This is a genomic window from Micromonospora sp. WMMD723, assembly GCF_049863385.1.
Classification (GTDB): domain Bacteria; phylum Actinomycetota; class Actinomycetes; order Mycobacteriales; family Micromonosporaceae; genus Micromonospora; species Micromonospora wenchangensis.
In genome coordinates this window covers 5,794,926-5,850,774 of sequence record NZ_JBMKNR010000001.1, presented here as the reverse complement: position 1 = coordinate 5,850,774, position 55,849 = coordinate 5,794,926, and the positions used below count along the sequence as shown (strand labels likewise).

56 protein-coding genes, 1 tRNA gene and 1 riboswitch (2 of these 58 only partly in view) are annotated in these 55,849 nt (G+C 73.9%); of the genes, 40 read left to right on the top strand and 17 right to left on the bottom strand.

The features are described 5' to 3' along the window. Positions 1-220 carry the 3' portion of an MFS transporter gene (locus tag ACN261_RS25405; RefSeq protein ID WP_425852516.1) on the top strand. 1,046 nt of this gene lie to the left of the window's left edge, so only the last 220 of its 1,266 coding nucleotides appear in the window; its start codon lies off the left edge, out of view; the stop codon is at positions 218-220. Positions 221-246: 26 nt separating this feature from the next. Here ACN261_RS25405 and ACN261_RS25400 read toward each other — a convergent pair whose 3' ends face one another. Both ACN261_RS25400 and ACN261_RS25395 read right to left on the bottom strand, forming a co-directional pair. Then, positions 247-1,317, bottom strand: coding sequence for a Gfo/Idh/MocA family oxidoreductase (locus ACN261_RS25400; RefSeq protein WP_425852515.1), 1,071 nt, complete (start codon positions 1,315-1,317; stop codon positions 247-249). A 74-nt stretch (positions 1,318-1,391) separates the two neighbouring features. Next, positions 1,392-2,489, bottom strand: coding sequence for a serpin family protein (locus tag ACN261_RS25395; RefSeq protein ID WP_425852513.1), 1,098 nt, complete (start codon positions 2,487-2,489; stop codon positions 1,392-1,394). A 145-nt stretch (positions 2,490-2,634) separates the two neighbouring features. Between ACN261_RS25395 and ACN261_RS25390 the strand changes: the two genes are divergently transcribed. Beyond that, positions 2,635-3,813: a lycopene cyclase family protein gene (locus tag ACN261_RS25390; protein WP_425852511.1), complete on the top strand. Its 1,179-nt coding sequence runs from the start codon at positions 2,635-2,637 to the stop codon at positions 3,811-3,813. Between the two features lie 13 nt (positions 3,814-3,826). Here the strand turns inward: ACN261_RS25390 and ACN261_RS25385 are convergent, their stop codons facing one another. Then, a complete protein-coding gene (locus ACN261_RS25385) occupies positions 3,827-4,933 on the bottom strand; it encodes a serine hydrolase domain-containing protein (RefSeq protein WP_425852509.1) in 1,107 nt (368 codons plus the stop codon). Positions 4,934-5,048: 115 nt separating this feature from the next. Between ACN261_RS25385 and rnhA the strand changes: the two genes are divergently transcribed. Beyond that, positions 5,049-5,513 carry a ribonuclease HI gene (gene rnhA, locus ACN261_RS25380; RefSeq protein WP_377682251.1) on the top strand — a complete coding sequence of 155 codons (465 nt, stop codon included), beginning with the start codon at positions 5,049-5,051 and terminating at the stop codon, positions 5,511-5,513. A gap of 68 nt (positions 5,514-5,581) precedes the next feature. Here rnhA and ACN261_RS25375 read toward each other — a convergent pair whose 3' ends face one another. Continuing rightward, the gene (locus tag ACN261_RS25375) at positions 5,582-5,833 is read right to left on the bottom strand and encodes a hypothetical protein (protein ID WP_425852506.1); all 252 of its coding nucleotides are present in this window, start codon (positions 5,831-5,833) and stop codon (positions 5,582-5,584) included. An 84-nt stretch (positions 5,834-5,917) separates the two neighbouring features. Further along, positions 5,918-6,766 (bottom strand): pentapeptide repeat-containing protein, encoded by an 849-nt coding sequence (locus ACN261_RS25370; protein WP_425852505.1) that lies wholly within the window; start codon positions 6,764-6,766, stop codon positions 5,918-5,920. A gap of 235 nt (positions 6,767-7,001) precedes the next feature. On the opposite strand from ACN261_RS25370, the gene ACN261_RS25365 reads away from it, so the two are divergent. Next, entirely contained in the window at positions 7,002-8,477 is a 1,476-nt protein-coding gene (locus ACN261_RS25365; protein ID WP_425852503.1) for a flavin-containing monooxygenase, read from the top strand. 48 nt (positions 8,478-8,525) lie between these two features. Then, a complete protein-coding gene (locus ACN261_RS25360) occupies positions 8,526-9,434 on the top strand; it encodes an SDR family NAD(P)-dependent oxidoreductase (RefSeq protein ID WP_425852501.1) in 909 nt (302 codons plus the stop codon). Between the two features lie 65 nt (positions 9,435-9,499). Here ACN261_RS25360 and ACN261_RS25355 read toward each other — a convergent pair whose 3' ends face one another. Then, a complete protein-coding gene (locus ACN261_RS25355) occupies positions 9,500-10,948 on the bottom strand; it encodes a cryptochrome/photolyase family protein (RefSeq protein WP_425852499.1) in 1,449 nt (482 codons plus the stop codon). Positions 10,949-11,240: 292 nt separating this feature from the next. Here ACN261_RS25355 and ACN261_RS25350 point away from each other — a divergent pair, with 292 nt between their 5' ends. The 4 genes from ACN261_RS25350 to ACN261_RS25335 all read left to right on the top strand — a co-directional run bounded on the left by ACN261_RS25350 (position 11,241) and on the right by ACN261_RS25335 (position 15,400). After that, complete coding sequence (locus tag ACN261_RS25350; protein WP_421482157.1) at positions 11,241-12,629, top strand: MFS transporter; 1,389 nt, start codon at positions 11,241-11,243, stop codon at positions 12,627-12,629. A gap of 67 nt (positions 12,630-12,696) precedes the next feature. Further along, on the top strand, positions 12,697-13,785 hold the full coding sequence (locus tag ACN261_RS25345; protein WP_425852497.1) for an S-(hydroxymethyl)mycothiol dehydrogenase: 1,089 nt from the start codon (positions 12,697-12,699) through the stop codon (positions 13,783-13,785). After that, positions 13,782-14,411: an MBL fold metallo-hydrolase gene (locus tag ACN261_RS25340; protein WP_421482155.1), complete on the top strand. Its 630-nt coding sequence runs from the start codon at positions 13,782-13,784 to the stop codon at positions 14,409-14,411. Before ACN261_RS25345 ends, ACN261_RS25340 begins: the two co-directional genes overlap by 4 nt. Positions 14,412-14,680: 269 nt before the next feature. Next, positions 14,681-15,400, top strand: coding sequence for a hypothetical protein (locus ACN261_RS25335; RefSeq protein WP_425852495.1), 720 nt, complete (start codon positions 14,681-14,683; stop codon positions 15,398-15,400). Between the two features lie 54 nt (positions 15,401-15,454). Here ACN261_RS25335 and ACN261_RS25330 read toward each other — a convergent pair whose 3' ends face one another. The 3 genes from ACN261_RS25330 to ACN261_RS25320 form a co-directional block, all read right to left on the bottom strand. Continuing rightward, the gene (locus ACN261_RS25330; RefSeq protein WP_425852493.1) at positions 15,455-17,080 is read right to left on the bottom strand and encodes an alkaline phosphatase D family protein; all 1,626 of its coding nucleotides are present in this window, start codon (positions 17,078-17,080) and stop codon (positions 15,455-15,457) included. A 123-nt stretch (positions 17,081-17,203) separates the two neighbouring features. Next, positions 17,204-18,625, bottom strand: a complete 1,422-nt coding sequence (locus ACN261_RS25325) for an MFS transporter (protein WP_425853650.1) — start codon at positions 18,623-18,625, stop codon at positions 17,204-17,206. Positions 18,626-18,746: 121 nt separating this feature from the next. Continuing rightward, positions 18,747-18,983 (bottom strand): hypothetical protein, encoded by a 237-nt coding sequence (locus tag ACN261_RS25320; RefSeq protein ID WP_204928348.1) that lies wholly within the window; start codon positions 18,981-18,983, stop codon positions 18,747-18,749. A 140-nt stretch (positions 18,984-19,123) separates the two neighbouring features. Between ACN261_RS25320 and ACN261_RS25315 the strand changes: the two genes are divergently transcribed. Continuing rightward, the gene (locus ACN261_RS25315; RefSeq protein WP_421482152.1) at positions 19,124-20,281 is read left to right on the top strand and encodes a geranylgeranyl reductase family protein; all 1,158 of its coding nucleotides are present in this window, start codon (positions 19,124-19,126) and stop codon (positions 20,279-20,281) included. A 23-nt stretch (positions 20,282-20,304) separates the two neighbouring features. Here the strand turns inward: ACN261_RS25315 and ACN261_RS25310 are convergent, their stop codons facing one another. Further along, positions 20,305-21,339 carry an NAD(P)-dependent alcohol dehydrogenase gene (locus ACN261_RS25310; RefSeq protein ID WP_421482151.1) on the bottom strand — a complete coding sequence of 345 codons (1,035 nt, stop codon included), beginning with the start codon at positions 21,337-21,339 and terminating at the stop codon, positions 20,305-20,307. 79 nt (positions 21,340-21,418) lie between these two features. On the opposite strand from ACN261_RS25310, the gene ACN261_RS25305 reads away from it, so the two are divergent. Continuing rightward, positions 21,419-21,595, top strand: coding sequence for a hypothetical protein (locus ACN261_RS25305; protein WP_421482150.1), 177 nt, complete (start codon positions 21,419-21,421; stop codon positions 21,593-21,595). 70 nt (positions 21,596-21,665) lie between these two features. Here the strand turns inward: ACN261_RS25305 and ACN261_RS25300 are convergent, their stop codons facing one another. After that, the gene (locus ACN261_RS25300) at positions 21,666-23,468 is read right to left on the bottom strand and encodes a bifunctional metallophosphatase/5'-nucleotidase (RefSeq protein WP_421486821.1); all 1,803 of its coding nucleotides are present in this window, start codon (positions 23,466-23,468) and stop codon (positions 21,666-21,668) included. 234 nt (positions 23,469-23,702) lie between these two features. Here ACN261_RS25300 and ACN261_RS25295 point away from each other — a divergent pair, with 234 nt between their 5' ends. Continuing rightward, complete coding sequence (locus tag ACN261_RS25295) at positions 23,703-24,605, top strand: SDR family oxidoreductase (RefSeq protein ID WP_421482149.1); 903 nt, start codon at positions 23,703-23,705, stop codon at positions 24,603-24,605. A gap of 96 nt (positions 24,606-24,701) precedes the next feature. Here the strand turns inward: ACN261_RS25295 and ACN261_RS25290 are convergent, their stop codons facing one another. Then, a complete protein-coding gene (locus tag ACN261_RS25290) occupies positions 24,702-25,355 on the bottom strand; it encodes a nucleotidyl transferase AbiEii/AbiGii toxin family protein (RefSeq protein ID WP_421482148.1) in 654 nt (217 codons plus the stop codon). Further along, on the bottom strand, positions 25,352-25,684 hold the full coding sequence (locus tag ACN261_RS25285; RefSeq protein ID WP_421482147.1) for a hypothetical protein: 333 nt from the start codon (positions 25,682-25,684) through the stop codon (positions 25,352-25,354). The genes ACN261_RS25290 and ACN261_RS25285 overlap by 4 nt, the downstream gene beginning before the upstream one ends. A 376-nt stretch (positions 25,685-26,060) precedes the next feature. Here ACN261_RS25285 and fdh point away from each other — a divergent pair, with 376 nt between their 5' ends. The 8 genes from fdh (at position 26,061) to ACN261_RS25245 (ending at position 35,385) form a co-directional block, all read left to right on the top strand. Beyond that, positions 26,061-29,366 (top strand): formate dehydrogenase, encoded by a 3,306-nt coding sequence (gene fdh, locus ACN261_RS25280; RefSeq protein WP_425852488.1) that lies wholly within the window; start codon positions 26,061-26,063, stop codon positions 29,364-29,366. Further along, positions 29,359-30,426: a 4Fe-4S dicluster domain-containing protein gene (locus tag ACN261_RS25275; protein WP_425852487.1), complete on the top strand. Its 1,068-nt coding sequence runs from the start codon at positions 29,359-29,361 to the stop codon at positions 30,424-30,426. The genes fdh and ACN261_RS25275 overlap by 8 nt, the downstream gene beginning before the upstream one ends. Next, entirely contained in the window at positions 30,423-31,622 is a 1,200-nt protein-coding gene (gene nrfD / locus ACN261_RS25270) for an NrfD/PsrC family molybdoenzyme membrane anchor subunit (RefSeq protein ID WP_421482144.1), read from the top strand. Before ACN261_RS25275 ends, nrfD begins: the two co-directional genes overlap by 4 nt. 45 nt (positions 31,623-31,667) lie before the next feature. After that, positions 31,668-31,763 (top strand) — tRNA-Sec (locus ACN261_RS25265). 27 nt (positions 31,764-31,790) lie between these two features. Further along, a complete protein-coding gene (selA, locus tag ACN261_RS25260; protein ID WP_425852485.1) occupies positions 31,791-33,086 on the top strand; it encodes an L-seryl-tRNA(Sec) selenium transferase in 1,296 nt (431 codons plus the stop codon). Between the two features lies 1 nt (position 33,087). Continuing rightward, the gene (gene selB / locus ACN261_RS25255) at positions 33,088-34,845 is read left to right on the top strand and encodes a selenocysteine-specific translation elongation factor (RefSeq protein WP_425852484.1); all 1,758 of its coding nucleotides are present in this window, start codon (positions 33,088-33,090) and stop codon (positions 34,843-34,845) included. A gap of 73 nt (positions 34,846-34,918) precedes the next feature. Further along, complete coding sequence (locus tag ACN261_RS25250; protein ID WP_421482141.1) at positions 34,919-35,116, top strand: hypothetical protein; 198 nt, start codon at positions 34,919-34,921, stop codon at positions 35,114-35,116. Positions 35,117-35,220: 104 nt separating this feature from the next. Then, a complete protein-coding gene (locus ACN261_RS25245; protein ID WP_421486820.1) occupies positions 35,221-35,385 on the top strand; it encodes an amidophosphoribosyltransferase in 165 nt (54 codons plus the stop codon). Positions 35,386-35,397: 12 nt separating this feature from the next. On the opposite strand, the gene ACN261_RS25240 is transcribed toward ACN261_RS25245, so the two are convergent. Further along, entirely contained in the window at positions 35,398-36,048 is a 651-nt protein-coding gene (locus tag ACN261_RS25240) for a hypothetical protein (RefSeq protein WP_425852483.1), read from the bottom strand. 131 nt (positions 36,049-36,179) lie between these two features. Here ACN261_RS25240 and ACN261_RS25235 point away from each other — a divergent pair, with 131 nt between their 5' ends. Further along, the gene (locus ACN261_RS25235) at positions 36,180-36,380 is read left to right on the top strand and encodes a hypothetical protein (RefSeq protein WP_421482138.1); all 201 of its coding nucleotides are present in this window, start codon (positions 36,180-36,182) and stop codon (positions 36,378-36,380) included. Between the two features lie 78 nt (positions 36,381-36,458). Here the strand turns inward: ACN261_RS25235 and ACN261_RS25230 are convergent, their stop codons facing one another. Next, entirely contained in the window at positions 36,459-36,668 is a 210-nt protein-coding gene (locus ACN261_RS25230; protein WP_145919976.1) for a phosphatidylethanolamine-binding protein, read from the bottom strand. Positions 36,669-36,760: 92 nt separating this feature from the next. Then, the gene (locus ACN261_RS25225; protein WP_421482137.1) at positions 36,761-37,651 is read right to left on the bottom strand and encodes a universal stress protein; all 891 of its coding nucleotides are present in this window, start codon (positions 37,649-37,651) and stop codon (positions 36,761-36,763) included. A 159-nt stretch (positions 37,652-37,810) separates the two neighbouring features. Here ACN261_RS25225 and ACN261_RS25220 point away from each other — a divergent pair, with 159 nt between their 5' ends. The 16 genes from ACN261_RS25220 (at position 37,811) to gcvP (ending at position 53,387) form a co-directional block, all read left to right on the top strand. Further along, entirely contained in the window at positions 37,811-38,986 is a 1,176-nt protein-coding gene (locus ACN261_RS25220) for a PP2C family protein-serine/threonine phosphatase (protein ID WP_421482136.1), read from the top strand. Between the two features lie 47 nt (positions 38,987-39,033). Beyond that, positions 39,034-39,504, top strand: a complete 471-nt coding sequence (locus ACN261_RS25215; protein ID WP_421482135.1) for a MarR family transcriptional regulator — start codon at positions 39,034-39,036, stop codon at positions 39,502-39,504. A gap of 279 nt (positions 39,505-39,783) precedes the next feature. Continuing rightward, positions 39,784-40,410, top strand: a complete 627-nt coding sequence (locus ACN261_RS25210) for a CDP-alcohol phosphatidyltransferase family protein (protein WP_421482134.1) — start codon at positions 39,784-39,786, stop codon at positions 40,408-40,410. Continuing rightward, positions 40,407-41,360 carry a DUF881 domain-containing protein gene (locus ACN261_RS25205; RefSeq protein WP_425852479.1) on the top strand — a complete coding sequence of 318 codons (954 nt, stop codon included), beginning with the start codon at positions 40,407-40,409 and terminating at the stop codon, positions 41,358-41,360. The genes ACN261_RS25210 and ACN261_RS25205 overlap by 4 nt, the downstream gene beginning before the upstream one ends. Continuing rightward, complete coding sequence (locus tag ACN261_RS25200) at positions 41,357-41,689, top strand: small basic family protein (RefSeq protein WP_067311500.1); 333 nt, start codon at positions 41,357-41,359, stop codon at positions 41,687-41,689. Before ACN261_RS25205 ends, ACN261_RS25200 begins: the two co-directional genes overlap by 4 nt. 9 nt (positions 41,690-41,698) lie before the next feature. Further along, complete coding sequence (locus ACN261_RS25195) at positions 41,699-42,655, top strand: DUF881 domain-containing protein (protein ID WP_421482132.1); 957 nt, start codon at positions 41,699-41,701, stop codon at positions 42,653-42,655. Between the two features lie 54 nt (positions 42,656-42,709). Continuing rightward, on the top strand, positions 42,710-43,090 hold the full coding sequence (gene gcvH / locus ACN261_RS25190; protein WP_204928412.1) for a glycine cleavage system protein GcvH: 381 nt from the start codon (positions 42,710-42,712) through the stop codon (positions 43,088-43,090). Between the two features lie 217 nt (positions 43,091-43,307). Further along, complete coding sequence (gene odhI / locus ACN261_RS25185; RefSeq protein WP_067311506.1) at positions 43,308-43,760, top strand: oxoglutarate dehydrogenase inhibitor Odhl; 453 nt, start codon at positions 43,308-43,310, stop codon at positions 43,758-43,760. A gap of 50 nt (positions 43,761-43,810) precedes the next feature. Beyond that, positions 43,811-44,506 carry a MerR family transcriptional regulator gene (locus ACN261_RS25180; RefSeq protein WP_204928411.1) on the top strand — a complete coding sequence of 232 codons (696 nt, stop codon included), beginning with the start codon at positions 43,811-43,813 and terminating at the stop codon, positions 44,504-44,506. A gap of 181 nt (positions 44,507-44,687) precedes the next feature. Next, the gene (locus ACN261_RS25175) at positions 44,688-45,152 is read left to right on the top strand and encodes a bifunctional nuclease family protein (protein WP_088647333.1); all 465 of its coding nucleotides are present in this window, start codon (positions 44,688-44,690) and stop codon (positions 45,150-45,152) included. 176 nt (positions 45,153-45,328) lie between these two features. After that, a complete protein-coding gene (locus ACN261_RS25170) occupies positions 45,329-45,931 on the top strand; it encodes a MerR family transcriptional regulator (RefSeq protein WP_357927684.1) in 603 nt (200 codons plus the stop codon). Between the two features lie 395 nt (positions 45,932-46,326). Beyond that, positions 46,327-47,529, top strand: coding sequence for a nitric oxide synthase oxygenase (locus ACN261_RS25165; RefSeq protein ID WP_421486819.1), 1,203 nt, complete (start codon positions 46,327-46,329; stop codon positions 47,527-47,529). A 2-nt stretch (positions 47,530-47,531) separates the two neighbouring features. Further along, entirely contained in the window at positions 47,532-48,761 is a 1,230-nt protein-coding gene (locus tag ACN261_RS25160; RefSeq protein ID WP_421482131.1) for a globin domain-containing protein, read from the top strand. After that, complete coding sequence (locus ACN261_RS25155; protein WP_421482130.1) at positions 48,758-49,393, top strand: hypothetical protein; 636 nt, start codon at positions 48,758-48,760, stop codon at positions 49,391-49,393. The genes ACN261_RS25160 and ACN261_RS25155 overlap by 4 nt, the downstream gene beginning before the upstream one ends. A gap of 58 nt (positions 49,394-49,451) precedes the next feature. Then, the gene (locus ACN261_RS25150; RefSeq protein ID WP_425852475.1) at positions 49,452-50,321 is read left to right on the top strand and encodes an NAD-dependent protein deacetylase; all 870 of its coding nucleotides are present in this window, start codon (positions 49,452-49,454) and stop codon (positions 50,319-50,321) included. A 67-nt stretch (positions 50,322-50,388) separates the two neighbouring features. Then, positions 50,389-50,486: riboswitch (glycine riboswitch) on the top strand. A gap of 78 nt (positions 50,487-50,564) precedes the next feature. Beyond that, positions 50,565-53,387, top strand: coding sequence for an aminomethyl-transferring glycine dehydrogenase (gene gcvP, locus ACN261_RS25145; protein ID WP_425852473.1), 2,823 nt, complete (start codon positions 50,565-50,567; stop codon positions 53,385-53,387). A gap of 119 nt (positions 53,388-53,506) precedes the next feature. Here gcvP and ACN261_RS25140 read toward each other — a convergent pair whose 3' ends face one another. After that, complete coding sequence (locus tag ACN261_RS25140; protein WP_088647339.1) at positions 53,507-53,707, bottom strand: DUF5999 family protein; 201 nt, start codon at positions 53,705-53,707, stop codon at positions 53,507-53,509. A gap of 123 nt (positions 53,708-53,830) precedes the next feature. On the opposite strand from ACN261_RS25140, the gene ACN261_RS25135 reads away from it, so the two are divergent. The 3 genes in view from ACN261_RS25135 to def are tightly spaced (at most 28 nt apart) and all read left to right on the top strand, a layout consistent with a single transcriptional unit that may run on beyond the window. Further along, positions 53,831-55,024 carry a chorismate-binding protein gene (locus ACN261_RS25135; protein WP_421482126.1) on the top strand — a complete coding sequence of 398 codons (1,194 nt, stop codon included), beginning with the start codon at positions 53,831-53,833 and terminating at the stop codon, positions 55,022-55,024. Between the two features lie 28 nt (positions 55,025-55,052). Further along, the gene (locus tag ACN261_RS25130) at positions 55,053-55,838 is read left to right on the top strand and encodes a TetR/AcrR family transcriptional regulator (RefSeq protein ID WP_421482125.1); all 786 of its coding nucleotides are present in this window, start codon (positions 55,053-55,055) and stop codon (positions 55,836-55,838) included. 10 nt (positions 55,839-55,848) lie between these two features. After that, a protein-coding gene (gene def, locus ACN261_RS25125) for a peptide deformylase (RefSeq protein WP_425852471.1) crosses the window boundary here: on the top strand, position 55,849 shows a 1-nt sliver of it. The gene runs 509 nt beyond the window's last position; just 1 of its 510 coding nucleotides falls inside the window; the start codon is cut by the window's right edge — 1 of its three bases falls inside, at position 55,849; its stop codon lies off the right edge, out of view.

Below are 55,849 nucleotides of genomic sequence, written 5' to 3'. Positions count from 1 at the left end.
GACGCTGTTCATCGCGGCCGGCGGCAACTGCGCGGGCGCGCTGCTCGGCGGGGTGGTGGCCGGCAGGTTCGGGCTGACCACGCCCTACTGGGCGGGGTTCGTGGTGGCCCTCGTCGTCGCGGTGGGAACCTGGCGGGTGTTCGACCGTGCCGCCGTGGCCGCCGCCTACGCCGGCACGCCGTCCCGACCGGCCGCCGCGCCCGGTGCGGTCACGGGGTGAGGCGGGCGGGGAGCCCACCCGCGCCGTCAGGCGGGGACGGTGAGCACGGTCCGCTCGGCGGCGCTGCGGTGTGCCAGCTCGATCAGTTCCACCGTGCGTACCGCGTCCCGGGGGTCCACCGGCAGCGGTCCGTCGCCGCGTAACGCCGCCTCGACCTGGGCGTAGAAGTCCTGGTAGCGGCCCGGTTGTGTGGGCACCGGGCGGAGGTCGTCGCCCGCGCCGAGCAGGCCGTACCGGTCGGGGGTGACCTCGCCCCAGCCGGGTGCGTCGGGCCGGCCGCCGCGACGCAGTGCGTCCTCCTGCCCGTCGAGGCCGTGGCAGGTGTATCCGGCGCGGTCGCCGAGGACCCGGAGCCGGGGGCCGAGCTGGGCGGTGACCGCGCTCATCCACAGGTGGGAGCGGACCCCGCCGACGTGGGTGAGCGCCACGAACGCGTCGTCGTCGACCTGCGCGCCGGGGCGACGCCGGTCCACCTCGGCGTAGACGGTGTCGACCGGCCCGAACAGCTGCACGGCCTGGTCGACGAGGTGCGCGCCGAGGTCGTAGAGGACCCCACCGGCGTCGGCGGGGCTGCCGCCCTCCCGCCAGCCGGCCCTGATCTGCGGCCGCCAGCGTTCGAAGCGGGACTCGAACCGGGTCACCCGGCCGAGCGCGCCGTCCTCGACCAGCCGTCGTACGGTGCGGAAGTCACCGTCCCACCGGCGGTTCTGGAACACGGTCAGCGCGACGCCCCGGCGGTCCGCCTCGTCGGCCAGCGCGCGGGCGTCGGCGCTGGTGGCGGCGAGCGGCTTGTCCACCACCACCGGCAGCCCGGCGGCGAGCGCCGCCCGGGCGTGGGTGACGTGGGAGCTGTTCGGGGTGGCCACCACCACCAGGTCGAGGGCGTCCGGGTCGGCCCACAACTCCCCGGCGTCGTCGACGACCCGGGCGTCGGGGTGCTCGTCGGCGACCTGCTGCCGGCGCTGCGGGCCGGCGGTGACGACGGCGGCCAGCCGTAGCCCGCCGGTGGCGGCGATCAGCGGGGCGTGGAACACCCGGCCGGCGACGCCGTAGCCGAGCAGCCCGACCCGCAGGGGGTGCCGCGTGCCGTCCGTCATGCTGGTTCCCCGATCGTCGCCGCCGGTGGTCCGTTCCCCACCGAACCTACGCGCCGGTCGCTGCGGGCCCGGTGTCAGGCCGGCGTCGGGTCGGTCACCCAGCCGGCGACCAGCACCAGGCCGGTGGGGCGGTGCACGGCGAGGAAGCCGAACGGCCGGTCGACGTCGAGGCGTACCCGGCGCCGCCGGGCGGTGGCGCGGGGGGCCGCGCCGCCGGCCCGCATGGCCAGAGCGGTGACGGCGGCGGCCCGTAGGCCGGTGGCGGTGAACTCGGCGCGGGCGCTCTGCCGGGCGTCGGAGACCGACAGGCGGGGGCTGATGTCGGGGAAGTGGTCCCCGTCGCGGGCGGCGGTGGCGAGGCCGAACAGGTCGGCGTGGTCGAGCAGGTCGTGCTCGCCGGTCACGGTGAACCCGACGGTACGTACCAGCAGCTCCGGCCGGTCGTCGTACCCGTCGACGGTGTCCTCGGTGACGCCGGGCCCGGCCGGTGCGGGCAGGGTCGCCGGGTGGTCGAGCGCCCCGATCGCGGCCGGGAGCACCCGGGCGGCGGGTTGCCCGTCCGGGCCGAGGGCGAGCAGCACGTCGACGTCGGCATCCCCGGGGACGGTGAGCAGGCTGACCGGGCCGGCGGCGGTGTCGGCGACCCGCAGCGCCGTCGGGTCGCCGCCGCCGGAGTGCAGTCCGGCCAGGGTGCGGCCCTGCCACGGCCCGGTCGTCGGCCGGTAGGGGGCGGGGTGGAACGGGGTGGCCCAGTCGACGAGCACGCTCAGCGCGGTGGCCAGCACCAGCGCGGTGCCGGGCCCCACCGGGACGGGCATCCGGGTGATCAGGCCGTCGGTGTGGTCGTGTGCCCACCGGTCGAGTCGCGGCTGGTCGACGCTCGGGTCGCCGGTCAGCTCGCCCCGGGTCGCGGCGTCCATCTCGGTCAGCCAGCGGCGGCCCAGGGGCAGCCCGGCGCGGGACCAGAAGCCGGCCGCGAGGCGGGTGGTGGGGGAGTCGACCGGGGTGACCGGGGTGGGGGCGACGGCGTGCAGTTCGTCGCGGGCCGGGCCGGTGGCGAACCGGGCGAGCTGGGCGAGCAGCGGGTACACCCCGAAGCCGGACAGGGCGGTCTGGCGGTCGTCCAGTCGGGACGCCCAGCGGGCGGTGAGGGTGTTGGCGGACGGGGTCATGGGGCGGGACGCTACCCGGCCGCCGCTCCGGCGCCACGGTGCACGGTCGGCGGCACGGTGGGGCGGTCGCGGGCCGGGATGCGGGTGGCGCGTGGTGGGTGGGGTCCGTGCCTGCGGCCCGGCCGGGGTGTGACAGCGTGACCTGGTGGGTGTGCGGGAGGTCGACCTGGCCGTCGTCGGTGGTGGCGGGGCCGGTTCGCTGGTGCTCGCCGCGTTGGCCCGGCACGAGCTGCCGGGGCTGCGGGTCGCCGTGGTGGACCCGGTACGCAAGCGCGGCCAGGACCGCACCTGGGCGTTCTGGGGCATCCCCGGCGGTGATCTGGAGCCGATGCTCAGCGCCAGCTGGTCGCGGGTGGAGGTGACCACCGCGGCGGCGACCCGGGTGCTGGAGCTGACCCCGCTGCGGTACGCGATGCTGCGGTCCGCGCCGCTCTACGAGCGGGCTGCCGAGGCGGAACGGCGGCTCGGCGCGACCCGCCACGACGTGGCGGTGGGGGCGCTCGACGACGACGGCACGGCGGTGACGGTGCGTGACACCGACGGGCGGGCGGTGCTGCGCGCCGGGTGGGTGCTCGACTCGCGTCCCCGTCCGCCCCGCCGGCCCGGCCGGACGGCCTGGTTGCAGCACTTCCGGGGCTGGTGGTTGGAGTCGTCGACGCCGGTGTTCGATCCGGGGCGGGCGGTGCTGATGGACTTCCGCACCCCGCAGCCGGCCCGGGGGGTGTCGTTCGGTTACGTGCTGCCGGTCAGCGACCGGTACGCCCTGGTCGAGTACACCGAGTTCTCCCCGGCGGTGCTCACCGACGCGGGCTACGACGCGGGCCTGCGCGGCTACGCGGGGCTGCTCGGGCTGGACCTGGCGGCGTTGACGGTGCGGGAGGTGGAGGACGGGGTGATCCCGATGACCGACGCCCCGTTCGACGGCCGCCCGTCGCCCCGGGTGGTGCGCCTGGGCACCGCCGGTGGGGCGACCCGCCCGTCGACCGGGTTCACCTTCTCGGCGATGCACCGCCAGGCCGGGCAGGTCGCCGCGGCGCTCGCCGCCGGCCGTGCGCCGGTGCCCCGGCCGGCGTACCCGGGGCGGCACCGGTGGATGGACGCGGTGGCGTTGCGGGCGTGGGACTCCGGGGCGGTGGGCGGGCCGGAGTTCTTCGACCGGCTGTTCGACCGGAACCCGGCGTCGCGGGTGCTGCGGTTCCTCGACGGGGCGACGAGCCCGGCGGAGGACGTGGCCCTGATGCGGTCGAGTCCGCTGCTGCCGATGACCTCGGCGGTGGTCGGTGACGCGGTGGGCCGGCTGCGGGCCCGGCTGACCCGACGCTGAGCGGGGGCGTCGGTCAGCGGGCGGCGCGGACCGTGTCGCGGACCAGCGTCCGCAGGCCCTCCATCGGGTCGCCGTCGTTCGCGCCGAGCCGGTTGCGGGTCGCCGCCACGGACAGGCCCAGCTCCGGGTACGCGTAGGCGAGGCTGCCGCCGCTGCCGGAGGTGCCGAACGAGCCGTCGTCGTCGACCGTGTAGCCGAGGCCGAACGCCGTCTCCTGCCCGAACACCCATTCGACGCCCCGGACGGCCACCGCGCTGACCTGGCGCAGCCGGTCGGCGGAGATGAGGCGTACCCCGTCGACGTCGCCGATGAGCGCGGCGTAGAGCCGGGCGGCGGCGCGGGCGGTGAGGGTGCCCACGGCGGGCACGTCGGCGCGCAGCACGTCGGGTCGGCTGCCGATGGTGGCGTCGGGGCGGACGGCCGGTGGGGCGACGGCGTCGAAGTGCGGCAGGTTGGCCGAGGCGAAGGCCATCAGGTCGGCCAGGCCGTTGTCCTCCAGGGTGGCCAGCCGGGGCAGGTCGGTGTCGGGCACCCCGAGGAACAGTTCCCCGGTGACGCCGAGCGGGGCGGCCACGTCCTCGGCGAGCACGGTGGAGACCGTCCGGCCGGTGACCCGGCGGACCACCTCGCCGACCAGCCAGCCGTACGTCCAGGCGTGGTAGGCGATCTGTTCGCCGGGCGCCCAGCGGGGCACCGCGTCGGCGACGAGGGCGCACATCCGGTCCCAGTCGGTGAAGTCGGCGGGGGTGACGTCGGCGGGCAGGGCGGGCACCCCGGCGGTGTGGGTGAGCACGTGCCGCAGGGTAACGGTGTGCTTGCCGTGCCGGGCGAACTCCGGCCAGGCGTCGGCGACGCGCAGTTCGTAGTCGAGCCGGCCCGCTTCGGCGAGGACGTGCACGACGCTGCTGGTCAGACCCTTGCCGGTGGAGACGCTGAAGATCGGGGTGTCGGCGGTCAGCGGCCGGCCGGTGGTGGTGTCGGCGGTCCCGGCGGTCTCGTCGACGATCAGCCGGCCGTGCCGGTAGGCCGCCACCTGCACGCCTGCCTCCCGGCCGGAGTCGACGAGCGTGTGGATGGTCCGGCGTACCTCGGCCCGTAGGGCGTCCCCGTCGTTGGTCACGGTCGCCGACTCTGCCAGAGCCGGCCCGGGGCCGCCGCCGGTTTTCCGGCCGGTGGCAGGGCGCGTCCGTGTCCCTGCGGCGGGGGCCCGGTGGGGTGCCGGTAGGTTCGGCGGCATGGTGGACGGGGTCGTGGAGATCTGGACCGACGGGGCGTGCAGTGGCAACCCGGGGCCGGGGGGTTGGGGTGTGCTGCTGCGCTACGGCGGGCACGAGCGGGAGCTGTGCGGTGGCGAGGCCACCCCGACCACCAACAACCGCATGGAGCTGACCGCGGCGATCGAGGCGTTGGAGGCGCTGACCCGGCCGGCCACGGTGCGGCTGCACACCGACAGCACGTACGTGCGCAACGGCATCACCAGCTGGCTGGCGTCGTGGAAGCGCAACGGGTGGCGTACCGCGGGGAAGCAGCCGGTGAAGAACGCCGACCTGTGGCAGCGGCTGGAGGCGGCCTGCACCCGGCACGAGGTGAGCTGGCACTGGGTGAAGGGACACAACGGTCACCCGGAGAACGAGCGCGCCGACGCGCTGGCCAACCGGGGGATGGCGCAGGCGCGGGCGGCGGTGGGCGTCTCCCGCTGAGCACGGGTCCCCGTGCGCCGACGCGCACCGCGCCCCCCGCGACCGCGTCGGGGCCGACCGGTGGCGCGCTACTCGGTGGGCGGGTGGGCGGCATCCTCCTCGGCGGGGTCGCCCGCGCCGGAGACGGCGGCCACGTCGTAGCCGGCGCGGCTGGTCTCCCGGGCCGACCGGTGCTCCTCGGCGGGCAGGTCGGCGAAGTCGTCGCCGGTGTCCCCGCCGTCGCCCAGCGACTCGCCGGGCGGGCGCAGCGACGCCTCGTACGCCGGCACGCCGTTCGGCTCGTCGGTGTCGGCCCGGTCGGTGCGTGGTTGTTCCGTCATGCCGACCTACCTGCCCGCCCTACCGCCCGGCAAACCCACCCGCCGGGGCGCGGCCACGCCGGTCGCCGTCGGGCGGCGGAGCTGTCAGCGGCGGGGGCGGCGCGGGCGGCGGGCCGGGGTGGGCGGCACCACCGTGGTCCAGTGCGCGGGGCGGCGCAGCCGTGCGGGCAGGGTGGTGTGCCGGTCGCCCCGGGCCGCCTCGAGCTGGGACTGGTGCAGGAACAGGGTGTCGGACAGGTCGGCCCCACGCAGGTCCGCGCCGCGCAGGTCGGCCCCGGTGACGTCGGCCCGGCGCAGGTCGGCTGAGCGCAGGTCCGCGCCGAGCAGCCGGGCGCCGCGCAGGTTCGCCCCGCGCAGGTCCGCGCCCCGCAGGTCCGCGCCGAGCAGCAGCGCGCCCCGTCGGTCGGCCCCGCCGGTGCCGGCGCGGGCGGCGTCGCTGGCCGCCGCGAGCAGCGGGTTCACCCGGTCGCGGTGGGCGTCCACGTCGACGGTGGAAAGCTCCTGCGGCGTGCCGCCGGCCAGCGTGTCGGTGGCGTCGCGGGCGGCGCGCAACTCGTCGTGCAGCGGGCCGGCGGGGGTGAGGGTGAGCGCCTCGGTGAGATACCAGAGCAGCTCGTGCAGGGGCCGGGTGACGGTGAACGCGGCGAACATGCCGGCGGCGGTGGCCGGGTCGGTGCGCCAGTCCCGGCCGGCGAAGGTGACCTGGCTGACGCGCTGGCCGGCGCCGAAGCAGTCGAACACGACGCAGCCGGGGTAGCCGGCCTCGCGCAGCTCGTCGTGGATGCCGCAGCGGGAGTCGACGCGCAGGTGGTGGCAGGGGCGGCCGGCGGGCTTGTCCCGGGCGAAGTCGGCGGAGGCGGCGAACGCCGGTGCGACGCAGCACAACCCGACACAGCGGGCGCAGTCGGCCCGCAGCCCGGTGGTGTCGGCCATGCTGTCCGTCGTCTCCCTCGTCCGCTGGTCGTCTCAGGTGCCGGTCCCGCGTCCGGGGCGGTCCGCCCCCGGCCATTGTCCGCCGGGCCCCGGCCCGCCGATCGGGAGGGTCCCGCCCGCCGACCGGGGCGGCGGGTACGGCCGGGCGGTCCGGATGGACGGGAGGGTCGGCGGCACCCGCCGCCCCGGGAGGGTGGGATAGGGTCCGGTGACCGCCTCGGACCAGGGAGATGCGATGCCCACCGACCACGTCGACGTGCTCATCGTCGGCGCGGGGTTGTCCGGTGTCGGTGCCGCCTGCCACCTGCGGCGCACCTGCCCCGACACGACGTACGCGGTGGTCGAGGCGCGGGACGCGATCGGCGGCACCTGGGACCTGTTCCGCTACCCCGGCATCCGCTCCGACTCGGACATGTTCACCCTCGGCTACGCGTTCCGCCCGTGGACCGCGCCGCAGGCCATCGCCGACGGCGACACCATCCTGCGCTACGTGCGGGAAACCGCCAGGGAGTACGGCGTCGAGGAGCACATCCGGTTCCGCCACCGGGTGCGCCGCGCCGAGTGGGACAGCAGCACCGCCCGCTGGACGGTCCACGTGCACCGCGACGACACCGCCGAGGACATCGTTCTGACCTGCGGTTTCCTCTTCTCCTGCACCGGCTACTACCGGTACGACGCCGGCTACACCCCCGACTTCCCCGACGTCGGGCGGTACACGGGTCGGCTGGTGCACCCGCAGCACTGGCCCGACGACCTCGACCACACCGGCCGGCGGGTGGTGGTGATCGGCAGCGGGGCCACCGCGGTGACCCTGGTGCCGGCGCTGGCGCGGCGGGCCGGGCACGTCACCATGCTCCAGCGTTCCCCCACGTACGTGATCGCGTTGCCGGCCCGGGACCGGTTGGCCGACGTGCTGCGCCGCCGGCTGCCCGCCCGCGCCGCCCACCGCCTGGTCCGCGCCAAGAACGTGCTGTTCGGCACCGTCAACTACCAGCTCGCCCGGCGGGCGCCCCGAACGGTGCGGGCGTTCCTGCGGCGGGCCGCGAAGGGCCGGCTGCCCGCCGGGTACGACGTGGACCGGCACTTCTCGCCCCGCTACGACCCGTGGGACCAGCGGCTGTGCGTGGCACCCGACGGTGACCTGTTCGACGCCCTGTCCACCGGCCGCGCCTCGGTGGTCACCGACACCGTCGCCGCGTTCACCCCGGGCGGCGTCCGGCTCGGCTCCGGGGTGGAACTGCCCGCCGACATCGTGGTCACCGCCACCGGGCTGCAACTGCTCGCCCTCGGCGGGATGACCCTCACCGTCGACGGCGTCGACGTCGACCTCGGCGCTACGGTGGCGTACAAGGGGATGATGCTCTCCGGGGTGCCGAACTTCGCGTTGACCATCGGCTACACCAACGCCTCGTGGACGTTGAAGGCCGACCTGGTCGCCACCTACGTGTGCCGGCTGCTGCGTCACCTGGCCGCCACCGGCCAGCAGGTCGTCACCCCGGTCGCCCCGCCCGACGGCGACCTGTCGCCCCTGATCGACCTGCGGTCCGGGTACGTGCTGCGCAGCGTGGACGCGCTGCCCCGGCAGGGTACCCGCGCGCCGTGGCGGCTGTACCAGAACTATCCCCGCGACGTCGTGCTGATGAAACACGGTCGGCTCGTCGACGAGGGGGTGCGTTTCTCCCGGGCGACCGCCGACACCCCGGTCGGCTGAGCCCGTTCCCACCGTCCTATCGTCTCTTTCCCGCAGCAAGGAGGCCGCGTGCGTAACTTCGACTTCACGGCCGGGACCGCCGTGGTCACCGGTGCCGCCAGCGGAATCGGTGAGGCCCTCGCCCACGGGCTGGCCCGCCGCGGCAGCGACCTGGTCCTGCTCGACCGCGACGGCGACCGGCTCGACGCGGTGGCCGCCGCGGTCCGCGGCGCGCATCCCGGGCGTCGGGTCGACACCCACCTGGTCGACCTGGCCGACCTGTGCACCACCGCCCGGGTGGCCGAGGAGGTCATGGCCCGGCATCCCCGGATCCGGCTGCTGGTCAACAACGCCGGGGTGGCCCTCGGCGGCCGGTTCGACCAGGTCACCATGGACGAGTTCCACTGGGTCGTCGACATCAACTTCCGGGCCCCGGTGCAGCTCACCCACGCCCTGCTGCCAGCGTTGCGGGCCGAACCCGGCGCGCACCTGGTCAACGTGTCCAGCCTGTTCGGGCTGATCGCCCCGGCCGGGCAGGCCGCCTACGCGGCCAGCAAGTTCGCCCTGCGGGGCTTCACCGAGGCGCTGCGCTACGAGCTGGCCGACGACGGCATCGGGGTGACGTCGGTGCACCCCGGCGGCATCGCCACCCGCATCGCCCGCAACGCCCGGGTCGGCAGCGGGGTGCCCCGCGAGGAGTTCGACGCGGCGCGGCAGCAGTTCGAGAGGCTGCTGTCCATCCCGCCCGGCCGGGCCGCCGAGGTGATCCTGCGCGGGGTCGAACGTCGTCGCGGCCGGGTGCTGATCGGCTGGTCGGCGAAGCTGCCCGACCTGCTGGCCCGGGTCGCGCCCGGATCGCACGGCCGGCTGGTCGCCGCCGGGGTCCGGCTCGTCGGTGGTCCGGGACCACGGTCCGCGCCGACCGCCCGGGTGGCGGCCCCGGTGCCGGCGGAACTCCCCGCCGGTGAGGTCGCCTGACCCGGGTCCCGGCACGACGCCCGCCACCGCCGGCCGCGACGGTGGCGGCGGGGGAGGACGGCCGGTCAGGGCGGATTGCTGCCCCGCTTCTCCTCCTGCGCCAGCACCGCCTCCCGCACCTCCGGGTCGTCGCGGGCGGCCAGCTCCGCGGCGAGCCGGGGATCGCCCACCAGCCGCTCCCGGTTGCGGTGCAGGAACGCCGCGAACCCGCCGGTGTACGGGCAGGCGAGGTCGCCGAGTTCCCGGTCCGGCTGGTAGCGGCAGCCGGTGCAGTAGTCGCTGATCTCGTCGATGTACCGGCCGTCCACGGCGTACGGGCGGGTGTCCACCCGGGCCAGGTCGGCGTACTGGCTCATGCCGAGCACGGTCGTGTTCATCACCCATTCGGCGCCGTCGACGAAGCTGCGCTGGAACCAGTCGACCAGTTCGGTCGGCCGCCAGCCGCGCTGCAACGCGTGGTTGCCGAGCACCAGCAGCCGCTGGGCGTGGTGTGCCCAGGCCCGGTCCCGGACCCCGGCGAGCACGTCGGCCAGGCAGCGCGCCTCCACCGCGTCGGCGTCGAGGTCCTCGAACCACTGCGGCAGCGGTTCGGTCGCGGCGAGCCAACCGGTGCCCCGGTAGGGCGGGTCGACGTACCAGTAGAGCTGCCAGAGGAACTCCCGCCAGCCGAGCACCCCCCGGACGAACGCCTCCACCGAGGCCAGCGGGGCGTCACCCGACCGCCACGCCGCCTCCGCCCGGGACACGGCCGCCGCCGGGTCGAGCAGCCCGAGGTTGAACGCGGCGGAGAGCATCCCGTGCGCCAGCACCGGGTCCTCGGCGCTCATCACGTCGCCGTAGCGGCCGAACGCGGGCAGCCGGTACCGCAGGAAGTGCGCCAGCCGGTCCTCGGCCTCGGCGGCGGTGGCCGGATGGGAGCGGGGGGCGTCCCGGCCGACGAACCGCACCCCGTCGCGTTCCCACCGGTCCAGGTCGGCCCGCACCCCGGCGTCGATGTCGTCCTCGACGATCGGCGGTGGGGGCGGCACGTCCAGGGTGCGTCCGGCCGGGGCACCACGGTCACCGTCGGCCGGGCCGGGGCCGGTGAGCACCCCGTGGCGGCGTTTGGCGTACCGGTAGAAGTCGACCATCCGCAGCCTTCCTCGCCGCGGTCGGTCCGCCCAGTCGGCGAAGTCGGCCCGGTCGGTGACGAAACCCCGGGGCGGCAGCACCGTCAGCCCCGGCACGGACCGGACGAAGTCCCGGGCCGCCCGGGTGCTCGGGTGGCAGACCTCGACCGGGCCGTCGACGGCCGCCAGGGCCTCCCGGAACGTCGCGGTGCGCAGCAGCACCGCCCGGTCGCCGAGTTCGGCGGCGCGGTGGCGCAGCGCGCTGAGGATCAGGTGCGCCCTCTGCCGGTGCAGCCGCCGACGCCGGAACAGGTCGGTGACCTCGACCAGCAGCACCGGTTGCCGGTCGTCGTCGAGGAAGTGCGGCCCGAGTTGATCGGCGAGCAGCCACCGGCGGGGAGACATGCGTCGATTGTGCCCGCCGTCCGGTCACCCCACGTGCCCGGGTCGATCGGTCGCGGTGATCGCCCCTGCCCGCCCGCCCGGCGACGGCACCGTCCGTCCGACAGTGGCGCGGGCCACCGGCGTCGCCCCCGCCACCGCCCGCCGCGTCGTCGCCGACGCACCATGGTGGTATGACGGATAGCCGTACGCGGATGTTCCGGTGCCGGGGCACCACGCGGACCAGCCGGTCCCCGGCCTGCTACGGCCACCACGTCGACGGATCCGGCGCGGCGGACGCCGGCCCGGACCACCGGTGAGCGTCGTCCCCGCGCCCACCGTCCGGCGGGCCACCGTGGTCTGGGCGGTGGCCGTCACCGCCTACCTGGCGGCGGTGTTCCACCGCAGCTCCCTCGGGGTGACCGGGGTGGAGGCCACCCACCGGTTCGCCGTCAACGCCTCCGCGCTGGCCGCCTTCTCGGTCGCCCAGCTCGTCGTCTACGCGGCCATGCAGATCCCGGTCGGCGTGCTGCTGGACCGGTTCGGCTCCCGCCGGCTGCTGCTGGCCGGCGGCACGCTGATGGTCGCCGGGCAGCTCTGCTTCGCCGTCGCCACCGACGTCCGGCTCGCCGTCGCCGCCCGGGTGCTGGTGGGCCTCGGCGACGCGATGACCTTCATCAGCGTGCTGCGGATCGTCGCGTTCTGGTTCCCGGGCCGCCGCAACCCGCTGCTGGTGCAGCTCACCGGCACCGTCGGTCAGCTCGGTGCGATCCTCGCGGCGGTGCCGCTGGTGGCGCTGCTGCACCGGGCCGGTTGGACCCCGGCGTTCCTGGTCGCCGCCGGGTTGGGGGCGACGACGGTGCTGCTGGTGCTCGTCGCCGTCCGGGACGCCCCGCACGTCGGGCCGGGGGTCGCCGTCACTCCCGCCCTGTCCGTGGTGCGGCGGGAACTCGCCGCCGCCTGGGCTCAGCCGGGCACCCGGCTGGGCCTGTGGACGCACTTCGTCGCCCAGTTCTCCGGGGCCGTGTTCGCGCTGCTGTGGGGTTACCCGTTCCTGGTGCAGGGGCAGGGGCTCACGCCGACGGCCGCGGCGTCCCTGCTCAGCCTGATGACGGTCGGGACGCTGGTCGCCGGGCCGGTGGTCGCCCACCTGTGCGCCCGGCACCCATTCCACCGGTCGGCGCTGGTCCTCGTGGTCACCGCGGCCAGCGCCGCGGTCTGGGCGGTCGTGCTGGCCTGGCCGGGCCGCTCGCCGCACTGGCTGCTGGTGATGCTGGTGCTGGTGCTGGCCCTGGGCGGCCCCGGCGCGGTGATCGGCTTCGACTACGCCCGCACGTTCAACCCGGTGCACCGCATCGGCAGCGCCACCGGCATCGTCAACGTCGGCGGGTTCGTCGCCTCGATCGTGCTGGTGCTGGCGATCGGGGTGGTGCTGGACCTGACCACCCCGGCCGGCGCGTCGGCCCCGCCGCTGTCGGCGTTCCGGTGGGCGTTCGCCGTGCAGTACCTGCTCTGGGCGTTGGGCGCGGTCCAGGTGCTGCGGTACCGCAACGCCGCCCGGCGGCGACGCGTACCGGCCACCGACGCCGGGCCGGTGGCGACGCCGGAGGTGACGGTGTGCGTACCGCCGGGGGAGCCGGCCGACGGTGGGGGTGAGCGGGCGGCGGGCGGCGAGTCCGGCGGACCGATGGGTCGGGCGGCATGATCGCGGTAGGTTCGGCGGTGAGCGGGACCCATCCGGCCGTCGGGCCGGCAGGCAGGGAGGACACAGCGTGAGCCAGGAAGTCCGGGGCGTCATTTCACGGAGCAAGGGCGCTCCGGTCGAGGTCACCACCATCGTGGTGCCCGACCCGGGGCCCGGCGAGGCGGTGGTGCGGGTGCAGTCCTGCGGGGTCTGCCACACCGACCTGCACTACCGCGAGGGCGGCATCAACGACGACTACCCGTTCCTGCTCGGCCACGAGGCGGCCGGGGTGGTGGAGCAGGTGGGCGAGGGTGTCACCGACGTCGCCCCCGGTGACTTCGTGGTGCTCAACTGGCGTGCCGTCTGCGGGCAGTGCCGGGCCTGCCGCCGGGGCCGGCCGTGGTACTGCTTCAACACCCACAACGCGGCCCGGAAGATGACCCTCACCGACGGCACCGAGCTGACCCCCGCCCTGGGCATCGGCGCGTTCGCCGAGAAGACCCTGGTCCACGCCGGCCAGTGCACCAGGGTCGACCCGGCGGCCCGGCCCGCCGCCGTGGGGCTGCTCGGCTGCGGGGTGATGGCCGGCCTGGGCGCGGCCATGAACACCGGGCAGGTCACCCGGGGCGACTCGGTGGCCGTCATCGGCTGCGGCGGGGTCGGCGACGCGGCGGTCGCCGGGGCCGTCCTGGCCGGCGCGACCACGATCGTCGCGGTGGACACCGACGGCCGCAAGCTCGACTGGGCGCGCAGGTTCGGCGCCACCCACACCGTCGACGCCTCCGCCGAGGACGCCGTCGAGGCGATCCGGGCCGCCACCGGCGGCTTCGGCGCGGACGTGGTGATCGACGCGGTGGGCCGGCCGGAGACCTGGAAGCAGGCGTTCTACGCCCGGGACCTCGCCGGCACCGTCGTGCTGGTCGGGGTGCCCACCCCGGAGATGACCGTCGACCTGCCGCTGCTGGACGTCTTCGGCCGGGGCGGCGCGTTGAAGTCGAGCTGGTACGGCGACTGCCTGCCCAGCCGGGACTTCCCGCTGCTCACCCAGCTCTACCTGCAGGGCCGGCTCGATCTCGACGCCTTCGTCACCGAGGAGATCGCGCTGGACCAGGTGGAGGAGTCGTTCCGCCGGATGCACCACGGGGACGTGCTGCGGTCGGTGGTGGTGTTCCCGTGACCGCCCGGATCGACCACGCCGTCACCTCCGGCACGTTCTCCCTGGACGGGCAGACCTTCGACGTCGACAACAACGTCTGGGTCGTCGGCGACGACACCGAGTGCGTGGTGCTGGACGCCCCGCACGACGTGGCCGCGATCCGCCGGGTCGTCGGCGACCGGCGGGTGGTGGCGATCCTCGCCACCCACGCCCACGACGACCACGTGCGGGTCGCCCCCGCCCTGGCCAAGGCGACCGGCGCACCGATCCTGCTGCACCCCGCCGACCGGGTGCTGTGGGATCTGGTGCATCCCGGGCTGGCCCCCGACGGGGAGCTGACCGACGGGCAGGAGATCACCGTCGGGGACACCGTCCTGCGGGTGCTGCACACCCCCGGGCACAGTCCCGGCGCGTGCAGTTTCCACGTCCCGGCGCTGGGTGCGGTGTTCACCGGCGACACCCTGTTCGCCGGGGGGCCGGGGGCGACCGGGCGGTCGTACAGCGACTTCGCCACGATCGTCGAGTCGATCCGGACCCGGCTGCTCACCCTGCCGGCGGACACCGTGGTGCACACCGGGCACGGCGACGACACCACCGTCGGCGCGGAGGCCCCCCACCTGCAGGAGTGGCTGGCCCGCGGCCACTGACCGGCGGGCACCGCCCGCCGTCGCACCGTCGCCGATACGGCGGTATCCGAACGCCCGGATACCGCCGTATCGGCATTTTCGCGCCGCGTGCCCGGTTCCGGGGATGACCCGGACCACAGCCCGAGCTGGCCTGCGCATTTCCGGAATGACGGACAGGGGCGGTGGGTTGTGTTCCCCGTACGCCGGTCGCCACACCTCCGGCCGGCGGGGCAGTCCCCCGAGGCCCGCTCACCCCGGAGCGCGTCGCCACGATCGAAAGGGCAACCATCGTGAAGCTGGACTTCACCCGATGGCTCCCGGCCATCGCGAAGGACCGCAGGACCATACTGAGCATCGCCGGCGTCGCCGCCCTCGGCGGCCTGGCGTTCGGACCGGCCGCCGTGGCCGCCCCCGTCACCAGCGGCCCCCACGAGGGGGCCCGTGCCGCGATCGACCTGGCCACCGGCAAGGGTCGGCAGGATGTGACCACCGGCGAGGGCCGGCAGGGCGTCACCGTCGAGTCCGGCCTGACCACCGGCACCCCCACCACCGAGGTACCGGCCGGCAAGCCGAGCACCGACGACCTCATCCCGCGCGGCGTCGAGGGCGCCCAGTCCCGCGTCCCGCTCGACGACGCGCAGCTCGCCAACGCCAAGGAGATCATCGCCGAGGCCAAGCGCAGCGGCGTGGGCGAGCGCGGCGCGGTGATCGGCGTGGCCACCTCGCTGCAGGAGTCGAAGCTGTACAACCTGGGGCACCTCGGCGCGTACAACGACCACGACTCGCAGGGCCTGTTCCAGCAGCGCCCGTCGTCGGGGTGGGGCACGCCCGAGCAGGTCACCGACCCCCGGTACGCCTCCCGGGCGTTCTTCGGCGCGTTGAAGAACGTGCACGGGTGGCGGGACCTGCCGCTGACCACCGCCGCGCAGACCGTGCAGGTCTCGGCGTACCCGTACGCGTACGCCCAGTGGGAGCAGCAGGCGGCGGACATCGTCCAGCAGCTCTGGTGACCCACGACCGGCCGGCCCCCGTCGTGGGGGCCGGCCGGTCGGCGTCTGTCCGGGTCAGGCCGGCGCGTCCTCCCGGCGCAGCTTCGCCGACCCGACGCCGACGGAGAACCCGGCGGCCCAGCGGCTCGCGCTGTCGGGCCGGGTCCGGTCGACCAGGTGGTACCAGTCCATCCGGCAGCGCTGCGGGGTCACCTCCAGCACGCCGTAGCCGTGCCCGTCCAGCTCCGTCCACTTCACGTGCGGGTTCGTCGAGCGCAGCAGGGTCGCGCCGAGCAGGCTCAGCCCGTTGCCGGCCGGCAGCCCGAGGACGTCGTCGAGGTTGTCGCTGGTCACCGAGGGCACCACGAACTCGGCGGCGGCCGGGTTGGTCAACCCCGTCGAGCGGGTGGTCACCTCGCTGGCCCACGAGGTGTGGATGTCGCCGGTGAGGAAGACCACGTCCCGGGTGCCGGTGGCCCGCAGGTGGTCGACCAGCCGGTCCCGGTCGGCGTTGTAGCCGTCCCACTGGTCGGGGTTGAGCACCGCGCCGTTCTGCGGGATGCCGAGCAGCTTGGCCAGCGGGCCGAGCAGCCACGCCGGCAGCGAACCGAGGTCGACCCGGGCCATCATCACCGGGTTGCCGACCAGCTTCCACTGTGCCGTCGAGCCGGACAGGCCGTCGGCGAGCCACCGCAGCTGGGCCGCGCCGGCGATGGTGCGGGCCGGGTCGTCCACCGCCGTGCCGCCGGCCTGCTGCGACCGGTACGACCGCAGGTCCAGCATGGACAGCTCGGCGAGCCGGCCGAAGCGCAACCGCCGGTAGATCGTGCCGTCCGCGCCGATCCGTACCGGCATCCACTCCTGGTACGCCTGCCGGGCGGCGGCGACCCGGTCGGCCCACGCGCCCTCGCTGCCCGGGGTGTGGTTCTCCGCCCCGCCCGACCAGGCGTCGTTGGCGACCTCGTGGTCGTCCCAGGTGATCACCCAGGGCAGGGCGGCGTGTAGCGCCTGCAGGCCCGGGTCGGTCTTGTAGAGCGCGTGCCGGACCCGGTAGTCGGCCAGGGTGAGCGTCTCGTGCTCGGGCGCGACCGGGCGCACCACCGTGCCGCCGGCGTCGAACTCGCCGGTGCCGTACTCGTAGAGGTAGTCGCCGAGGTGCACGACCAGGTTGAGGTCACCCCGGTCGGCCAGCCGCCGGTAGGCCGCGAAGTGCCCGGCCTCCCAGTTCGCGCAGGACACCACGCCCAGCCGCAGCCGGTCGATCGCCGCGTCGGTCGCCGGGGCGGTCATCGTCCGGCCGGTCGGCGACCAGGTGTCACCGTGACCGAACCGGTACCAGTAGGTCGTCGCCGGGGCCAGCCCGGTCACCGCGACCTTGACGGTGTGGTCGCGGGCCGGGCCGGTCGGTGCCACGCCCTGCGCGGTCACCGTGGCGAAGTCGGGGTCGGCGGCGACCTGCCAGCGTACGTCGACGTCCGGGCCGAGGCCCGAACCGGGCAGCGCCTCCGGAACGGGGGTGACCCGGGTCCACAGCAGGATGCCGTCGGGCAGCGGATCGCCGGAGGCGACCCCGTGCCGGAACGCGCCGTCCGCCGCGTGGGCGGGACCGCTCGCGGCGAGGGTGGCGCCGGCGAGGACGGCGGTGCCGGCGGAGGCACCGGCGAGGCGCAGCATGGTACGACGGTCGAGGGTGTTCGTCATGGTCTATGTGTCTACCGGGTGCTGCGGTACGTGCGCAGCCCCGTGCGGTGAGTGTTCGCCGACGGTTCCCCCGCGGTTGGTGTCGCCTGTGGACCCCGGTTTCGGCGGCGGTGCTCGGCGGACTCAGTGGCGGTGGGCGGCGCGGTGGTTCAGCACGATGTCGGTCGCCGCGGCGACCAGGGCCAACGCGACGATACCCATGGCCAGCAGCAGGGAGTGCCGGAACGCGGCGGCCCACTGGCCGTCGGTGCTGGCCAGCGACGAGAAGAACAGCGCGCCGACGGCGGCGATGCCGGCGGCCGACCCGATCCGCTGCCCGGTCTGCAGCATGCCGGCCGCGCTGCCCGCCTGCGGCACCGGCACCTCGGACAGGGTCAACGTCTGGTTCGGGGTGATCACCAGGCCGCTGCCCAGTCCGGCGAGCAGCAGGGGCAGCGCGGTGAGCAGCGGGACCGAGCCGTGCGGGTCGCCGCGCAGCACGAACACCACCCCACCCAGCCCGACCAGCACCATGACCAGCCCGATCCCGACCAGCGGCCGGCCGAACCGGGTGACCAGCCGGCCACCCAGGGCGGCGGCCAGCGCCGAGCCGAGGGCGAACGGGGTGATCGCCAGGCCGGCGGTCAACGCCCGGTAGCCGAGGCCGTTCTGCAGGTAGAGGGTGAAGATGAAGAAGATCGCGGTGAAGCCGCCGAAGTAGATGAGCGCGATCACCGCCCCGATCGTGTACGACCGCAGCCGGAACAACCCCAGGTCGAACAGGGGGGTGCGGGTGCGCCCGTACCGGTGCTCCCAGAACCCGAAGCCGACCAGGACCACCAGCCCGGCCGGGATCAGCGCCCACTTCCACGGGCTGGGCCACTGTTCCCGCTGCACCAGCGGCAGCAGCAGGAGCGTCACGCCGACGCCGAGCAGCAGCACCCCGACCGGGTCGAGCCGGTGCCGGTCGAGCCGGCCGGCGGCCCGGGTGGGCAGCAGCCGCCAGCCGAGCAGCACCGCGAGCACCCCGACGGGGACGTTGACGAAGAACACCCACCGCCAGCCGTGGTCCTCCCCGCCGAGTTGGATGAGCAGGCCGCCGAGCAGGGGGCCGACGGCGGTGGAGATGCCGATGGTCGCGCCGAGCAGGCCGAACGCGCGCCCCCGCTCCGCGCCCCGGAACAGCTGCTGGATCAGGCCGGTCACCTGCGGGTTGACCACGCCGGCGGCGACGCCCTGCAGGAGCCGGGCGGCGACCAGCCAGGTCGGTGACTGGGCCAGCCCGGCCAGCGCGCTGGTGACGGTGAACAGGGCGACCCCGACGACGAAGGCGTTACGTCGCCCCCGGGCGTCGCCGAACCGGCCGGCCGGCACCAGGACCAGGCCGAAGGTCAGCGCGTAGCCCGACAGCACCCACTGCAGGTCGCTCGGGCTGGCCTGCAACGCGCGGTCCATCGACGGGACGGCGACGTTGACGATGCTGACGTCCAGCAGCGTCATGAACGCCGCGACCAGGCCGACGCCGAGGGCCTGCCAGCGGCGGCGGTCGTCGGTGGGGCCGCTCATGGGACCGTCGGCGGTGGTGCGGTCCCGCACGGACCGGTGATCGGGCATGCCGCAGCGCTACCCGGGGGCGGGGGCGGCAAACCGGTGTCCGGCCCGGCCGTCCGGCGGGGTGCGACGGTGCTCACGCCGGCTGGCGGGCGCACCAGCGGGGGCCGAAGTCCAGCCCGGCCAGCGGCGAGTCCTCCCGGTGCAGCAGGCCCTTCTCGGTGAGCTGGCGCAGGGGCGCGTGGACGTCCTGCTCGGCCAGCCCCGCCTCCTCGGCGATCAGGTCGGGGTAGGGGACCTGACTGCGTGTCTCCAGCACGCTGACCGCCTCGTAGACGCGCACCTCGACCTCCGACAGACGTACCTGCTGCATGGTGCCCCTCCTTGCCGTGGCCCCGGCCGGCCGGTCGGGCGGTCCGGGTGGCGCGGCTTACCCGCTGGCCGCCCGACGATGCCTGCCGGACGGCCGGTCGTGCGCGCCACCGGACGGGCCGGTGCCCTAGGCTGGGCGGCATGATCATCTGGGATCTCGTCGTGGTCGGTGCCGGGCCGGCCGGGCTCAGCGCGGCCCGGGAGGCCGCCGCGGCCGGCGTGCGGACGCTGGTGCTGGACCGGGCCGTGCATCCCCGCTACAAGACCTGCGGAGGTGGCCTGATCGGCACCTCGCTGTCGATGGTGGCCGGCCGGATCGAGGTGCCGGCGCACGACCGGGTCGACCGGGTCACCTTCACCCGCGACGGCCGGTGGGGCTTCACCCGCCGGCACGGCACACCCCTGGTGACGATGGTGCGCCGCGAGGAGTTCGACGACCGGCTGCGCGCGGCGGCGGTGTCCGCCGGGGCCGAGGTCCGCGAGGGCGTCGCCGTGCGCGCCCTCGACCAGGACCCCGACACGGTACGCGTCCGACTGGCCGACGGTTGCACGGTGACCGCCCGGACGGTGATCGGGGCCGACGGTTCCGCCGGGGTGACCGCCCGGCACGTGGGGGTCCGGTACGGGCAGGTGGACCTGGGCCTGGAACGGGAGTTGCCGGTGTCACCCGCGCAGGCGGCCCGCTGGCGGGGGCGGCTGCTGCTGGACTGGGGCCCGTTCCCCGGCGCGTACGGCTGGGTGTTCCCCAAGGGGGACCTGCTCACCGTCGGCGTGATCGGGGCCCGGGGCGAGGGCGAGCGCACCCGCGCCTACCTGCACAGCTTCCTCGACCGGCTGGGCCTGGCGCAGGTGCCCGCCGCGCACGACTCCGGGCACCTGACCCGGTGCCGGGTCGACGACTCCCCGCTGCGCCACGGCCGGGTGCTGGTGGCCGGCGACGCGGCCGGCCTGCTGGAGCCGTGGACCCGGGAGGGGATCAGCTACGCGCTGCGCTCCGGGACGCTGGCCGCCGCGGCGGTCGCCGCCGGTGACCTGGACCGCTACCCCCGCGACGTGCACGAACGCCTGGTGCCGTCGATGCGCGCCGGCCGGCGGATGCTGACCCTGTTCGCCCGCCGCCCGCAACTGTGCCACGCGTTCGTGGCGACCCCGGCCGGCTGGTCGATGTTCGTCCGGTTCTGCCAGGGCCGGCTGAGCTTCGACCGGACCATGGACCGGCTGCCGGTGCGGGCCGTGGAGGCCCTGCTGGACCGGCTGCCCGCCCGGGGTCCGCAGCCGGCCGGGCCGTCCGGCCGCTGACCCGCCGGGCCGACGGAGCCGGGTCAGGGCACGATCACCGCACGGCCGTGGATCTCGCCGGCCCGCAGCAGGTCGTACGCCTCGGGCGCGCGGTCCAGCGGGAAGGTCTGCACGTCGGCGGTGAGCAGCCCGGCCCGGCCCAGGGCGATCACCTCCCGGAGTTCGGCCCGGGTGCCCCAGAACGGGACCGTGACGCTGGTCTCGAACGGCACGGTGGGCGGCTCGTCGGCGACCGGCCGCACCGGCAGGGTGCCGCCGCCCAACCCGACCAGCAGCAGCCGGCCGCCGGTGGCCACGACGCTGCGGGCGGTGGTGAGGGTGGCGTCCACCCCGACGCAGTCGATGACCACGTCCGCGCCGTCGGGCGCCGGGCCGACCAGCTCCCGGAGCCGGTCGACCGTGTCGGGGCCGGCCGGTACCACGTGGTGCGCGCCGACCCGGGTGGCCAGGTCGAGGGCGGCGACGTTGCTGTCCACCGCGATGATCCGCACGGCGGTGGTGGCGGCGAGGATCTGCACCGCCATGTGCCCCAGTCCGCCGATGCCGATCACCACGACCGACGTCCCGGGTCGCAGCGCCGGCCGGGCCAGCTCGATCGCGTGGTACGGGGTCAGCCCGGCGTCGGTCAGCGGCGCGGCCTGGGTCATCTCCAGGTCGCCGACGGGCAGCAGCCGGGAGGCAGGCACCACCACGTGCTCGGCCAGCCCGCCGTCGCGGCTGAGCCCGATCCCGCCGGGAGGCACGGTGCGGCACTGGTTCTCCGAGCCCCGCAGGCAGCCCCGGCAGGTGCCGCAGCCGATGATCCCGTAGACGGCGACCCGGTCCCCGGCGGACCAGCCGGTGACGCCGTCGCCGGGGGTGTCCACGGTGCCGGCGATCTCGTGGCCGAGGGTGATCGGGGTGGGGTAGAGGCCCGGCGGGGCGTCGAGGATGTGCAGGTCGGAGTGGCAGGCACCGACCGCGCCGACGCGTACCAGCACCTCGCCGGGGCCGGGCGTCGGGGTGGGCACCTCCACCTGTTCGAGCACCCCGGGGGCGGTCATCCGTACCGCGCGCATGGTTTCGTCCTCTCGTCGCCGACGGTCCCGCGCGCTTACCCCTCCCGCCGGCCTTGATGCCGGGCGCACACTGAGCGTCATGAGCGAACCGTTCACCGACGAGCAGTACGCGTTCCTGCGGCACGCCCGTTTCGGCGAGCTGCCACCGGCGGTACGTCCCGACGAGCGGTCGGCGTCGACCGAGACCGACCCGCCCCGCTACCAGCCCGATCCGACCCCCGGCCAGTACGAGCAGGACCTGCGCGCGGGCGGCTGAACCGACGGGCCCCGGGATGCCACCCCGGGGCCCGTCGGGCAGGCCGTGCGGTGAGCGACGGCCGGTCGGCTCAGAAGACCGGCACGCCGGCGCGGACCAGTCGCCAGTTCGGCACGAAGAAGTCGGCCGGGTCGATGGTGCCCCGGGCCTGCGCCCAGTCGATGAGCAGCTGGCGGATCTCCTGCTGCGCGTTGTAGACCTGGGTCTTCACGATGCCGGGGAAGTTCCCGCCGCCGCTGCGCCGGTAGTTGTTCACCGCGACCACGAACTGCGCGTCGGCGGCGACCGGGGTGTCGGTGCCGGGTAGCACCAGCCGGGTGATCCGCTGCCCGACCGGCCGGGAGACGTCGACGTCGTAGTCCAGCCCGGAGATCACGTCGTAGTTGTAGTCCGGCACGGCCGGGTCGCTGATCGTCGCCGGGTCGACAGGTGCGCCGACCGGCAGCGTGGTGAAGTACTTCGCCGAGTACTCCAGGTACGCCTTCACCTCGGCGCCGGTGAGCACCACCGCCTCCAGGGTGTTGTCGTAGACGTACAGCCCGGCGACGTCCCGGATGCGCACGTCACCCTGCGGGAACACGGCGGTGCGGCTGAACGGCGCGGCGATCGACAGCACCGGCAGCGCCGCGTACGGGCCGCCGGTGAGCGCGGCGGTGACCACCTCGGTCTGCACGTGGTTGATGAAGTCCAGGATCGGGGTGTCCCGGTAGCGCGACTCGGCCGCCGACAGTTCCTGCGCGGACCGGGCGACCACCGTGTTGACGTACCCGACGGTCGTGGCGTGCTGACCGCGTACGGCGGCGAGCACCGTCGGGTCCTCGACCACGGTGTTGGTGTTGAGCATGGTGGCGCCCTTGGCGACGACCTTCCAGCGGCCCCGCTCCCGGGTGAGGGTGAAGTCCATCCGGGTCAGCCGCTGCCCCCACTTGGACGGTTCGGCGGTGAGCACCTGCGCACCGGTGGCGGTGTTGGTGACGAACTTCTCCACCACCTCGTTGTGGGCGTGGCCGAACAGGATCGCGTCGATGCCGGGGACCTGCTGGGCGATCAGCGCGACCGGGTTCTCGTTGGGCAGCTCCGGGCCGTAGCTGGAGGTGCCGCTGTCGCCGCCGTGGGCGGAGACGATGACCAGGTCCGCGCCGCGTGCCCGCATGACCGGCACCCACTTCGCGGCGGTCTCCACCATGCCGGGGAAGACCAGCTTGCCCTCCACGTTGCCCTTGTCCCAGATGGCCACCCCGGGGTTGGTCAGGCCGAGGATGCCCACGGTCAGGGTCGGCGAGCCGGGCCCACCGGGCCGCACCCGCTTGAGCACGTACGGCTGGAACGCCGGCCTGCCGGTCTTCGCGTTCACCGCGTTGGCGGCCAGCGCCGGGAAGCCCAGCTGGCCGATCCAGGTGGCCAGCAGCGGCAGCCCGTAGTTGAACTCGTGGTTGCCCAGCGTCACCGCGTCGTACCGCAGGATGTTCATCGCGCGGGCCATCGGGTGCGTCGCGCCGGTGACGGTGATCGGCTCCTGCTTGGCGTAGTACGTGGCCAGCGGGGTGCCCTGGATGGTGTCGCCGGCGTCGAGGACCAGGGTGGCCCGGCCCCGGCGCTCGGCGCGGATCTGGTTGACCAGGGTGGCGAGCTTGGCGATGCCGACGTCGTTGTGCTTGCTGTCGTCGAACTCGGCGTCGCGGTAGTAGTCCCAGTTGTAGACGTTGCCGTGGGTGTCCGAGGTGCCCAGGACGGTCAGGTCCCAGGTTTTCGGACCCTTCGGGCCCTGCCGCCCGGCCGCCCGGGCGGGCGCGCCGGCGATCAGCGGGGCGGTGGCCGCGGCGGCGGCGACGGCCAGCACCTGGCGGCGCGACGCGCCGGGGGAGGAGGTCATGGGGGTGCCCTTCGACGGGGATGGACGCGCCTCGTAAGCGCCGTTGCGCACCATAACGACCAGCGGTCGCTCCTGCCACAGTGGCCCGCACTGTTCCACCACCACGCCGTCGCCGGTCACCTGCCGGTCACACCACCGTCGACGGGTGCCAGGCACGGGTTGTTTCCGGCCGACCCGTCGGGGTAGGTGACCGAGAGACCCAGAACGGACCAAAGCAGACAGGGGAGCCGCACGGTGAGCCAGGACCAGTACACCCCGCAGGACCCGAACACCCAGTACGGCCACCAGGAGGGTCAGCCGGCCCAGCAGCAGTCGACGCCCGGCCGGACCGACCGGATGGGCCCGGAGCCCGACCACGGCGAGACGTCGTACCGGGGCAGTGACCGGTTGGCGGGCAAGCGGGCCCTGATCACCGGCGGCGACTCGGGCATCGGCCGGGCGGTGGCGATCGCGTTCGCCCGGGAGGGCGCCGACGTGGTGGTGTCCTACCTCGACGAGGACGAGGACGCCGACGCCCGGGAGACCGTCCGGCTGATCGAGGAGGCCGGCCGCCGGGGGGTCGCGGTGCGCACCGACCTGACCGACGAGCAGCACTGCCGTGACCTGGTCGACCGGACGGTGACCGACCTCGGCGGGCTGGACATCCTGGTCAACAACGCGGCGTACCAGATGGCCCAGGACGACGGCATCGAGGCGATCAGCACCGACCAGTTCGACCGGGTGATGAAGACCAACCTGTACGCGATGTTCTGGCTCTGCCGCAGCGCCCTGCCGCACCTGAAGGAGGGCGCGACGATCATCAACACCACCTCCATCCAGGCGTTCGACCCGTCGCCGCCGCTGCTGGACTACGCCACCACCAAGGCGGGCATCGCCAACTTCACCAAGGGGCTCGCCGCGCAGCTCGCCGACCGGGGCATCCGGGTCAACGCGGTGGCGCCCGGCCCGATCTGGACGCCGCTGATCCCGGCGACCATGCCGCCTGAGAAGGTGGAGAAGTTCGGCACCGACACCCCGCTGGGCCGGGCCGGGCAGCCCGCCGAACTGGCCCCCGCGTACGTCTTCTTCGCCTCGCAGGAGTCCAGCTACGTCACCGGGGAGATCCTGGGCGTGACCGGCGGCCGGTTCACCAAGTGACCGCCCCGTCCGCCGGGCCGGGGCCCCGGCCCGGCGGCCGGTTCACCAAGTGACCGCCCCGTCCGCCGGGCCGGGGCCCCGGCCCCGGTCCGGCGGTCAGCGGGGCCAGTCCGCCAGCCGGCGACGGACCTGCGCGATCTGCGTCGGGTCCAGGCCGTAGCGGGCGAGCCGCCGGTCCGGCAGCCGGTCCAGGTAGCGGCCGGCGGCCCGCACGTCCTCGTCGGCCAGCGCCGGGTCCACCTGCCGGGCCAGCATCAGCAGCTCGTCGACCGGGTACTGCGCCAGCGCGGCGGCGACGTCGATGTAGTCGCGGGCCTCCCGCCGGTTGACCAGGGCGGCGGTCTTGTTGGCGATCAGGTCGCGGACGTCCATCACCGGACCGAGGTCCATCACCACCGGTGAGCGGTAGCGGTCGAGCCGGGCCAGGCTGAGCCGGATCTGCCGGTCGTCCCGGCCGACCACGAAGTCCCGGATGTCCCGGTCGAAGCCCTCGAAGAGGTCACCGAGGTCGCTGTCCGGGTCGGCCGGCGCGACGGTGTACCCGGCGCGTTCCAGCGCAGCGCACACCTCCGCCGCCGCGGCGGCGGCCGCCCCCTCCACGTCGGCGAACAGGTCGACGTCCTCGGTGGGGCGGGTGACCAGGCCGTGCGCCGCCCACGCCACCCCGCCGCCGAGGACGAACCGGTGCGGCCCGGCCGCGGTGAGGGCGACCCGGGCGACCTCCCGGTAGAAGTCGTGCAGGTGGGTCACGCGGTCCGCAGACCCCGGTGCCGGCTCTCCCAGGCCGACCGGACCCCCCGGGGCAGGTTGAGCCGCCGCCACACCCGGCGCAGGGTGCGTCCGTCGATCAGTGCCCGCAGGTCGTCGGCGCGGGTGGTCTCGCGCAGCACGTTCTCGTACAGCCAGAGCAGGTCGTCCGGTTCGGCCAGGTCGAACGTGCGTTCGCTGCTCCACATCAACCGGACCGGCAGCTCCACCACCCCGCCGGTGGGGCCGGTCAGCTCCGCCAGGGTGCGCGCCACCACCACCGGCCGGCCGGGCCGGGCCAGGTGGGTGGTGGTCGCCAGGGTGGCCTGCATGGTGTCAGGGTAACGCCGCCGCGACCTGCGCCGGCACGCGACTTTCCCCGGACCGGCCTGCGCCGGCCCTGCGCGACCGGGGCGCGGACGGTCGGCGCGGGGTATCCTGGTGGGCAGGAGCGTCGGTGTGTCCAGTGTCCCCGGGCCTCACCTGAATTGCCGTCGCGGAGTTCCGTTCGGCTGGAGCCGCGTTGCGCCACGCGCCGAGAGGCGACATGCACACCGGCGCTCCGCCACCGTGATACGGCGTTGCCCCCGACCGGGCCGGTCGGGGGCAACGCCGTATCCGTGCACGGAGATCCCCACCCGGGTCGCATCCTCCGCTCCGCTGGCCTATGTTCAGTAGGTCGGATCATGCCCGGGAGGGAGGTGCGCGGTGGGTCTGCGGACGTTCATCGCGGGCTGGCCGGTCTACCGGCAGCTCACCGGCACCGACCCGCTCGGCCGGGGCGCGGCGGCACAGTCGGAGCGTTCCGCCGGGCTGACCGCCCGCACCGGGACCGCCGACCGGGTGGCCCGTTCGGTCTGTCCGTACTGCGCGGTCGGCTGCGGGCAGCGGGTGTACGTCTCCGACGACCGGGTCACCCAGATCGAGGGCGACCCGGACAGCCCGATCTCCCGGGGGCGGCTCTGCCCGAAGGGCTCGGCCAGCAGGAGCCTGGTCACCAGCCCGCTGCGGCAGACCACGGTCCGCTACCGGCGTCCGTATTCCACCGAGTGGGAGGATCTCGACCTCGACACCGCGCTGGACATGATCGCCGACCGGGTCCTCGCCGCCCGCGAGCAGACCTGGGAGGACGTCGACAGCGACGGCCGGCCGCTGCACCGCACGCTGGGTATCTCCAGCCTGGGCGGGGCGACGCTGGACAACGAGGAGAACTACCTCATCAAGAAGCTGTTCACGGCGATGGGGGCGCTCCAGATCGAGAACCAGGCCCGCATTTGACACTCCGCCACCGTCCCCGGTCTGGGGGCCAGCTTCGGTCGCGGTGGCGCGACGGACTTCCAACAGGACCTCGCCAACGCTGACGTCATCGTCATCCAGGGGTCGAACATGGCCGAGGCCCATCCGGTGGGCTTCCAGTGGGTCATGGAGGCTAAGCGGCGCGGCGCGAAGGTCTTCCACGTCGATCCCCGGTTCACCCGCACCAGCGCGGTGGCCGACTCGTACCTGCCGATCCGGGCGGGCACCGACATCGCCCTGCTCGGTGGCGTGGTCCACTACATCCTGGACAACGAGCTGGACTTCCGGGAGTACGTGCTGGCGTACACGAACGCGGCGACGATCGTCAGCGAGCAGTTCGCCGACACCGAGGACGGCGACGGCCTGTTCTCCGGCTACGACCCGAACACCGACAGCTACGTGCAGACCAGCTGGCAGTACGCCGGGCACGAGGGGGACTCCGGCAGCGGGCACACCGCCAAGGAACGCGACAGCGCGGCCGGCCTGCGGCACGAGTCGCACGGTGCGGAGGTGGACGGGCGGGTCCAGCGGGACGAGACGCTCCAGCATCCGCGCTGCGTCTACCAGATCCTGCGCCGGCACTTCGCCCGCTACACCCCCGAGATGGTGGAGCGGGTCTGCGGCATCCCTGCGGAGAAGTTCCTGGAGCTGGCCCGCGCCTGGACGGAGAACTCGGGCCGGGACCGCACCGGCGCGCTGGTCTACTCGGTGGGCTGGACCCAGCACAGCGTCGGTGTGCAGTACATCCGCACCGGGGCGATCATCCAGTTGCTGCTGGGCAACATGGGCCGGCCGGGCGGCGGCATCCTGGCGTTGCGCGGGCACGCCAGCATCCAGGGCTCCACGGACATCCCGACGCTGTTCAACCTGCTGCCCGGTTACCTGCCGATGCCGCACCACGCCGACCACCCGACGTTCGACGAGTGGGTGGACAGCATCCGTCACCCCGGCCAGAAGGGCTTCTGGGGCAACGCGCGGGCGTACGCGGCGAGCCTGCTCAAGGCGTACTGGGGGGACGCGGCGACCCCGGACAACGACTTCTGCTACGACCACCTGCCCCGGATGACCGGCGACCACGGCACCTACCAGCAGGTGCTGAACATGATCGACGGCAAGATCAGGGGATACTTCCTGCTCGGCCAGAACCCGGCGGTCGGCTCGGCGCACGGGCGGGCGCAGCGCCTCGGCATGGCCAACCTGGACTGGCTGGTGGTCCGCGACCTGTTCATGATCGAGAGCGCCACGTTCTGGAAGAACGGCCCCGAGGTGGCCACCGGCGAGATCGTCCCGGCGGAGTGCCGCACCGAGGTGTTCTTCCTGCCGGCGGCCTCGCACGTGGAGAAGGAGGGCACCTTCACCCAGACCCAGCGGCTGTTGCAGTGGCGGGAGAAGGCCGTCGAACCGCCGGGCGACGCCCGCTCCGAGCTGTGGTTCTTCTACCACCTGGGGCGGCGGCTGCGGGAGAGGTTGGCCGGTTCCCCGCACCGCCGCGACCGTGCCCTGCTCGACCTGGCCTGGGACTACCCCACCCACGGCCCGCACGACGAGCCGAGCGCCGAGGCGGTGCTGCGCGAGATCAACGGCTACGACGTGTCCACCGGCCGCCCGCTGTCCTCGTTCACCGAGGCGAAGGACGACGGCAGCACCGCCGTCGGCTGCTGGATCTACTCCGGCGTCTACGCCGACGGCGTCAACCAGGCCGCCCGCCGCCGGTCCCGGCACGAACAGGACTGGGTGGCCGCGCAGTGGGGCTGGGCGTGGCCGGCGAACCGGCGCATCCTCTACAACCGGGCGTCGGCCGACCCGCAGGGCCGACCGTGGAGCGAGCGCAAGAAGTACGTCTGGTGGGACCCGCAGGCCGGCGAGTGGACCGGCTACGACGTGCCGGACTTCGAGAAGACGAAACCGCCGGGGTACCGCCCGCCGCAGGGGGCGTCCGGGCCGGCGGCGCTGGCCGGCGACGACCCGTTCATCATGCAGGCCGACGGCAAGGGCTGGCTGTACGCGCCGAGCGGGGTGCTCGACGGTCCGCTGCCGACGCACTACGAGCCGGCGGAGTCGCCGATGCGCAACCCGCTCTACGGCCAGCAGGCCAACCCGACCCGCAAGGTGTACGCCCACCCGGTGAACTCGGTGAACCCGAGCCCGCCGCAGGAGCACAGCCAGGTCTTCCCGTACGTGTTCACGGTCAGCCGGCTCACCGAGCACCACACGGCCGGGGCGATGAGCCGCACGGTGCGTCCGCTGGCCGAGCTGCAACCGGAGATGTTCGTGGAGGTGTCCCCGGAGTTGGCCGCCGAGGCGGGCCTGACCCATCTCGGTTGGGCGCACCTGATCAGCGGGCGTGCGGTGATCGAGGCGAAGGTGCTGGTCACCGACCGGCTCACCCCGTTGCGGGTGGACGGTCGGATCATCCACCAGCTCTGGCTGCCGTACCACTTCGGCTACGAGGGCCTGGTCACCGGCGACTCGGCCAACGACCTGTTCGGCATCACCCTGGACCCGAACGTGCTCATCCAGGAGAGCAAGGTCGGCACCTGTGACGTCCGGCCGGGCCGGCGACCGACCGGCCCGGCGTTGCGGGACCTGGTCGAGGACTACCGTCGACGGGCCGGGATCGTGCCCGGCGAACGCCCGCCGACGGTGACGACCCCGGTGCTGCGACCGGCCGGTCGAAGCGACGACGGCCCACGGGAGAAGGGCGCCGACCATGCCTGACGCCAACAGCCTCTACGGCCCGCTCGATCCGGCCCCGGACGCGGGCTGGACGGCTGCCGGGCCCCGGATGGGGTTCTTCACCGACACCAGCGTCTGCATCGGCTGCAAGGCGTGCGAGGTGGCCTGCAAGGAGTGGAACGCCGTCCCCGAGTCCGGCTTCGACCTGCTCGGCATGTCGTACGACAACACCGGCGCGTTGACCGCGAACTCCTGGCGGCACGTGGCCTTCATCGAGCAGCCGGTGCCGGCCGGGCACCGTACGGCGACCTTCGCCGGGAACCCGACCGGCGGCTCGGCGGGCGCCACGTCGGCGGCGGTGGCCGCCGGCACCGGCAGCGCCAGCGGCACGAACCCGGGCGTCCCGCCGGGTGACGCCGCCGCCCGGATGGCCGACGCCGGGTCGCCAGTCGCCCCGGACGGCACGGGCACCCGGTTCCTCGGGATGCCGGGGGCCGCACCGCCCGGCCGGGGCACGGGGGCCGAGACCCGCACCGACTTCCGCTGGTTGATGATGTCGGACGTCTGCAAGCACTGCACCCACGCCGCCTGCCTGGACGTCTGCCCCACCGGGTCGCTGTTCCGCACCGAGTTCGGCACCGTCGTGGTGCAGGAGGACATCTGCAACGGCTGCGGTTACTGCATCTCCGCCTGCCCGTACGGGGTGATCGACCAGCGCCGGGGCGACGGCCGGGCGTGGAAGTGCACGCTGTGCTACGACCGGCTCGGCGCGGGCATGACCCCGGCCTGCGCCCAGGCGTGCCCGACCGAGTCCATCCAGTACGGCCCCCTCGACGAGCTGCGGGAGCGGGCCGCGCAGCGGGTCGCCACGCTGCACGAACGGGGTGTGCCGCAGGCCCGGCTCTACGGCCACGACCCGACCGACGGTGTCGGCGGCGACGGCGCGTTCTTCCTCCTCCTCGACGAGCCCGAGGTGTACGGGCTGCCCCCGGACCCGGTGGTCACCACCCGGGACCTGCCGAGGATGTGGCGGCGGGCGGGGCTTGCCGCGCTGGCGATGACGGCGGCGGCCGTCGCCGCGTTCGTCGGGGGGTCGTCGTGACCGCCGGCCGGGTTCCGGTGGGGGAGCGGTTCCGGGGCTTCCGCGCCCGGCTCGCCGCCGACGGTGTGTTCCGGCCGCAGCGTTCCTCGGCGCGGCTCGGCCACGGCCCGAAGGTCGGCGTCGGCCCGATCGACGCTGCGGGCCCGACCGGTGCGGTGGGCGCTGCCGACGCACCGGTCGTCGTACCGCCCCGGGACGTTGCACCGGTGGCGAGGCGGCGGCGTGGCCGGGGTGGGCGCGGCGGCGAGGAGCTGCGCGTCCCGGAGGCGGAGTTCACCTCCTACTACGGCCGGCCGATCCTCAAGGCCCCGGTGTGGCGGTGGGACATCGCCGCGTACCTGTTCACCGGTGGGTTGGCCGCCGGGTCGTCGCTGCTGGCCGCCGGAGGGCAGCTCACCGGCCGGCCGGCGCTGCGCCGGGCGGGTCGGGTCACCGCGTTGGGCGCGGTCACCGCCAGCGCCTACTTCCTGATCCACGACCTCGGGCGGCCGGCGCGCTTCCACCACATGCTGCGGGTGGCGAAACCGACCTCGCCGATGTCGGTGGGCACCTGGATCCTCACCGCGTACGGCCCGGCCGCCGGGTTGGCCGCCGTCGCCGAGGGCGCACCGCTGCTACCGGCACGCGGCGTGTTCGCCCCGGTGCGTCGGCTGCTGCCGCCGGCCGGGCAGGTCGCCGGGTTGGCCGCCGCCGCCGTCGCGCCGGCGCTGGCCACGTACACCGGGGTGCTGTTGGCCGGCACGGCGGTGCCGTCCTGGCACGAGGCGTACCCGGAGCTGCCGACCATCTTCGCGGGCAGCGCCCTGGCCAGCGGCGCCGGTGTCGGGCTGCTGGCCGCGCCCTGCGCCCAGGCCGGCCCGGCCCGGCGGATGGCGGTAGCCGGGGCGGCCCTGGAACTGTGGGGCGCGCACTCGGTGGAGACCCGGCTGGGGCTGCTCAGTGAGCCCTACCGGCTCGGTACGGCGGGTCGGCTGCTGCGCGCCGGTCGCCTGCTCACCGCCGCCGGGGTGGTCGGGGCGCTGGCCGGGCGACGCAGCCGGGTGCTGTCCGCGCTGTCCGGTACGGCGCTGCTGGCCGCGTCGGTGGCCACCCGGTTCGGCATCTTCCACGGCGGGGTGGCCTCGGCACGGGACCCGAGGTACACGGTGCTGCCGCAGCGGGAACGGATCCGTCGCCGCGAGGCCGGGCAGGTCTGACACCTCGCCGCGCCACCGCCACGGCCCTGTGGTTGACTCGGGGGCGGAGGCGTTCAGGCGGCTGGTGCCCCTCCCAGCCTTCAAAGCTGGTGTGGTCCGGGACCCGGGCCAGGCGGGTTCGATTCCCGTCCGTCTCCGCCAAACGGTCCGCGGGGGAGATGACGACGCATGGGTGAGGCGGTCGATCCGCGTCGGCGGGTGCCCCGCACCGACGCGGTGCTGGCCGATCCGGCGCTGGCCGCAGCGGTGGCGACCCTCGGCCGGGCCCGGGTCAAGGCCGCCGTCGCCGACGCCCAGCAGCGGGTCCGGCACGGTGAGATCGGCCCCGAGCAGGTCCGCGACGCCGCCCTCGCCGCGCTGCCCGCCCCGAACCCCCGGGCGGTGCTCAACGCCACCGGGGTGGTGCTGCACACCAACCTCGGTCGGGCCGTGCTGTCCCCGGCCGCCGTCGACGCGCTGGTCGCCGCCGCCGGCAGCACCGACGTGGAGCTGGACCTGGGCACCGGCCGGCGCGCCCGCCGTGGCCGGGAGGCGCTGGCCGCGCTGGCCGCCGCGGTGCCCGACGCCGCCGCCGTGCACGTGGTCAACAACGGGGCGGCGGCCCTGGTGCTCGCCGCGACCGCGCTGGCCGCCGGCCGGGAGATCGTGGTCAGCCGGGGTGAGCTGGTGGAGATCGGCGACGGGTTCCGCCTGCCCGACCTGCTGGCCAGCACCGGCGCCCGGCTGCGCGAGGTCGGCACCACCAACCGCACCACCCGCGACGACTACGCCCGGGCGCTCGGCTCGGACACCGGTTTCGTGCTGAAGGTGCACCCGTCCAACTTCGTCGTCACCGGCTTCACCTCCGCCGTCGGCGTCGACGACCTGGCCACCCTCGGCGTGCCGGTGGTCGCCGACATCGGCTCCGGCCTGCTCACCGCCGACCCGCTGCTGCCGGCCGAGCCGGACGCGGCGAGCACCCTGCGGGCCGGAGCCCACCTGGTCACCGCCAGCGGCGACAAGCTTCTCGGCGGCCCGCAGGCCGGGTTGCTGCTCGGCGACGCCGACCTGGTCGACCGGTTGCGTCGGCATCCGCTGGCGCGGGCGCTGCGGGTCGACAAGCTGACCCTCGCCGCGTTGGCGGCCACCCTGCACGGGCCGAGCACCCCGACCCGCGACGCCCTGCACGCCGACCCGGCCGTGCTGCGGGACCGCTGCGAACGGTTGCGCGACGCCCTCGGTGCCGAGGGGCGCAAGGCCGAGGTGGTGCCCAGCGTCGCCGTGGTCGGCGGGGGCGGTGCCCCGGGCGTCGAGCTGGACTCCTGGGCACTGGCCCTGCCCGAACGGTACGCCGCCGCCCTCCGGGAGGGCGACCCGCCGGTGCTCGGCCGGGTGGTCCGGGGCCGGCTGCTGCTGGACCTGCGCTGCGTGTCCGCCGACGCCGACGACACGCTGCGCGACGCGGTGCTGCGGACGGTCGACTGAGATGCACGTCGTCGCCACCGCCGGGCACGTCGACCACGGCAAGTCCACCCTGGTCCGGGCGTTGACCGGGATGGAACCGGACCGGTGGGCCGAGGAACGCCGCCGGGGGATGACCATCGACCTCGGCTTCGCCTGGACCACCCTGCCCGGCGGCGACCAGGTCGCCTTCGTCGACGTGCCGGGGCACGAACGGTTCGTGCCGAACATGCTCGCCGGGGTGGGGCCGGTGCCGGCCGCCCTGGTGGTGGTCGCCTCCGACGAGGGGTGGATGCCGCAGTCGGCCGAACACCTGGCCGCCCTGCACGCCCTCGGGGTGTCCCACGGGCTGCTGGTGGTGACCCGGGCGGACCTGGCCGATCCGGGGCCGGCGACGGCACAGGCCCACGCGCGGCTCGCGGCGACGTCGCTCGGCGCGGTGGAGTCGGTGGCGGTCAGCGCGGTCACCGGCGTCGGCCTGCCGGAGCTGCGCGCCGCCCTGGACCGGCTGGTCGCCCGGCTGCCCGCGCCGGACACGGACCGGCCGGTGCGGCTGTGGATCGACAGGGCGTTCACCATCCGGGGCAGCGGCACCGTCGTCACCGGCACCCTCGGCGGAGGTGAACTGCGCGTCGGCGACCGGTTGACGCTCGCCACCACCGGCGAACCGGTCCGGGTGCGGGGCCTGCACCGGCTCGGGACGCCCGCGTCCCGGGTCGCCGCGGTCGCCCGGGTGGCGGTCAACCTGCGCGGGGTGCCCCGGGAGCGGCTCGGGCGCGGCGACGCGCTGCTCACCCCCGACCGGTTCCACCGGACCGACCTGGTCGACGTGCGGCTGGCCGGTGATCCGGCAGGTGACCTGCCGGCGACGCTGACCCTGCACGTCGGGTCGGCGGCCGTTGCCGTCCGGGTCCGGCCGTTGGGCGGCGACACCGTACGGTTGCGGCTGGCCCGGCCGCTGCCGCTGCTGACCGGGGACCGGGCGTTGCTGCGTGACCCGGGTCGGCACCACGTCTGCGGCGGGGTGACGGTGCTGGACGTGGCTCCGCCGCCGCTGTCCCGCCGGGGTGCCGCCGCCGCCCGCGCCGCCGTCCTGGCCGACCTGGACGGGCGTCCCGACCTGGCCGGGGAGCTGCGTCGCCGCCGGCTCGTGCGGGCCGCCGAGCTGACCCGGATGGGCGTCACCGGCGACGCGACCCCGGTCGTCGGGGACTGGCTGGCCGACCCGGCGCACTGGCGGTGGCTCAGGGAGCGGCTGGTCGAGGAGGTGGCCGCCTGGGCGGCCGCGCACCCGCTGGAGCCCGACGCCCCGACCGAGGCGGTGCGGCAGCGTCTCGGCCTGCCCGACCGGGCCCTGGTGGAGGCGCTGGTCCGGCCGCCGTTGACGCTGCGGGCCGGCCGGATCGGCACCGGCGTCCCCGGGCTGCCCGAGCCGGTGGCCCGCGCGATCGACCGGGTCCGGGGCGAGTACGCCGCCCATCCGTTCCGCGCGCCGGAGGCCGACCGGCTCACCGCGCTGGGTCTGGGCCCCCGGGAGGTGGGCGCCGCCGTACGGGCCGGCGCGCTGCTGCGGCTGGCGGAGAACGTGGTGCTGCTGCCCGACGCCGCCGACGACGCGGTACGGGTGCTCGCCCGGCTGCCGCAGCCGTTCACGCTCAGCGCCGCCCGGCAGGCCCTGGACACCACCCGTCGGGTGGCGGTGCCGCTGCTGGAGCTGCTGGACCGGCGTGGGGTGACCCGACGGCTGCCCGACGACGCCCGGATGGTCGTCGGCTGCGGTTGACCGGCAGGTGTTTCCGGTTCGCGGTGCCGGCGAACAGCCCTCGGCCCGGTCCGGGGTCGCCTACCGTGACGCCATGGACCCTTCGGCGGTCTGGCGGGACCGGAACCATCGCTGGCGGATCGAGGCGTACCGGGTGCCGGACCTGCGGTTCGCCATCTTCGCCACCAACGGCCCCACCGAGTCGGCCCCGCTGTGGTTGTTCGGCATGGCGGCGCTGGCCCGCTGGTTGATGACCCACGCCATCTCCCTGGACGACCTGGAGACGGTCTGACCGGGAGCGTCGCCCGGACGGGGGAATCCGCCCGGAACGTCGGCCTGCGCGCCGGGGACGCGCTTACGGTGCGGGGCGTGAAGGACCGAGGAATACGGACGTTTCTGGCGGTGCTCGCCGGCCTCGCGGTGTTCTACTTCGGGGTGACCGGGCACCGTTCCACCGAGGACGGTGGCGGGGTCTCCGGCGGTGTGGTGCTGCTGGCCCTGCTGGCGGCCCTGCTGGTGTGGTACCTGACCAGGCCGGCGGGCAACAAGCCGGTCGACTGACCGACCGTCCCCCTAGCGGGCGGCGGTGCGGGTCACCTCGCCCGCCGACTCCTCACCGAGGGCCACCCGCACCAGCGCCGACGCGAGCCGGCCGAAGTCCGGCGCGGCGACCAGCCCGGCCAGCCCGTGCGGATCGGCCGGGAGGCCGAGGCGTTTCGCCCCGGCCAGGGTGCGCCGGTCGGCGTACGGGCGGACGTCCGGCCAGACCGTCTGCACCTCCCGCAGGAAGATGTCCGCCCCGGTCGGGCCGATCCCGGGGAACTCGGTCAGCCGTCGCCGCAGCGCCGCCGGTTCGCCCCCGGTCTCCCGGTGCATCCGCCGCAGGTCACCGTGCCAGCGGTCCAGGCACAGCCGGGCACCGGTGCCCAACATGGTCGCGGTCCGCTCGTCGTAGCGGCGGTAGTGGCCGCGTCCCAGCGCGTCGACCCGGTCCTGCCAGCCCGACGCCTCCATCGCCTGCGGGGTACGCCAGCCGGCGGCGAACAGTTCGCGGGCGGCGGCCACCGCCACCTGGGCCCGGATCCGGGTGCTCAGCAACGTGGTCAGCACCAGCAGTTGGTAGAGCGGACCGGGCCGGTCGGCCAGCGTGATGCCGGCGTCCTCGGCGTAGGTGCTGCCCTGGCGGGCCAGCAGCGTCCGGGCCACCCGTCGGTCGTCTCCCATCACCCGGTACTACCCGTCCTGGCGCCGCTCAGCCCTGCTCAGGCGAGGCGGTCCGCATGCGCACCGTGCTGGCGGGTAACCCGACGACGGGCGCGGAGCAGCCGTGCCCGTCCACCCGGAAGGAGACACCCGTGACGAACGTGCAGCAGCCCGAGATGCGCCGCAACGGGAAGAACCCGACCGTGCAGGACAGCAAGGGGCCCGGCGCGACCGGTCACCCGGCCAACCCCGGCAGCTCGGCGGGGGACCGGGGCCGCCCGACACCCCGCGGCCAGGCGTCCCCGTACGGTCCGGGCGCGTCGACCGCCGACGACGACAGCGACCGCCGCTGACCGCGCCGCCGCATGACCGCCGGGCGGCGTGAGCGACGGCCGGGCCGACGCCCCTGTGGGGAGCGTCGGCCCGGCCGCTCACTTCGGGTCGCCGGGTCCGCGTTCGCCCTTGGGGCCGTAGGCCCGCTCACCCCGGACCATGCCGCGCTGGCCCCGGTCCTCCTGGAGGATCCGGTTGGCGACCTGGTTGGCCTCCTGGTCCGACGCGCGTCCCGACTGTTCGATCAGGTCGCGCAGCCGCGCCCGTTCCTTGTCGTACGCGTTGCTTCCCGGCCGTGGTCCTGGCATGTCGCCTCCTCGGTGGTCCGCCTGCGGTACCCGCGCCGACTACCCGTCCCCGGCCCGGCCAACCGCCCCCCCACCGGGTGCCGGAGGGTGGCCTACCGGTCGGTCGCCGGCTCCCGTACCACCGCCACCGGGCAGACGCTGCGGTGCAGCACCCCGTGGCCGACCGAGCCGAGCAGCAGCCCGGCCAGTTCGCCGTGGCCCCGGCCGCCGACCACGACCAGTTGGGCCCGGCGGGACGCCTCGGTGAGGGCGGCGACCGGGCGGGCGCGTACGGGCTCCCGGTCGACCGGCAGGTCGGGGTGGCGGTCGGCGAGCCCGGCGAGGCTTGCGGCGAGCACGTCGTCCTCCTCGTCGCGCAGCCGGGCCTCGTCGTACACCAGGGGTTGGAAGTCACCGGGGCCGGCGGAGGCCGGATGGGTGTAGGCGTGCACGGCCCGCAACCGGACCCCACGCCCGGCGGCCTGCGCGGCGGCGAAGTCCACCGCGGCGCGGGAGGCCGCCGACCCGTCGACCCCGACCACCACCGGGCCGTCGTCGGTCGGGGTGCCCCGGGCGACCAGCACCGGGCAGTCGGCGTGGGTGCTGACCTGGATCGCCACCGAGCCGACCACCAGGGCGCCGAAACCACCGAGACCCCGGTCGCCGAGCACGATCATCGCCGCGGCGGGGGAGGTGCCGAGCAGCACCGCCGACGCCTCACCGTCGATGATCTCCCCGGTGACCCGGAGGCCGGGGCTGACCGCGCGGGCCTGCGCCACCGCCGCCTCGACCAGGTCCTGGGCGGTGCGGCGCAGCCCGCCGCCGGGCGGGTCGGCGGCGACCGGGTCGACCGGGGTGTGCAGCAGCGGCCAGATGAAGCCGTGCACCACCCGCAGCGGTCGGCGCTGGCGGGCCGCCTCGGTCGCGGCCAGCCGGACGGCGCGCAGTGCCGGCTCGGAGCCGTCCACGCCCACCACGATCGCAGCGTCGTCCGTCGAGTCCACCGTGCGCACCTCCTGCCCGGGTCAGTATCGCGGCTGGTGGGGGCCGGCGGGCCGATACCGCCGCCGGTTCCTCCCGGGTCGCCCGGTGCCCCGGGTGGGGGTGGACCGGCCGCTCCGTATGATGCTTGCTCTGTAGCAAGAATCTCGGAGGACAAAACCATGCCGGACGCGCTCGCAGCGATGTCGCGCGCGCTACGTGAGGCCCCGCCCGACCAGGTGGTGGAGGCCGCCGATCGGGCGCTGCGGTCGGAGTTGGCCGCGGTGCGGGTCGACGCGTTCCTGGCCGACTACCGGATCAGCGGGTTGTGGTCGGTGCTCGATCCGGAGGCGTCCGCCGGGTCGCTCACCGGCCGGAGCGCCGCCCAACGCTGTTTCTCAAGCCAGCAACCGGTGCGCGAGCCGTCCGACGGCGGATGCTGTCGGGTCTGGGTGCCGCTGACCACCCGGGGGGAGCGGCTGGGGGTGTTCCTGGTCGAGCTGGCCGTCAGCCCGGACGATCCGACGGTGGAGCTGATCGTCGACCTGGGCGTCGACCTGGCGACCACGTTGCGGGCGGCCGACCGGGAGACCGACAGGTACCGGCGGACACGGCGTCGGGAGCGACTGAGCATGGCCGCGGAGATGCAGTGGGACCTGCTACCGGGGCGCAGCGTCACGCACGAGGCGTTCCTGCTGGCCGGGCAGCTCGAACCGGCGTACTCGGTGGGCGGTGACCACTTCGACTGGTCGGTCGACCCGGGGCGGCTCACCCTCACCGTCCTCAACGGCGCCGGCACGGGCCTGTCGGCGGCGATGCTCACCGCGCTCACCGTGAACGCCATCCGCAACGCGCGCCGCTCGGGCGGCGGGCTGGTGGAGCAGGCCGAGTTGGCCTCGGACACGCTGTTCTACCAGCACCGGGGGCAGCGGCACGTGGCGACGCTGCTGTTGTCGGTGGACACCGCCACCGGCCGGGCGCGGGCGGTGGACGCCGGTTCGCCGCGGGTGCTGCGGCTGCGGGGGACCACTGTCGAGCGGATCGCCCTGGAGCAGCAGTTGCCGTTGGGCATGTTCGCCGAGACCCGCTACACGGTGCAGGAGTTCGACGTACTGCCCGGTGACCGGCTCTTCGTGGTCAGCGACGGCGTGTACGACGCGCAGCCGGGCGGTCAGGAGGCCTACGGTGAGCGGGCGATGGCCCGGTCGATGCGGTCGACTCGGCTGCAACCGGCGACGGAGGCGGTTGGTACGGTGATGCGCGAGCTGTTCGCCTATCATGCCGACACTGATCTACGTGACGACGCCGTTGTCGTGTGCCTGGACTGGTGCGGGCCGGGCGGGCGGCGCGAACGGTGATCGGCCGTCAGCGACTTACGACAGCGGACAATCGCAGGGGACAGCGGGTGGAGCGACCTCCGGATCTTGCTGCGGCGATCGATGCCGCGGCTGAGGCGCTCGTCGGCGTGCTCGATTCCGCCACCTCCCGTCACCAGGTGGCGGTCCCGCCGACCCAGCTGCGGGTGCTGGCGCTGATCCGGGACCGGCCGGAGACGAACGTCAACGGGCTGGCCGAGCTGCTCGACGTGGTGCCCTCGTCGGCCAGCCGGCTCTGTGACCGGCTGGAGGCGACCGGGTTGCTGCGTCGGACCCCGGACCCCCGGGACCGGCGGGAGGTGCGGTTGGTGCTCACCGCTGCGGCGGTGAGCCTGCTGACCGAGCTGCGGGAGCGTCGGCACCGGGCGGTGCAGGCGGTGCTGGACCGGATGCCACCGCGGGTCCAGCACGAGCTGCTGCTGGCGCTGTTGGCGTTCGGGCAGGCGGCGGCTGCGGGCACGCCCACCGCCCAGCCCGACACCCCCGCCCGCACCGCGTGAACCGTTCCCCCCATCGTCCACTAGTGTCCTAGGATGCCTTAGCGGTGGTGACGCACCACACACACCGCCGGACCACCCCAAGGAACGCGCGCCCCACCGGGGCAGCCGTCCGCGCCCGATATAGTGGCTGCCGGTCCGGGGTGCCGAGCGCCCCGGACCACACCAGGGGGAGGTCCCGGCCCGGGATCACCGAGACACCGGCGAGCGCCGGTCCGGTAAGCGCACGGCTGACCGTGGTGCCCACCCGGGCACCCGGACCGTGCTGCGGGGGGAGGTTCGGTGTCACGTCGGGCTCGGGCAGAGCATCCGCGCGGACCGGGCGGTGACGCCGCCGACCGGGTGCTGACGTTGCCGAACCTGATCAGCTTCGTCCGGCTGCTCGGCGTACCCCTGTTCCTCTGGTTGTTCCTGGTCGTGGAGGCGGACGTGGCGGCGATCGTGGTGCTCGCCATCGGCGGCACCTCCGACTGGGTGGACGGCTGGATCGCCCGCCGCCTCGGGCAGGTCAGCCGTCTGGGCGAGCTGCTCGACCCGCTGGCCGACCGGCTCTACATCCTCGCCACGCTGCTCGCCTTCACCGCCCGGGAGGTGGTGCCGTGGCAGTTCACGGCGGCGCTGCTGGCCCGGGAGGTGCTGTTGCTCGGTTCGTTGGCGGTGCTGCGCCGGCACGGGTACGGGCCGCCGCCGGTGCACTACGTCGGCAAGACCGCCACCTTCCTGCTGTTGGCCGCGTTCCCGGTCCTGCTGCTGGCGGCGGCGACCACGTCGGTGACGGCGACGACCGCCGCGGCCATCGGCTGGGGGCTGGCCTGGTGGGGTCTGGTGCTGTACTGGGTGGCCGGCGCGATGTACGTGGTGCAGGCGGCCCGGCTGGTCCGCGCGGTCCGGCGGGGGGTCGCCGCGTGAGCGCGCCGGGGGACGGGTCGAAGCGTCCGACGCGGTTGTTCACCCCGGACTTCCTCACCGAACTGTTCCAGAACCCGTTGGACCCGGGTTACGCCGACGCGGCGGCCCGGCGGCGGCGGGACCCGGCGTCGGGTTCCGGGTGGCGGGGGGCGTCCGCGCGGGCGGTGGCGGTCGTGGTGGTCGCCGCGGTGGGGTTCCTGTTCGCGGTGGCGTACCGGGAGACGATGGCCGACGAGCCGAGTCGCAGTCAGGCGCGGGCCGCGTTGATCGCGCAGATCAAGCAGCGGGAGGCGGAGACCGACGCGATGACGGCGCGGGCGGCGCGGTTGCGTGAGGAGGTCGGTCGGCAGCGGGACGCGGCGTTGAGTGGTTCGCAGGCGGCCCGGTTGCGCAACCTGGAGGCGGGTACGGGGCTGGGCCGGGTGCGGGGTGACGGGGTGGTGGTGACGTTGACCGACGCCGCGGTGCAGGACGGCGGCGCGGTCAACGGTGACTCGTCGGCGGGTCCGTCGCGGGTGATCTATTCGGATCTGCAGAAGGTCGCCAACGACCTGTGGGCCGCGGGCGCGGAGGCGATCGCGATCAACGGGCAGCGGTTGACGGCGACGTCGACGATCCGTTCGGCGGGGGCGGCGATCCTGGTCGACTTCCGTCCGGTGACCAGCCCGTACGAGGTGTCGGCGATCGGGCCGCGGTCGTTGCGGGACCGGTTCGACGACAGCCGGTCGGCGTATCTGATGCGTCGGGTGGCCCGGGACACCGGGTTGTCGTTCGAGGTGCGCCGGGCGGAGGACCTCACGTTGCCGGCCGCGCCGGAGCCACGGCTACGCTACGCGCAGCCGTCGGTCAGTCCGAGTCCGTCGCCGGCGGGTTCGGGTGCTGTCGGTTCGTCCGGTGCCGGGTCGTCCGGTCCGGGTTCGTCTTCCCGTCCCTCCGGAGGTGTCCGATGATCGCGGTGCTGGCGTTGCTCGCCGGTGTGGTGCTGGGGATCTATCTCGATCCGACGGTGCCGGCGGCGTTGCAGCCGTACCTGCCGATCGCTGTGGTGGCCGCGCTGGACGCCGTGTTCGGTGGGGTTCGGGCGAAGCTCGACCGGATCTTCGACGACAAGCAGTTCGTGGTGTCGTTCATCTCGAACGTGTTGGTGGCGGGTCTGATCGTGTATCTGGGTGACCAGTTGGGGGTGGGTGGGCAGTTGTCCACGGGTGTGGTGGTCGTGTTGGGGGTGCGGATCTTCGGGAATGTGGCGGCGATCCGTCGGCACCTGTTCCGGGCGTAGGTTGGTGTCGTGAGCGACGAGCATCGGGAGACGGGTACGGGGTGGCCGCAGCCGGTGGAGCCGGTGCGTCCGCCGGGGCCGGCGGGTGAGCCGGATCCGCGGCCGGACGCGCCGGATGCGGACGAGTTGAGTCCGTTGGTGCCGGATGAGCCGTCGCGGGAGCGGCCGTCGGGGTCGGGTGACGACGACGGGGCGACGGTGAACCTGGCGGAGGTGGCGTCGGCGGAGCCGTCGGGCGCGGCCGGGCCCTCGTCGGCGGGTCCGGCGGGGCGGAAGGTGTCCTCGGCGGCGGTGATGATCGCGGCGTTGCTGGCGTTGTTGGGGTTCACGTTGGTGGTGCAGTTGAAGACGACCTCGACGGATCCGACGTTGGCGGCGACCCGGCAGGAGGACCTGGTGCGGATCTTCTCGGATCTGGATTCCCGGGAGAAGCGTCTGCAGCAGGACATCGAGGGCCTGGAGGACAGCCAGCGGCAGTTGCGTTCGGGTGAGCAGGGTCGGCAGGCGGCGTTGGAGGAGGCGACGAAGCGGGCCGACGAGTTGGGCATCCTGGCGGGTACGTTGCCGGCGCGGGGGCCGGGGTTGGCGGTGCGGTTCGAGCCGGGTGGTAAGCCGATCCGGGCGGACCGGGTGTTGGACGCGGTGCAGGAGTTGCGGGGTGCGGGTGCGGAGGCGATGCAGATCTCGGGTGGGGATCGGGCGTCGGCGCGGATCATCGCCTCGACGTACTTCCTGGACGGGGCGGGGGACGTGTTGGTGGTGGACGGGCGGCCGTTGACGGGTCCGTACACGATCACGGTGATCGGTGACCCGGAGACGATGCGTACCGCGTTGAACATTCCGGGCGGGGTGGCCGCATCGGTTCGCGGTGACGGCGGTAACGTGAGCGTCGAGGATCGTGAGGTTGCCGAGGTTTCGGCGCTGCACGCGCCGTTGAAGCTGGAACACGCCCGTCCGGTCTCCTGACCGGCGCGGCCGCGCCGGGTGGTCCCGGTGCACCGATGGATGAGGGACGCGCTGGTGATTCCTGAGGATCTGCGTTACACCGCCGAGCACGAGTGGGTGGTGGGTGCCGAGGGCGGTAACGTCCGGGTGGGTATCACCCAGTTCGCGCAGGATGCGCTGGGTGACATCGTGTTCGTCCAGTTGCCGGACTCCGGTGCGGTGGTGGAGGCCGGTGAGTCGTTGGGTGAGATCGAGTCGACCAAGAGCGTGTCGGAGATCTACGCGCCGGTGAGTGGGACGGTGGCGGCGCGCAACGAGGCGTTGGCCGACACTCCTGAGGTGATCAATTCTGATCCGTACGGTGCGGGTTGGTTGGTGGAGATCGTGCCGGCGGACCCGGCGGCGGTGGACGGGTTGTTGACCGCTGCCGCGTATCGTGAGCTCACCGAGAGCTGAGTGGTGTCGTGCCGGGCGTGGGTGTTTGTGCCGCGCGTCCGGTTGCCCTGCATTTCGGCGCTGGCTAGGCTCGCCCAGTCGACCGAGAACCCCAAATTGGTGCAGTGTTGGGTGATTGCCTTTCGTGGGCAGGGGGAGCCAGTCGTCGGGTGATCTTCCCGGGGGCCGTACCCGCCGTTATCCTGTGCTGACCGAAACTGATCCGTGAGGTGGTCCCATGACGCGCCCAGGCGACGAGTTCCCCCCGCTCGACGTCACTTCGACGCTCAATCTCGGTTCGTTGGACGAAGTGCTGGAGGGTCCGGACACCGATGTGGTGCCGAGTCGGATGTCCGGCTCGTTGCCGCCGGGTATGGCGCTGCTGGTGGTTCGTCGGGGCCCGAATGCGGGTGCCCGGTTCCTGTTGGACCATGATGTGACGACGAGTGGCCGGCATCCGGACAGTGACATCTTCCTGGACGATGTGACGGTGTCGCGGCGGCATGCGGAGTTCCATCGGGATTCCGGGACGTTCACGGTGCGGGATGTGGGGAGTCTGAACGGCACCTACGTGAACCGGGAGCGGGTGGAGGCTGCCACGTTGAGCAATGGCGACGAGGTGCAGATCGGTAAGTTCCGGGTGGTGTTCATCGCCGGTCCTCGCCCGGAGGAGGAGGCCGGCCGGGGGTGAACGAGCCTGCGGCCTCCATGCCGTCCGGGGCGGCCCGGTCGCACCCGCTGATGAGTATCGGTGAGGTGTTGGGTCAGCTGCGGGTGGAGTTTCCGGACGTCACGATTTCGAAGTTGCGGTTCCTTGAGGCCGAGGGTCTGGTGGAGCCGCAGCGGACGGCGGCGGGGTACCGGAAGTACAGCTGGGATGATGTGGCCCGGTTGCGGTTCGTGTTGACTGCGCAGCGTGATCAGTATCTGCCGTTGCGGGTGATTCGTGAGCAGTTGGCGCAGTGGGACGGTGGTGAGGAGGCGCCGGGTCGGCAGCGACCGACGTTGGTGGCGGTGGGTCCCGGTGGTGAGGTGCCGGGCCGGTCGGCGGAGGAGCCTGAGTCGCAGGTGCGGCTCGGGCGGGCCGATCTGGTGGCGCGTAGTGGGATCGCCGAGTCGACGTTGGGTGAGTTGGAGCGGCTCGGGGTGTTGGTGCCGGATCCGCCGGGGTGGTATGACGCGGATGCGTTGATCATCGCGCGGGCGGTGGCGGGTTTGGCGGCGTACGGGTTGGAGCCTCGTCATCTGCGGGGTTACCGGTCGTCGGCGGATCGTGAGGTGGGTTTGTTCGCGCAGTTGGTGGCGCCGTTGGCGCGGCAGTCTGATCCGGCGGCGCGGGCGCGGGCGGCGGAGACGGCGCGGGAGTTGGTGGCGTTGTCGCAGCAGTTGCATGCGGCGTTGGTGCGGGTGGGGTTGCGGTCGACGTTGGGTCGGTGAGGGGTTCGGCTGGTGTGTGCGGAAGGTTCTGCCCCGGGAAGCGTGCCGTAGGCTTGCCGGGGTAAACCCTTTTCCGGCGCGGTGCGGGGCTGGTGCGGTGGGGACTGCCGTGTCGTGGTCCGTGTACCGTGCAGGGACGGGGCGCGGTGCGGGTGTAGGCGACAACGACACGGAGGCGGCGGTGCGCGAGCTGAGCGTGGTCGGGGTTCGGGTGGAGCTGCCCAGCAACCAACCGATCGTCCTGCTCAGGGAGGTCGAGGGCGACCGCTATCTGCCGATCTGGATCGGTGCGGTCGAGGCCACGGCCATCGCTTATGAGCAGCAGGGGGTCAAACCGGCCCGGCCGTTGACGCATGATCTGTTGCGGGACGTGCTGGCGGCGTTGCAGGCGCCGTTGCGGGCGGTGGAGATCACCGAGTTGAAGGAGAACGTCTTCTACGCTGATCTGTTGCTGGGTGACGGGGTGCGGGTGTCGGCCCGGCCGAGTGATTCGATCGCGTTGGCGTTGCGGGTGGGTGCGCCTATTCGTTGTGCGGAGCAGGTCCTCAGTGAGGCGGGGATCGTGATTCCCGACGAGCAGGAGGATGAGGTGGAGAAGTTCCGGGAGTTCCTGGAGCAGGTGCGTCCGGAGGATTTCGCGGGCTGATCGTGGCTTCGTCGTGGGTGTCGCGGTGGCGATGCCGGTGTCGTGGTGTGTCGTCGCGCGGCGTGTCGCGGCGGTTTCTCCGTGGTAACCGCTTGGTGCGGCGTTAGGGTTGCCGTGTCGAGGGGTGTGCGTCGGTGGCACCGGCGTGTTACCGCACTGACGGGGAGGTTGTCGGGATGCACGAGCCGCGGGAGCCTGAGCCAGGTGTGGAGCGGGGCGAGTCGGTGGCGCCGTCGGTGCCGGTGGACGGGGACGGTGCGGTTGGTTACCGGGGTGTGACGGCCTGTCATGCGGCGGGGATCAGTTACCGTCAGCTGGACTACTGGGCGCGGACGACGCTGGTGGTGCCGAGTGTGCGGGACGCGTCGGGTTCGGGGACGTCGCGGTTGTACTCGTTCCGCGATCTGGTGGTGTTGAAGGTCGTGAAGCGGCTGCTGGACGCCGGGGTTTCGTTGCAGAACATCCGTAAGGCGATCGAGGCGTTGCGGTCGCGTGGGGTGGAGGACCTGGCGGGGATCACGCTGATCTCGGACGGGACGACGGTGTACGAGTGCCGGTCCCCGGAGGAGGTGGTGGATCTGTTGCAGGGTGGCCAGGGGGTGTTCGGGATCGCGATCGGTGGGGCGTTCAAGGAGATCCAGGGTTCGTTGTCGCATCTGCCGGCGGAGCCGGCGGTGCCGGGTGGTGGTGAGGTGGTACCGGCGGCGCAGGAGGGTGTGTCGTCGGAGGTGGTGGGGGACGAGTTGGCGGCGCGGCGGGCGCGGCGTCGGGCGGGTTGATTCAGGTGGTGTGGACGCCGCGGCCGGGTTCCGGTCGCGGCGTCGTCGTGTCCGGGTGGTGCCGGAAGTCGGCTCGGTATGCCGGGTGGACTCTGGTGGTCCCGGGGGTGGGTCGGGCCGCCGTTGCCGTCCATAAGGGACGTTCTGGGATGGAGCGCTGTTGTTGACAGGTGTTCTCCGGCCAGGAATCCTGTCCAGGGCGATCACCAGAGACACCGATCGGGTCACGGTGAGTGACGGTTGGTGGTGGCGTCGAGCTGATGCGTGGAGCATGGTGCGGGGGTCGCATCCGTGGTCCCGCCGAGGACGGGAAACGAACCGAAGTGCACATCGATCACTATGTCGGCCTGGGTTCCGCGCGGGCCGGCGGTGCTGTCGCCGATCATGCCGCCGAGTTGCGTTGCCCGGTCACCGCCGCGTCGCCTGCCGAGCCGGTGGGCTCCGATGGGGACGTGCTGGCCGAGGCGACGGAGTTCCTGGGGGCGTTGCACGCCGAGCGGCAGCTGCCGGGGTTGGCGGCGCGGCTGGCGGAGGTGCGGGAGGAGGTCGCGTTGACCGGCTCGTACCGGCACACCCGGGAGGAGTTGGAGTACGGGGCGAAGGTGGCGTGGCGGCAGTCGGCGCGGTGTGTGGGTCGGGTGCGGTGGGCGGGGTTGCGGGTGCGGGACCGTCGGCACGTGACGACGGCGGCGGGGATCGCGCAGGAGTTGGCGGCGCATCTGGCGGCGGGGGACAACGGGGGTCGGATCCAGTCGGTGATCACGGTGTTCGCGCCGGACCGGCCGGGGGTGGGTCCGCGGGCGCGGATCTGGAACGACCAGTTGGTGCGGTACTGCGGTCATGTGCGTGCCGATGGCGGGGTGTTGGGTGATCCGGCGCAGGTGGCGATGGTGCGGGCGGCCCGCCGGTTGGGGTGGCGTCCGCCGCCGGTGCCGGGTCGGTTCGATCTGTTGCCGTGGGTGATCGAGACGGCGCACGAGTCGCCGTCGGTGTGGGAGGTGCCGCGGGAGTTGGTGCGGGAGGTGGCGTTGACCCATCCGGATCATCCGTGGTTCGCGGATCTGATGCTGCGTTGGCATGCGCTACCGGTGATCAGTAACATGCGTCTGCGTATCGGCGGGGTCGACTACAGTTGCGCGCCGTTCAACGGTCACTATCTGGGTGACGAGATCGGGACCCGGAACATGGGCGACCGGGAGCGGTACGACCAGTTGCCGGTGGTGGCGGCGGGGTTGGGGTTGGACACGTCGCGGGAGGACACCCTGTGGCGGGAGCATGCGGCGTTGGTGTTGAACCAGGCGGTGCTGCACTCGTTCCGGGTGGCGGGGGTGCGGGTGTCCGATCCGCACACCGAGTCGGAGTTGTTCATGAAGTTCTGTGCGCAGGAGGAGCGGGCGGGTCGGCCGGTGCACGGTGACTGGTCGTGGTTGAACGGGAGTGTGGGGTGGGCGGCGTTGCATGCGGTGCATCACCGTTACTACGACACCCGGGTCCCGAATCCGAATCTCTGGCAGACTGACCGCGTTTACGACCCGGATGGTGTGGTGGCGATGACGTTGCGTGAGCGTCACGACGTGGCTCGCGCGCAGGAGGACTGACGATGGACAACGCGGCGTTGCGCCAGAGTTGGAGCCAGTTCTCCGCCGCCGGGCCGGAGGCGGCGAAGTATTTCTATGCCACGTTGTTCGTGGTGTCGCCGGAGGCCCGGTCGATGTTCCCGACGAACATGCAGTACCAGGAGGACAAGCTCCTGGCCGCGTTGGGTCACATCATCACCAGTTTGGACGATCCGGAGGCGTTGACGGCGTTCGCGCAGCGGTTGGGTGCGGATCACCGGCGGTTCCACGGCCACGACCAGCGGGGTAACCCGGTGGTGTTGGGGGAGCGGCACTACATCTGGGTGGGTCAGGCGTTGCTGGCCACGTTGGAGCGTTTCCTCGGCCCGTACTTCACCCCGGCGTTGCGGGCGCAGTGGGCGGCGGCGTACGAGCTGGTGGCGAAGATGATGCTCGACGGGGCGGCGGAGGCGGAGCTGTCGTCGCCGCCGCACTGGGAGGCGGAGGTGGTGACGGCGGAGCGTCGTCGCGCCGACATCATGGTGTTCACGGTGCGTCCGAACTATCTGTGCAACTACCGGCCGGGGCAGTCGTTGCCGGTGCAGGTGCCGCAGTTGCGGACGTGGCGGTACCTGTCGCCGGCGAACGCGCCTCGGGCGGACGGGACGATCGAGTTCCACGTGCGGGCGGCGGGCCGGTTCTCCACGTATCTGGTGCGCCGGTTGCGGGCGGGGGAGCGGTTGTTGTTGGGGCATCCGACGGGGTCGGCGTTGTCGTCGTACGACCGGTCGCCGCACCTGCCGTTGTTGCTGATCGCTGGTGGGACGGGGTTGGCGCCGTTGCGGGCGGTGGTGGAGGCGGTGCAGCAGGGCGCGGGGCGGCGTACGACGCTGGTGGTGGGTGGTCGTACCCCGGATGACCTGTACGACGAGGCGGCGTTGTCGCGGTTGGCGGCGATGCCGCCGGCGGCGGGGTGGCAGCATGCGGGCGCGGGGTGGTTGCGGTATGTGCCGACGGTGGAGACGGGCTGGGGTTGGCAGGGGGCGATCGGTCGGGCGGGTGACACGGCGGTGCGGTTGGGGCCGTGGGTGGACACGGAGATCCTGGTGTGTGGGAGTCCGGAGATGACCCGGGACACGGTGGCGATGCTGGTGCGTGCGGGTGTGGCGCCGGAGCAGATCCTGACCGAGAGCTATGATCATTCTCTCTATCCGCCGCTCGCCGAGGCCGGTGCCGTGGGCCCGCGCGACTTCAGTGGGACAGGTGCCCGATGAGCGTCGACCACTCCGACCGGGTTTTGGCCGAGCAGGGTGAGATCGCCCGCCAGTTGTCGGTGTTGGAGGAGCGGCGGTTCCGGGGCAGCCACTGGTTGTCCGCCGACGAGGTCGCGGCGGTGGTGCGGGCGGCCGACGACCGGATCGGGTTGCTGACGGCGGAGTTGGAGCGGCAGCGGCGGGAGAACCAGGGGCTGCTGAGTCAGGTGGAGATGCTGCGGCACGGGACGTTGCCGAGCACCGCGCCGCAGGGACCGGATCCGATGACCGTCGAGTTGGCGATGCGGGCGCAGGACGAGGCGAACCGGACGATCGGTGAGGCCAGCGCGGAGGGCGCGGAGATCATCGCCGATGCGCGGCGGCAGGCGGAGGAGATCCTCGCCGATGCGCACCGGCGGGCCGGTGAGGTGGGTGCGGCGGTTGCGCCGGCCGCCGTGCCGTCGCCGGAGTTGGCGGGGAAGTTGCAGGCGTTGGAGGAGCGGCACGCGGCGGCGTTGGCGGCGGTCGCTGCGGCGCAGCAACAGCTCAACCGGTGGCAGTCGTATCTTGCGGCGCAGTCGGAGCAGCTGCGGGCGGACGCGGCGGCGGCCGGTGGGGCCAGTGCGCAGCTGCGGGCGGTGCTGGGCGGTTGACCCCGTGCGACCCGCACGCGCGTGTGCGGGTCGCCGCGGGTGGGGTCGCTGAGGCAGCATGGGACGGGTGACGGAGACGATCGACGCGGTGGCCGCGCTGGTGGCGGCCGGTGGGGTCGTGGTGGTGAGTGGGGCGGGCCTGTCCACCGAGTCGGGTATCCCCGACTACCGGGGGCCGACGGGTGCGGCCCGCCGGCACACACCGATGACGTACCAGGCGTTCGTCGGGGATGCGGCGGCGCGGCGACGGTACTGGGCGCGTAGTCACCTGGGGTGGCGCACGATCGTGGGGGCGACGCCGAACGGCGGGCACCGGGCGGTGGCCCGGTTGCAGGCCGCCGGCCTGGTCGACGGGGTGATCACGCAGAACGTCGATGGTCTGCACACGGCGGCGGGCAGCGGGCAGGTGGTGGAGTTGCACGGCCGCCTGGACACGGTGGTGTGCCTGCGCTGCGGTGACCGAACGGCGCGGGCGCAGCTGCACCGGCGGCTGGTGGCGGCGAATCCGGGGTTCGACGCGACGGTGGCGGTGGTGAATCCCGACGGTGACGTGGATCTCGATGACGCCCGGGTGGCCGGGTTCCGGATGGTCGACTGCGGCTGTTGTGGCGCGGGGATGCTGAAACCGGACGTGGTGTTCTTCGGGGAGTCGGTGCCGGCGGCGCGGGTGGCGCGGTGTTTCGCGATGGTCGACGCGGCGCGGGCGGTGCTGGTGCTGGGGTCGTCGTTGACGGTGTTGTCGGGGCGTCGGTTCGTGCTGCGGGCGGCGAAGTCGGGCATTCCGGTGGTGATCGCCAACCAGGGTCCCACCCGCGGTGACGGGTATGCGACGCTGCGGGTGGACGCACCGCTGGGCTGGTTCCTGCCGGCGCTCGCCGACCGGGTGGCGGCGGCCGTGCCACCCGGTCGGCGAGCGCCGGCCGGCTGACATCCACCCGGGCGGGGGTACGACATCCGTCGGTAACGGGGGCGCTGGTAGCGTTGACCATGCCGACACCACCCGCGCGGGAGAGATCGCCCAGCAGTATCCGGGCGGCGCCGAAGGGGCAGATTCTCCCCGGAACCTCTCAGGCAGAAGGACCGCGACGGGCAGGCACTGTGGAGCGCCCGTGGCGTGACTCAGGGGGAGGCCGATCCGTCGACCTCGCCGCCTGAGTCAGGAGCGTCACGCATGACCGTAGAGCAGTTCGCCGACCGGCACATCGGTCCCGGTCCGGACGACGAGCGCCGCATGGTGGAGGCCGTCGGGTACGGGTCGATCGACGAGCTGATGGACGCGGCGATCCCCGAGGTGATCCGCTGGCACGGGGCGTTGGATCTGCCGGCGCCGGCCACCGAGCGGGAGGCGATCGCCGAGCTGCGGGCGTTGGCGTCCCGGAACACGGTGGCGGTGTCGATGATCGGTCTGGGTTACCACGGCACCCACACCCCGGCGGTGATCCGCCGCAACGTGCTGGAGAACCCGGCCTGGTACACGGCGTACACGCCGTACCAGCCGGAGATCAGTCAGGGCCGGTTGGAGGCGCTGCTGAACTTCCAGACGATGGTGACGGACTTGACCGGTCTGGCGACGGCGAACGCGTCGATGCTCGACGAGGCGACCGCGGCGGCGGAGGCGATGACGTTGGCGCGGCGGGCGTCGAAGAGCCGCAGCGCCGTGTACGTGGTCGACGCCGACGCGTTGCCGCAGACCGTCGCGGTGCTGTGCGGTCGGGCCGAGCCGTTGGGTATCGAGGTGCGGGTGGTGGACCTGGCCGTCGAGGAGTTGCCGGCGGAGTTCTTCGGGCTGCACCTGCAGTATCCGGGGGCGTCGGGGCTGGTGCGGGACCATGCGCCGCTGGTGGCGGCGGCGCACGCGGTGGGCGCGTTGGTGACGGTGGCGGCGGACCTGTTGGCGTTGACGCTGCTGCGGGCGCCGGGGCGGATCGGGGTGGACATCGCGGCGGGCACCACCCAACGGTTCGGGGTGCCGATGGGCTTCGGGGGGCCGCACGCCGGTTACCTGGCGGTGCGGGCCGGGTTGGAGCGGATGCTGCCGGGTCGGCTGGTCGGGGTGTCCCGGGACGCGGCCGGTGAGCCGGCGTACCGGTTGGCGTTGCAGACGCGGGAGCAGCACATCCGGCGGGAGAAGGCGACCAGCAACATCTGCACCGCGCAGGTGCTGCTGGCGGTGATGGCCGGCATGTACGCCGTGTACCACGGGCCGGACGGGCTGCGGCGGATCGCCGACCGTACCCGGTCGATGGCGCTGCGGTTGGCGGCGGGGCTGCGCGCCGGTGGCGTCGAGGTCGTCGACGGGGTGTTCTTCGACACGGTGACGGCGGTGGTGCCGGGTCGGGCGGCGCGGGTGGTGGCGGCGGCGCGGGAGCGGGGGGTGAACCTGCGGCTGGTCGACGCCGACCGGGTGGGGGTGTCGTGTGACGAGACGACCACCGGGGGGCACCTGGCGGTGGTGTGGGAGGCGTTCGGGGTGGACCCGGTCGTCGGGGACGTGGCGGAGGCGGTGCCGGCCGGGTTGGCGCGGGACACCGACTTCCTCACCCATCCGGTGTTCCGCAGCCACCGGTCGGAGACGGCGATGCTGCGGTACCTGCGTCGGCTGGCGGACTTCGACTACGCCCTGGACCGGGGCATGATCCCGTTGGGGTCGTGCACGATGAAACTGAACGCGACCACCGAGATGGAGCCGGTGACGTGGCCGGAGTTCGCCCATCTGCATCCGTTCGCCCCGGACGAGCAGACCGCCGGTTACCGGGAGCTGATCGGGCAGCTGGAGGGGTGGCTGGCGGAGGTGACCGGCTACGACGCGGTCAGTGTGCAGCCCAACGCCGGGTCGCAGGGGGAGCTGGCCGGGTTGTTGGCGATCCGCGCGTACCACCGGGACCGGGGTGACGGTCACCGGGACGTGTGTCTGATCCCGTCGTCGGCGCACGGCACGAACGCCGCGTCGGCGGTGATGGCCGGGATGCGGGTGGTGGTGGTCGGCTGTGACGCCGACGGCAACGTCGACCTGGTCGACCTCGACGCGAAGATCGACAAGCATCGGGACGCCCTCGCGGCGATCATGGTGACGTACCCGTCGACGCACGGCGTGTACGAGACGGGCATCGCGTCGCTGTGCGCGAAGGTCCACGACGCCGGCGGCCAGGTGTACGTCGACGGGGCGAACCTCAACGCGCTGGTCGGGTTCGCCAAGCCGGGCCGGTTCGGGGCGGACGTGTCGCACCTGAACCTGCACAAGACGTTCTGCATTCCGCACGGCGGCGGCGGGCCGGGGGTGGGTCCGGTGGCGGTGCGGGAGCACCTGGCGGCGTATCTGCCGGGTGACCCGTCGGGTGCCCGGGTGGCGGGTGCGCCGGCGATCTCGGCGGCCCGGTACGGGTCGGCGGGCATCCTGCCGATCCCGTGGGCGTACCTGCGGATGATGGGCGCGGCGGGGCTGGCCCGGGCGACGGGGGTGGCGGTGCTGGCCGCGAACTACGTGGCGGTGCGGCTGCGCGACCACTTCCCGGTGCTGTACACCGGCAACAAGGGCCTGGTGGCGCACGAGTGCATCCTGGATCTGCGGCCGTTGACGAAGGCGACCGGGGTCAGTGTCGACGACGTTGCGAAGCGTCTGATCGACTACGGGTTCCACGCGCCGACGATGTCGTTCCCGGTGGCGGGGACGCTGATGGTGGAGCCGACCGAGAGTGAGGACCTGGCCGAGCTGGACCGGTTCTGCGACGCGATGATCGCCATCCGGGCGGAGATCGACGAGGTGGCGTCGGGGCGGTGGCCGGCGGGGGACAACCCGCTGAGCAACGCCCCGCACACCGCGGCGATGGTGTCCGGGGACGAGTGGCCGCACCCGTATCCGCGGTCGGTGGGCGCGTACCCGGCCGGGGTGGACCGGGTGGGGAAGTACTGGCCGCCGGTGCGGCGCGTCGACGGCGCGTACGGCGACCGGAACCTGGTGTGTTCGTGTCCGGCGCCGGAGGCGTTCCAGGACTGAGGCGCGGTGCCGGGGCGGCGGTCGTGTGCCGCCCCGGTGCGGCGACCGGGGGAGGGCGGCCCCCACGTGGGGGCTAGCCTGGTGCGACGGGTCGGCGTCGCCGACGCATCGTGATCGGGTCAGGCGACGAGGGCGTGCCGGGCCGGCCCGCGGTGCGGGGCGATGGTGCTGCCGTCAGGGAGGAGTTCACCGGTGTCCTCGAAGACGATGACACCGTTGCAGAGCAGGCTCCAGCCCTGCTCAGGGAAGCAGGCGATGACTCGGGCGGCGTCCCGGTCGGTCGCTTCGGCGGAGGGACAGGGGATCTGGTGCTGGCACATCGGGTTCTCCGGACTGTGGGGGCACTGTGTCATGGTTCACATGACCAGTGACGCACAGTACCAAGGGACGGCGCACCGGATCGAGCAGCCTTCCGCCATGTTGCCCGGAAATCCGCTGAACGGATGAGGAGGAATCAGCCACCCGGCGTGGAAACGCTCCCAACGGTCCCGGTCGACGTACCCGCAGTGCCGGCCCCCTGCCGCAGCGTGCTCGTCGAACGCGACCGCTACGAGTGGCAGATCACCGACGGTGGTGACCCGGCCGCGCAGATCACCGCTTTCCTCACCGCCCACGGCCTGCCCGTCGACGACCTGACCCGCCCGGCGGCCCACCGCGCCGACGGCCCCTGCGGCGCCGCCCTGTTCGTCTCCGCCGCCGCCGGGGCCCGGATGGCCGGCGCACCCACCGGCCCCGCCAGCCCCGTGCCCGCCCTGCCCGACGTCGCCGTCGTCGTCTACGACCACGGCCCCCGCCGCCCGCCGCCCGCCGCACCGGCACCCGACCGGCTGCGGCTCGGCCCGTGGCGGGACAGCTGGACCGGCACCCAGCACGCCGACGCCGTACGTGCCGTCCGCGCCGCCATCGCCCGCGGCGACGTCTACCAGGTCAACGTGGTCGGCCACGCCGCCGCCACCTACACCGGTGACCCCCGGCCCGCCCTGGCCCGCCTCGCCGGACTACCCGGCGCCCGCTACGGCGGCACCCTGCACGGCGACGGCTGGAGCATCGGCTGCGCCTCACCGGAAACCCTCGTCGCCGTGCACGCCGGCCGGGTCGTCACCCGCCCCATCAAGGGCACCCGCCCCGCCACCCCGGCCGGCCGCCGCGACCTGCTCGCCTCCGCCAAGGAACGCGCCGAACACATCATGATCGTCGACCTGGAACGCAACGACCTCGCCCGCATCGCCCGCACCGGCTCGGTGACCGTCGACGACCTGTTCACCGTCCGCCGCTGGTGTGACCTGTGGCAGGCCGAGTCGACCGTGTCGGCGGCCCTCGCCGACGGGGCCGGCCTGACCGACCTGCTGCGCGCCACCTGCCCCGGCGGCTCGGTCACCGGCGCGCCCAAACACGCCGCGCTGGCGCTGATCGCCGCCGTGGAACCCGTCGGCCGGGGCGCCGGCATGGGCGCGTTCGGCTGGATCGGCCCCGGCCACCTCGATTTGGGCCTGACCATCCGCACCGCCGCCGCCGACCACGACCGGCTGCACCTGTGGGCCGGTGGCGGCATCACCTGGGACAGTGACCCCACCGCCGAGGTCGCCGAAGCCGCCGCGAAGGCCGCCCCGCTACGGGCCCTGCTCGCCGCCGGCTGAGCGCACCCGGGCCGTTAGGGTGGCGGGCATGCACGTCGAGTACAGCGGCACCGGTGACCCCGCCCGCAGCCTCGCCCTGCTGTGGCGCACCCGCGAGCGGGTCAGCCGCAGCGGCGACCTCGGCGTCGACCAGATCGTCCGGGCCGCCATCGACGTCGCCGACGCCGAGGGGCTCGCCGCGCTGTCCATGCGTCGGGTCGCCGAACGTCTCGGCGTCGGCACCATGTCCCTCTACACGCACGTGCCCGGCAAGGGGGAACTGCTCGACGTCATGCTCGACACCGTGCACGGCGAAACCCCCCGCCCCACCGACGTCCCCGGCGGCTGGCGCGGCCGACTGGAGCGCATCGCCCGGGACAAGTGGGCGTTGTACCTGCGCCACCCGTGGCTGCTGCAGGTCGCCACCACCCGCCCCCCGCTGGGCCCCCAGGTCACCGCCCGCTACGACTACGAACTACGCGCCGTCGAGGGCACCGGCCTGACCGACCTGGAGATGGACGCCGTGGTCACCCTCGTCGACTCCTACGTCCACGGCGCGGTACGCGGCGCGGTGGAGACCGCCCAGGCCACCGGTCGCACCGGCCTCACCGACGAACAGTGGTGGCACGCCCACGCCCCCTACCTGGAGAAGGTCATGGACCCGGCGAGGTTCCCCACCGCCGCCCGGGTCGGCGCCGCCGCCGGGCAGGAGTACCAGGCCGCCACCGACCCGACCCGCGCCTTCGAGTTCGGCCTGGCCCGCGTCCTCGACGGCATCGCCGCGCTCATCGCCGACCGGTGCGCCGACTCACCGCCACCGGCGACCCCCCGATAGCCTTCCCGACA

What these genes read in the sequence shown, in the direction of transcription:
- ACN261_RS25400 (WP_425852515.1), bottom strand. Translation starts at nt 1,317, where the DNA reads ATGACGGACGGCACGCGGCACCCCCTGCGGGTCGGGCTGCTCGGCTAC.
- ACN261_RS25395 (WP_425852513.1), bottom strand. Translation starts at nt 2,489, where the DNA reads ATGACCCCGTCCGCCAACACCCTCACCGCCCGCTGGGCGTCCCGACTG.
- rnhA (WP_377682251.1), top strand. Translation starts at nt 5,049, where the DNA reads ATGGTGGACGGGGTCGTGGAGATCTGGACCGACGGGGCGTGCAGTGGC.
- ACN261_RS25375 (WP_425852506.1), bottom strand. Translation starts at nt 5,833, where the DNA reads ATGACGGAACAACCACGCACCGACCGGGCCGACACCGACGAGCCGAAC.
- ACN261_RS25370 (WP_425852505.1), bottom strand. Translation starts at nt 6,766, where the DNA reads ATGGCCGACACCACCGGGCTGCGGGCCGACTGCGCCCGCTGTGTCGGG.
- ACN261_RS25365 (WP_425852503.1), top strand. Translation starts at nt 7,002, where the DNA reads ATGCCCACCGACCACGTCGACGTGCTCATCGTCGGCGCGGGGTTGTCC.
- ACN261_RS25355 (WP_425852499.1), bottom strand. Translation starts at nt 10,948, where the DNA reads ATGTCTCCCCGCCGGTGGCTGCTCGCCGATCAACTCGGGCCGCACTTC.
- ACN261_RS25330 (WP_425852493.1), bottom strand. Translation starts at nt 17,080, where the DNA reads ATGACGAACACCCTCGACCGTCGTACCATGCTGCGCCTCGCCGGTGCC.
- ACN261_RS25325 (WP_425853650.1), bottom strand. Translation starts at nt 18,625, where the DNA reads ATGAGCGGCCCCACCGACGACCGCCGCCGCTGGCAGGCCCTCGGCGTC.
- ACN261_RS25320 (WP_204928348.1), bottom strand. Translation starts at nt 18,983, where the DNA reads ATGCAGCAGGTACGTCTGTCGGAGGTCGAGGTGCGCGTCTACGAGGCG.
- ACN261_RS25315 (WP_421482152.1), top strand. Translation starts at nt 19,124, where the DNA reads ATGATCATCTGGGATCTCGTCGTGGTCGGTGCCGGGCCGGCCGGGCTC.
- ACN261_RS25310 (WP_421482151.1), bottom strand. Translation starts at nt 21,339, where the DNA reads ATGCGCGCGGTACGGATGACCGCCCCCGGGGTGCTCGAACAGGTGGAG.
- ACN261_RS25305 (WP_421482150.1), top strand. Translation starts at nt 21,419, where the DNA reads ATGAGCGAACCGTTCACCGACGAGCAGTACGCGTTCCTGCGGCACGCC.
- ACN261_RS25300 (WP_421486821.1), bottom strand. Translation starts at nt 23,468, where the DNA reads ATGACCTCCTCCCCCGGCGCGTCGCGCCGCCAGGTGCTGGCCGTCGCC.
- ACN261_RS25285 (WP_421482147.1), bottom strand. Translation starts at nt 25,684, where the DNA reads ATGCAGGCCACCCTGGCGACCACCACCCACCTGGCCCGGCCCGGCCGG.
- ACN261_RS25275 (WP_425852487.1), top strand. Translation starts at nt 29,359, where the DNA reads ATGCCTGACGCCAACAGCCTCTACGGCCCGCTCGATCCGGCCCCGGAC.
- selA (WP_425852485.1), top strand. Translation starts at nt 31,791, where the DNA reads ATGGGTGAGGCGGTCGATCCGCGTCGGCGGGTGCCCCGCACCGACGCG.
- selB (WP_425852484.1), top strand. Translation starts at nt 33,088, where the DNA reads ATGCACGTCGTCGCCACCGCCGGGCACGTCGACCACGGCAAGTCCACC.
- ACN261_RS25250 (WP_421482141.1), top strand. Translation starts at nt 34,919, where the DNA reads ATGGACCCTTCGGCGGTCTGGCGGGACCGGAACCATCGCTGGCGGATC.
- ACN261_RS25240 (WP_425852483.1), bottom strand. Translation starts at nt 36,048, where the DNA reads ATGGGAGACGACCGACGGGTGGCCCGGACGCTGCTGGCCCGCCAGGGC.
- ACN261_RS25230 (WP_145919976.1), bottom strand. Translation starts at nt 36,668, where the DNA reads ATGCCAGGACCACGGCCGGGAAGCAACGCGTACGACAAGGAACGGGCG.
- ACN261_RS25220 (WP_421482136.1), top strand. Translation starts at nt 37,811, where the DNA reads ATGCCGGACGCGCTCGCAGCGATGTCGCGCGCGCTACGTGAGGCCCCG.
- ACN261_RS25200 (WP_067311500.1), top strand. Translation starts at nt 41,357, where the DNA reads ATGATCGCGGTGCTGGCGTTGCTCGCCGGTGTGGTGCTGGGGATCTAT.
- odhI (WP_067311506.1), top strand. Translation starts at nt 43,308, where the DNA reads ATGACGCGCCCAGGCGACGAGTTCCCCCCGCTCGACGTCACTTCGACG.
- ACN261_RS25180 (WP_204928411.1), top strand. Translation starts at nt 43,811, where the DNA reads ATGAGTATCGGTGAGGTGTTGGGTCAGCTGCGGGTGGAGTTTCCGGAC.
- ACN261_RS25170 (WP_357927684.1), top strand. Translation starts at nt 45,329, where the DNA reads ATGCACGAGCCGCGGGAGCCTGAGCCAGGTGTGGAGCGGGGCGAGTCG.
- ACN261_RS25160 (WP_421482131.1), top strand. Translation starts at nt 47,532, where the DNA reads ATGGACAACGCGGCGTTGCGCCAGAGTTGGAGCCAGTTCTCCGCCGCC.
- ACN261_RS25155 (WP_421482130.1), top strand. Translation starts at nt 48,758, where the DNA reads ATGAGCGTCGACCACTCCGACCGGGTTTTGGCCGAGCAGGGTGAGATC.
- ACN261_RS25150 (WP_425852475.1), top strand. Translation starts at nt 49,452, where the DNA reads ATGGGACGGGTGACGGAGACGATCGACGCGGTGGCCGCGCTGGTGGCG.
- gcvP (WP_425852473.1), top strand. Translation starts at nt 50,565, where the DNA reads ATGACCGTAGAGCAGTTCGCCGACCGGCACATCGGTCCCGGTCCGGAC.
- ACN261_RS25140 (WP_088647339.1), bottom strand. Translation starts at nt 53,707, where the DNA reads ATGTGCCAGCACCAGATCCCCTGTCCCTCCGCCGAAGCGACCGACCGG.
- ACN261_RS25135 (WP_421482126.1), top strand. Translation starts at nt 53,831, where the DNA reads ATGAGGAGGAATCAGCCACCCGGCGTGGAAACGCTCCCAACGGTCCCG.
- ACN261_RS25130 (WP_421482125.1), top strand. Translation starts at nt 55,053, where the DNA reads ATGCACGTCGAGTACAGCGGCACCGGTGACCCCGCCCGCAGCCTCGCC.